The organism is Pseudomonas sp. DCB_BI (genome assembly GCF_026240995.1).
GTDB lineage: Bacteria > Pseudomonadota > Gammaproteobacteria > Pseudomonadales > Pseudomonadaceae > Aquipseudomonas.
In genome coordinates this window covers 1-56505 of the sequence record NZ_JAPFCG010000027.1, presented here as the reverse complement: position 1 = coordinate 56505, position 56505 = coordinate 1, and the positions used below count along the sequence as shown (strand labels likewise).

Below are 56505 nucleotides of genomic sequence, written 5' to 3'. Positions count from 1 at the left end.
CAGTACCCAGACCACCACGTTGATCTGCCGCCCCACGGTCAGTGCCAGGGGATCATCAGTCATGCTGTGCAGCACCACCTCGGCCAGCGCCAGCCAGAGGATCGAGAGCACCACATACAGCGCAGCCATGCGCAAGGCGTCGCGAACAGAAACAGACATGTCGGGTGCGATAGCCCATCAAGAAGGAGGGGGCATTATAAAGGCTGAAACATGCCGTGACCTCCTATCTGAACAGTTGACTGGTTTTATTTCCCTACCAAGGGATAATCACCCCTTTCCCCCGCATTACGAGGGTTTCTACACCTATGTGGTACAACGGCCTGCTCGACTTGTCGGCCTGGCAACTGGTCGGCATCACCCTGCTGATGACGCACGTGACCATCGTCAGCGTCACGGTCTACCTGCATCGCTACTCCGCGCACCGGGCGCTGGAGCTCAACGGTGTGCTCAAGCATTTCTTCCGCTTCTGGCTTTGGCTTACCACGGCACAGAACACCCGCGAGTGGACCGCGGTCCACCGCAAGCACCACGCCAAGTGCGAAACCCCCGACGACCCGCATAGCCCTGTACACAAGGGCCTGGGTACGGTGTTGCGCAAAGGGGCCGAGCTGTACCGCGAAGAGGCACGCAACCCCGAAACCCTGCGCATCTATGGCAAGAACTGCCCTGAAGACTGGATCGAGCGCAACCTCTACTCACGCTACAAGCTGGGCGGCATTGCGTTGATGGCGGTGATCGACCTGCTGTTGTTCGGCACCATCGGCATCACCATCTGGGCGGTGCAGATGATGTGGATCCCGTTCTGGGCCGCCGGTGTGGTCAACGGCCTGGGCCACGCGCTCGGCTATCGCAATTTCGAATGCCGTGACGCCGCCACCAACCTGGTGCCGTGGGGCATCGTCATCGGTGGCGAAGAACTGCACAACAACCACCACACCTACCCCAACTCGGCCAAGCTGTCGGTCAAGCGTTGGGAATTCGACATGGGCTGGGCGTGGATCCGCCTGTTCTGCCTGCTGCGCCTGGCCAAGGTGCAGCGCGTGGCGCCGATTGCCCACCGGGTCGCAGGCAAAGGCAGCCTGGACATGGACACCGCCATGGCCATCCTCAACAACCGCTTCCAGATCATGGCCCAATACCGCAAGCTGGTGATTGGCCCCCTGGTAAAGCAGGAACTGGCTCGCGTCGATGCCTCGGTTAGCCATCACTTCCGCCGCGCCAAACGCCTGCTCTCGCGTGAAACCAGCCTGCTCGAAGACCGCCATCATGTGCGCATCGAGTCGATGCTGGCGCACAGCCAGGCGCTGAAGACCATCTATGAGAAGCGCCTGGCGCTGCAGCAGATCTGGGCGCGTACCAGCGCCAATGGTCACGACATGCTGGCCGCCATGAAGGAATGGGTACATGAGGCCGAAACCAGCGGTATCCATGCCTTGCGTGACTTCGCAGCACAACTCAAGACCTACTCCCTGCGTCCGACTGGCGCCTGACCGCCGTTGATCGGTACGCCCCAGAGCGGGGCGTACCGCTTGGAACTTCCCCCCCTCCCGCTCACTCAAACTTGGCACATCGCCCGCGTGGCGGGCCGGATGCTGGCCGCACGCTTTCACGTTGAGACCCGCTTCGTGCTCATGGCCAAGAACATTCCAACCACACTGCCCGGCATTCCACCACCCGAGGCTGCCCAGACTTTACTGGCGTTACTGCATGCCCAAGGCGAAGTTGCCCGCCTGAGCGAGCGTGAACAGCTGTTCAGCTCGTTGCTCGACAGCGTCAACGCAGTGCTTTGGGCCTTCGATTGGGAAACCCGCCAGGTGCTGTACGTCAGCCCTGCCTACGAGCGCATCTTCGGCCGCCCTGCCAGCCTGGTGCTGGCCGACTACAACGAGTGGCGCGACAGTATTTACCCCGACGACCTGGAGTTCGCCGAACGCAGCCTGGCCCAGGTGCTGCTCAAAGGCGCGGTGGAAGACCGCGAGTACCGCATCATCAATGCCGACGGGCAGCTGCGCTGGTTGAGCGACAAGTGCTACATCAACCAACAGCGCGACGGCGACCGGGTGATCATTGTCGGCATCGCCGAGGACATCACCGAGAAGAAGCAGCTGGAAGGCGAACTGCAACGCCTGGCCACCACCGATGTGCTGACCCAGAGCAGCAACCGCAGGCACTTCTTCGAATGTGCCCAGCAAGCGTTCGACAGCGCCCGCGAAGACGGTACGCCACTGGCCTTCCTGTTGCTGGACATTGACGACTTCAAGTGCATCAACGACAGCTACGGCCACCAGGAAGGCGACCAGGTGCTGCAGCACATCGCCGACAGCGGCAAGGCTGTGCTACGCCGTGGCGACCTGTTCGGGCGCATTGGGGGCGAGGAGTTTGCGGCGGTATTCCCGGGTTGCGATGCGCAGGTAGCAGAGCAAATTGCCGAGCGCCTGCAGCGGCAGATCCAGCGTTTGAGCTTCAGCCATGGCGAACAGACTTACGGCGTGACGGTGAGCCAAGGGCTGACCGGGCTGACCGAGGAAGATGTGACCCTGGACAGCCTGTACGCCCGGGCCGATGCCGCGATGTACCAGGCCAAGCGGCAAGGCAAGAACCAGATCGTCCGCAGCTGACCCATCCCCCAGGTTCGGCAAGAATACGCTGCCCCCTGTGGGAGCGGGCAAGCCCGCGAAGGGCCGCAGAGCGGCCCCAAAATCTCAGCTGGGCGCTTCAGCCTCCGCCACAGGCGGCTCTTCCTGGGGCTTCACCTCAGGGTTATCCACCTTGCGCAGCCGTTTCAGCTCCGGCAGGCCCAGCTTCAGCAAGCGCGCGGTCTTGCCACTGGCCACTTTCTCCAGCCCCTGCTCGGCCGGCAGTCGCGATAACTGCCCCGCCAGGTTCATGGCCAGAATCTCCCTCGAATACACGCCGCCACCCAACTGGTAGATCGCCGCGATCAATTCGCGCAAGGCCAGCGGCAGACGCCAACGTGTACGTAGCGCCGAGCCGAACGCCGCCCCGAACTCATCCAGCGATTGCTGCACGTTGCGTTCGTCCAGCTCGCCCCCGGCCAACCGCCACTCTTGCAGGCAGCGCAGCACCGCCAGGTCGCCCAGGCAATGCAGCAACCCCGCGCAATAGCAGCGGCCTTCGTCCAGCTCGAGCATGCGCGCCAAGGTCCGACCATATTCGGCGGTATGCAGTGAAAGGTCCCAGTACCGGGCGGCGTGCTGCGCCAGCAACGGGTCGCTGAGCCGCGCGCTGCGCTTGAGGGTCATGCCCAGAATCAGGTTCATGCTCTGGGTACTGCCAAGCTTGTTCAAGGCCTGCAGCAACGTTTGCACTGGCGCTTCACGGTGCAGCGCGGCACTGTTGGCGGCCGCGATCAACACGGCGGTAACCTGCGGGTCGTTACGCACCTCCTCTTCCAGCACCTTGAGGTTCAGGCCCTGGGGATTGAGCGCGCGCTTGATCGCCAATTGCACATCAGCCAGCAGCGGCCCGCCATCGGCATTCGCCCGCCGCTGTTCCAGATAGGTGGGCAGGTTGGCACCCGCCTGCAAGGCCGGCACCGGGCAGGCGATTTCTTCGCCAACGGCCACCAGCAGCTCTTCCAGGCGCTTGCGCAGGGTATCCAGATTCAGCGGCTTGCTCAGGTAAGCCGTGGGGTGCAGCGGCAACGCTTCGCGCACGCTGGCGCTGTCGCTGCGGTTGCTCATGAGGATGAACGGCAGCGCCAGCCCCTTGGCGCGCACCTTGCGCAACAGGTCGAGGCCGTCGACACCGGCCAGCTCACGCGCGGCGATGATCAGGTCGGGTTTGCCAGCCAGCGCGCTGAGCGCCTGCGAGCCGTCTGCACACACCTGCAAGCGGGCGTCACAGCGCACGCTGAGCAGCATTTCGCTGAGCATGTCACGTACCCAAGGGTCGCCTTCGACAATCAATACGCTTGGTGGGGTGGGGTCTGCAGCGTTCATCGCCAACTCCTGAAAATCCCTGACACGCAGTCCTTCGCAGCTTCCTGAGCAAGTCCTTCCACAACCATAGCGCCACATGGCTTTTCATGGCACAAAAAAAACCCGCCGAAGCGGGTTTTTTCTGAAGCGTGTCACATCAAGCGATTTCAGCGAAGCACTCTTCGATGATAGCCAGGCCTTTGTCCAGCAGCGCGTCTTCGGCGGTCAGCGGAACCAGGATTCGCAGGACGTTGCCGTAGGTGCCGCAAGACAGCAGGATCAGACCCTTCTCACGTGCCTTGGCCACAACCTGGCCAACAGCAGCAGCGTTAGGGGTGTGAGTGCCCTTCTCGAACACTTCGACGGCAATCATCGAGCCCAGACCACGGACGTCGCCGATGATCGGGTGCTTCTTCTGGATTTCACGCAGGCCGGCGGTCAGGCGCTCACCCACAGCCTTGCTGCGGTCCAGCAGTTTTTCTTCTTCGAACACTTCGATCACGGCCAGGGCCGCGGCGCAAGCGATCGGCGAGCCGGCGTAGGTACCACCCAGGCCGCCTGGAGCGATGGCGTCCATGTACTCGGCCTTGCCGCACACACCCGCCAGCGGGAAGCCGCCAGCGATGGATTTGGCGAAGGTGGTCAGGTCAGGCGCAACGCCCATCTGTTCCATGGCGAAGAAAGTGCCAGTACGGCCAGCGCCAGTCTGTACTTCGTCGGCGATCAGCAGGATGCCGTGCTGGTCGCACAGGGCGCGCAGGCGCTTCATCAGCTCTTTTGGCGCTGGCAGGAAGCCGCCTTCGCCTTGTACAGGCTCGAGGATGATCGCGGCGATGTCACGCGGCTCGGCGTCGTTCTTGAAGATACGCTCGACCGAGGCAATGGCGTCGTCAACGCTGATACCGTGCAGTTCGCTCGGGAACAGGGCGCGGAAAATGCCGCCTGGCATCAGGCCCATGCCAGCGGAGTACGGCACGACCTTGCCGGTCAGGCCCAGGGTCATCATGGTACGGCCGTGGTAGCCGCCGGTGAAGGCGATGACGCCGGCGCGGCCAGTGGCGGCACGGGCGATCTTGACGGCGTTCTCAACGGCTTCGGAGCCGGTGGTGACCAGCAGGGTCTTCTTGTCGAAGTCGCCTGGTACCAGCTTGTTGATCTTTTCGCACAGCTCTACGTAGGGTTCGTAGGCCAGCACCTGGAAGCAGGTGTGGCTGACCTTGGTCAGCTGCTCTTGCACCGCTGCAACCACTTTCGGGTGCAGGTGGCCGGTGTTCAGTACTGCGATGCCGCCGGCGAAGTCGATCAGTTCGCGGCCTTCAACGTCGATCACGGTCGAGTTCTTCGCGGTGTCGACGAAGATCGGGTGGATCTGGCCGACGCCACGTGGGACGGCAGCTACACGACGTTGCATCAAGGATTCGTTGGTCTTGCTCATAATGCCCTCATTGCGCCGGTTGAATATGGCGCTTTTATTCGGGGGTGGCTGGGAGTGCTCGCGAACAGTATTCGTTGATCGACTGCCGTGAACGCCCTGGCCACCAGGTACTGCGATGTAAAAAAGGCCAGCGAGGCGTCGCTCTCGCGCCCCGCTGGCAGAGGTAAAACCTTTACCCAGCTATCAGACGCTGATGCACAGGTATTTGATTTCGAGGTAGTCCTCGATACCGTACTTGGAACCTTCGCGGCCCAGGCCCGAAGCCTTGATGCCACCGAACGGCGCCACTTCGTTGGAGATCAGGCCGGTGTTGATACCCACCATGCCGTATTCCAGGGCTTCGGCAACACGGAACACACGGCTCATGTCGCGGGCGTAGAAGTACGAAGCCAGGCCGAACTCGGTGTCGTTGGACATGGCGATGACTTCGGCTTCGTCCTTGAAGCGGAACAGCGGCGCCAGTGGGCCGAAGGTCTCTTCCTTGGCGACGGCAGCAGTCTTCGGTACGTCGACCAGGATGGTCGGTTCGAAGAAGTTGCCTTCGATGAGCTTGCCACCGGACAGCACTTTGGCGCCTTTGGAAACGGCGTCTTCAATGTGCTCCTGGACCTTGGCGACAGCCTTGCCATCGATCAGCGGGCCAGTAGTGGTGCCGTCTTCCAGACCGTTACCGATCTTCAGCTTGGCAACCGCAGCGGCCAGCTTCTGGGCGAACGCATCGTAGACGCCGTCCTGCACGTAGATACGGTTGGCGCAGACGCAGGTCTGGCCGTTGTTGCGGTACTTGGAGATGATCGCGCCCTCGACCGCCTTGTCCAGGTCGGCGTCGTCGAACACGATGAACGGGGCGTTGCCACCCAGCTCCAGGGAAACCTTCTTGATGTCCTTGGCGCATTCTTCCATCAGCTGGCGACCGATTTCGGTCGAACCGGTGAAGGACAGCTTGCGTACCAGGGAGTTACCGGTCAGTTCGCCGCCAACTTCGCCAGCGCTGCCGGTGACCACGCTCAGCACGCCAGCCGGGATACCGGCGCGGTGGGCCAGCTCGACCAGGGCCAGGGCGGAGTACGGGGTCTGCGAAGCAGGCTTGAGCACCATGGTGCAGCCAGCGGCCAGGGCCGGGCCAGCTTTACGGGTGATCATGGCGGCTGGGAAGTTCCACGGGGTGATGGCCGCGGTAACGCCGATTGGCTGCTTGATGACGATCAGGCGCTTGTCTGGCTGGTGGCCAGGAATGGTGTCACCGTAGACGCGCTTGGCTTCTTCGGCGAACCACTCGATGAACGAGGCGGCGTAGGCGATTTCGCCCTTGGCTTCGGCCAGTGGCTTACCTTGTTCGGTGGTCATCAGGCGAGCCAGGTCGTCCTGGTTCTCGATCATCAGTTCGAACCAGCGACGCAGCTTGGTCGAACGCTCTTTGGCGGTCAGGGCACGCCAGGCCGGCAGGGCCTTGTCGGCAGCTTCGATGGCGCGGCGGGTTTCCGCGGTGCCCATCTTCGGCACGGTACCGATGACTTCACCGGTGGCCGGGTTGGTCACCTTGATGGTCTGGCCATTGTCCGCATCCAGCCACTCACCATTGATATAGGCTTGCTGGCGGAACAACTGAGCGTCTTTGAGCTGCATGTCGGCTTCCCGAATTGTTGATTGTTGAAAAGCGCCCAAGGCAGGGCATCGAGCGTTTGAAATCTCAAACGAATGCTAAGCGGCTGCTGGGGTGTTGGACAATAGGCTGTTCGAAAAAAAGAACGAATGGTTGAACAGCCGGGCGGAAATTTCATCATTTCGGTAGTGGCAAACGGCCTCTTCGCGGGCATGCCCGCGAAAGGGCCGTTACAGGTTAGACGAATGAACAGAAAGAAATGTGAAGGGAGGACCGACGGCCCTCCCGAAGGGGGTGGATCAGAATGCCTTGGCCAGGTCGATCACCAGAGCCCGGTAGCCAACACTGCCAGGCTGCCGGCTATGCACCTTCAGCTCCACCAGCACCTCCTGCGTTCCGCGCCGCACCTCGTTGAGCACGGTGGTGGTCAGTTTCTCAGGGGTGAGGAAGTTCACCGAAGCCGAGTAGATGAACTGGGTGTCGGTCTCTGGCCGGTAGGCCACCACCGAGGTCACCGGGCTGTACCACTCGTCGCCACGCTCCTTGCCGTACTCCCACACCTGCTCGACCGTACCCTTGCCCTCGTCGATGCGGTACTCCACCGCCCGGCTATAGTTGCCGGCAAGCTTGGTTGGCGCAAAGTCGCGCCCCCAGCCGTTATCGAACACAGTCAGCGTGCCTTTGCCGGTGAGCCAAGCAGTGTGCTGGGTCCACGACCAATCGAAGTTTTCGCTCGCGACCGGCGTCAGCACCTTGTCGCGCAAGCGCTCAGGCCAGCCTTGAGGCGAGGCAAGAATCCATTTCACCTGCTTGTCACGCCCTATCTTCACCACGCCCTGATGCCGTGCTGAAACGATGATGCTGTCGTCATCGGCATCGTAATCGATGGCATTGACGTGGGCCCAGTTGCGCCCGGTACCCACACCCGGGGTATCGCCAAAGGGCAAGTCACCCTCGGCCAGCTCGTTGGCCAGCCGCTCGTCCTGCTTCTGCACACCCGGCGGCAACTGGATGGCCGCCTTGCCCAGGGTCTCCAGCAGGTCGCCGCGGTACGGGTCGAGAATCTGGTTCAGGTCCCAGAAGTCCAGCACATCCCCGGCCTCGTTGACCTCGATGATGTGGTCACGGATCGAACGCACGCGTTTGCCATCGGGACGGCGGTAGTCGCTGGTGCCAACCCGTAACAGGTAAGTGCCATTGGTGGTCTCGCGGATTTCGTGGGAGAAATCGGCAAATTTGTCAGGCAGGCTGCGCTGCCAGATGCGTCGGCCCAGCAGATCGTACTTGGAGTAGGTCTGGCCCTGCCCCCAGATCAGCTTGCCATCGCGGGTCTGCTGGAAGCCCATGGTGCCGCCCAAACTGTCACGGCGGTTAGAGTCGTGGATCTGTTCAATATCCAGGTACCAGCGCACATCGCCATTGCTGTCGGCAATCCAGTTGTTGCCCACCTGGTCCCATTCTGCTGCGCCGCCCAATGCGTTCCATTTAAAGGCGCGGCCACCAGGAATGTCACCTTGCAAGTGGTTGAACAGGTACAGGCGTTTTTCGAACCCTGCCGCGACCTTGATCGGCTCGACCTCCGGTAGCGCGGCAGTCTGCCTGGCCACCACCGGCAGGCGGACGGCCGGAGCGTAGATCTGGTACTGCTCGCGAACACGCTCGCCGTCCAGCTTGTAGGTCACCTCCACCTGGTTCACGTGGTCCGGGTACAGGCCGAATACAGGGATACCGCCGTAGGTCCACAGCGAACGGTCGGAGACTTCGTAGGCAATGTCTACACCGCGTTCGCCGCGGCCCAGCACGCGCACGTGCGCGTTACTCAGGCTACGCCCTCCGTCGCGAATGATCGCGGTCAGCGGCGCCAGGCGATACGGGTTGACCACCACATCACCGAGCAGCGCCTCGCCACGCTCGGGGACCTTGGCGGTCAGGCACGCGCCTTCAGGCAGTACAGGGGTTTCAGTCTTGGCATTCATGGCAAAGCTCCTTGTGCTCAGAAGTCGTAACGGGCAGTGGCACCGAACGTACGCGGCGTGCCTAGCACGCCGGCATAGCCACCGTTGGCGGAGTTCCACAGGCTGGTGAAGTAGGTCTTATCGCCGGCGTTTTTCACCCACAGCGACAGGTCGACCACGCCGTCGCCCTGGTCCAGGCGCACACCAGCGGAAAGGTTGACCAGCGCGTAGCTGGGGATCTGGCCGAAATCGGAATCGTCGATGGTGCCCACTGCCTTTGAACGGAAGGCGTAGCTGGCGGTGACGTAGGGCTCGACATGCTCGCTGGCCTGCCACTTGTACTGCGTGTTCAGGTTGGCGATGTACTTGGAGGCGCCAACCACCTGGTGCCCGGACAGGTCGCAGGTGGCGGTGGCGTTGGCCAGGCTCACTTCGGGCGGGCATGGTGCGTCCTTGTATTCGGTGTAGCGCACGTCGTTCCACGAGCCGTTGAAGTTGACCGTGAGGCCGCGGACCGGCAGCGCCGTGGCCTCGAACTCCAGGCCACGCGAGCGCACGCGGCCGGCGTTGGCCAGGTACTGCACGCGGTTGATCTGGTCATAAACGTTGGCCTGGTAGCCGTGCACTTCGGCCCAGAACAGGTTGCTGTTGAGCTGCAGGCGGCCGTCGAACAGGGTGCTTTTCAGACCCAGCTCGGCATTGTTGACCCGCTCGGTGCCGACCAGCAGCGAATCGGTGCCCAGCCGGGGCGCAGCGCCAACCGTGAGGTTGATGCCACCAGACTTCTCACCATGGGTCAGGGTGGCGTAGCCCAGCAGCTGTTCGTTGAAGCGGTAGCTCAGGCCCAACAGGCCGGAGGGGCTGAAGCTGTACTGGTTGAGGTCGCCCGAATCGTAGGCCCCTATGCGAGCCTGGCGCGCGGTGGCAGCAGCCCCGGTGACAGCGGCGCCGCCCTCCGGTGCATCGCGGGTCACCCAGGCGCTCTTTTCTTCATAGGTGCCCCGGATGCCGGCGGTAAAATCCAGGCGGTCGGTGACATGCCAGGTGCCTTGGGCGAACAGCGCATAACTGTCGGTATCGATGTGCCCATCGCCAATGGTGTTGACGTTGTTCAGTGCCCCGGCTGGTGTGAGGTTCCAGACATCCGCCTGCGGCCCATAGTAAGTAAAGGATTTATTGTCCAGATCCTGCTTGAAGTAATAGGCACCCAGCACGTAGTCGAAGGCGCCACCCGTAGGTGAAGCCAGGCGGATTTCTTGCGAGTACTGCTTGTCACGTACCGAAACCCCGGCGCTATAGAACACTGGCACGTTCAGACCATCGTCGTTGCGCGGGGTGAAGTCCCACCAGCGGTAGGCAGTGATCGACGTCAGGGTGAAGTCGTTGGGCAGGGTCCAGTTGGCCTCCACCGAAGTGCCGCCCTGGAAAACCGTCACCTGCTGGTCAGCGTCGAAATTGACCTTCCGGTCCTTGCCCGACACCAGCGTTGCGCCCGCCTGGGCAGCCAGGCTTTCGTAGCGGTTCACGCCATTGATGGTGGGGCCGGTGCTGTACAGGCTGAGGATGCCGTTGTTGGAGTCTTCTTCGTTGTATTCGCCTATCCAGCGCAGGTTGAAGGTTTCGCTGGGTTTGAACAGCAGCTGGGTGCGAAAGCCTTGGCGCTTGCCGCCGTTGAGATCGTCACCGTTGTGGATGTTCTTGACGTAGCCATCGTCTTCGGTGCGGTAGGCACTGATGCGCCCGGCCAGGGTATCGCTGATCGGCCCCGAGAAACTGCCCTGGGTTTGCAGATAGCCGTCCTCCCCGATCGACTGCTGAATGCTGCCTTCGCGGTGGAAAGTCGGCTTGCGCGTGGTGATGTTGAGCACGCCGGCAGTCGTGTTCTTGCCGAACAGCGTGCCCTGCGGGCCGCGCAGTACTTCCAGCTGCTCCACATCCAGCAGGTCGAATACCGCCATGCCGGGGCGACCGAGGTAGACGTTGTCGAGATAGATGCCAACGCTGCCCTCCAAGCCATCGCTGGCCGGGTTGTTACCCAGGCCACGAATCGAGATGCTCGACTGGCGGGCATGCACGTAGGCGACGTTGGTGCTGGGCACCAGCTGTTGCAAATCCTGCACGCGGTAGATGTGCTGGGTTTCCAGGGTTTCGCTGTCGAGCACGCTGATCGGCGTGGGCACGCTCTGCGCGGTTTCTTCGCGGCGGCGGGCGTTGACCGTGACGGTGCCTAGCTTGGCTTCCTGCTCCACCGTCGGGCTGGCGGCAATGACCGCGTCTTCAGCGAAGCTGCCAGAGGATGCCGCCAGCAGTACGCCAGCGGCCAAGGGTTGCAGGGTGAAACGCGACGCGCGCGCAGGCCAACGGGAAAGTCCGGACATGCAAATGCTCCTTGAGGCATGGGCCCTGGGCGAGCATTTCCGTTGGCGGAACCGAATCGCGGTCAGTCGGGCTTATATTCTTTTAAGAGATATAAATATTTGTATTTCATATTTTGTGGAATAAGTAAGTCCCTTTATAAGGGGACTCACCCTTGTCAGCAATTGCATTTCACCGAAGGTTTCAATGTAGAAAATGCATATCGATCTGCGTCAGCTGCGCCACTACATCGCCCTTGTCGAACACCGCAGCTTCGTCGCGGCAGCGGCGGCGGTGAATCTGTCGCAATCGGCCTTCAGCCGTAGCATTCAGACCCTGGAACACAACGTCGGCTGCCGCCTGGTCGACCGCGCCAGCAAGGAGCTGGCACCCACCCGCCAGGGTCTTCTGGTGCTGGAGCACTCGCGGCGGCTAGTGCATGGGGCACACAAGCTGGTAAACGAAATTCACCAGTTCAACGGTGCCACCACCGGCGTGGTGCGCTTCGGTTCTGGCCCAGCGCCGGCCGGTGGTCTGGTGCCGCGGGCGGTAGCGCGCTTCGTTGCCGAGTACCCAGCGGCGCGAACCTGCTTCCAGGTGGACAACTGGCAAGCATTGAACCGTAAGCTGGTGGCCGAGGAGATCGAGTTCTTCGTCGCCGACACACGCCAGTTCGAATCCGACCCGGATTACCAAGTGCACAAGCTGACGCCACAGCGCTGGCATTTCTGCTGCCGCGCCGGGCACCCTCTGACCCAGCAGGAGACCGTGCAGGCGCGCGACCTGTTCGATTACCCGATGGCCACCACCTTCCGCCCGCCGAACATCCGCAAGATCCTCAGCGACCTCAGCGGGCGGCAGGACTTCTTGCCTGCAGTGGAGTGCGAGCACGGGTACGCGTTGCTGAATGTGGTACTGCATTCGGACACCATCGGCATTGCCTGCAATGCCAATTTGCAGCCGTATCAACGCGAGGGCGGGCTGGTGCAGTTGAAGCTGGCGGACCTGACGCCAGAGCAGGAAGAGGCGTGCCATACCCGCTATGGCGTGGTAAGCCGGGTGGGGTATGGCTTGTCGCCGTTGGCGCAGGCGCTGGTCAGGCAGTTGATTGCCTGTGATACCGAGATGTAACAGGCGGGTACCCCGCCTGTGAGATCGGGTTCACCGGCGAATGCGTCGGTGAATTCACCATCGTATTCGCGGGTGAACCCGCTCCCACAGGGTCATCTGAACCTCTCAGCCCTTGCGAGTTGTCCGGCTCAACTGGCCATCCACACCCACCGGCACCTCCCCGGCCAAGGTCACCCGCCGCACCACGCGCGGCTGAGTCCCATAATCATCCACCGCATAATGCTGCGTTGCCCGGTTATCCCAGATCGCTACGTCCCCCGCCTGCCAGCGCCAGCGCACGGTGTTCTCAAGGCGCGTCACATGCCCTTGCAACACCGCGAACAGGTGCTGCGAATCCGCCAACGAATAACCCTTGATGCGCTTAACGAAGTGCCCCAGTTGCAGTACCCGCTCGCCACTGATCGGGTGCACTCGCACCACCGGGTGCTCGGTCTCGTACACCGTGGAGGTGAACACCTTGCGATAACGCTCCAGCTTGGAGGGGTCCACGTCAGGCTTGATGCTGGCGTAGTCGTACTCGTTGCTGTGCACCGCCCACAGTTTATCGGCCAGCTCGCGCAGCGGTTCAGGCAGCTCTTGATAAGCCGCAGCCGTGTTGGCCCACACGGTGTCGCCACCGGAGGCAGGCGCCACCACGCTGCGCAGGATCGAGGCCTTGGGGTAGGCGTCGACGAACGTCACGTCAGTGTGCCAGGAGTTGGCCCGCTGGCCCTCGGCGCCGTCGAGCTGCAACAGGTAGCTGGTGCCGTCCACCACCGGCACGGTGGGGTGGGCCACGGGCTCGCCGAGCAGCTTGGCGAAGGCTTCCTGGCTGTGGTCATCGAGGTGCGTCTGGCCACGGAAGAAGATGACCTTGTGTTTCACCAGGGCAGCCTGGATGGCATCGAGGGTGGCGGCGTCGAGGTCGGCGGACAGCTGTACCCCGCGAATTTCGGCGCCGATACGCCCGGCAACCGGGTGAATATCGAGTTCGAGGGGTTGTGGCGCGGTGGCCAGGGCGGCATTGCTCATGGTTGTGGTCCTTGCGGTGATGGTCGGGTTGCTTGCGGGTTCAGCGGGTGGCCTGTACGGCCTGTTCCTGTTTCAGCGCGGTATCGAGGAAACGCGGTTCGATCCAGTCGGCCACCTGGAAGCCACGGCGGATCAGGCGCTCCTTGGCTGCCAGGTCGACGCCCTGCTGCAACTGGCTGACAAAGTCGGCGTCCAGCCGCGGGTCGAAGTAGTGGGCAAGGTCTTCTTTGGCCAGGTCATCGCTGAGGATGCTGCGCGGCCAATTGGCGTTGCTGGCCACCAGGTCGATGTAGGCCTCGCGGTTGTGCTCGTCGCGTAGCCAGGCGCTTGCCTGCTCTTGGGCATTGACCAGGCGCTGCACCAGCTCGGGGTATTTACGTATGAAATCGCCAGTGCCCAGCAGCACTGCCTGGGTACTGCCGGCACCCTGCAGGTCACGCGAATTGACGGGCAACTCGACCAGTCCACGCTCTCGCAGCGACAGCAGGTTGGACAGCCCCCAGGTGGCGTCGACCTGCTTTGCCGCCAGCGCAGCGTTGGCGGCATTGAAATCGAGGTTGATCACTTTCAGCTCGCGCTCGCTCAGGCCCTGGCTGGCAAGGGCGCTGGCGAACGACAGCTGGTTGGCAGTACCGCGGAATACCGCAACGCGCTTGCCCTTGAGGTCGTGCAAGGTATTGATGCCAGAGCCGGGCACCACACCCAGGTAGCTTTTTACCCCGCGCACGCCAGCAGACAGCACACGGGTGTCGAGGCCGTTGGCCTTGCCGACGATCGCTGCCAGGTCGCCCAGGTAGGCGAAGTCCGCCTGGCCATTGGCCAACGCTTCGTTCACCACAGGCCCGGCGCCCTTGAAGAAATGCCAGTCGATGCGGATGCCATCCTTGGCGAATTCCTTCTCCAGCAGTTGCTGGTCACGCAACACATCGACCACGCCACCGGCGCTGGGCTTGCTGCCAGCGCTAAGGTCGGGCACGGCGATGCGGATACTTTGCGGCTTGGCGGGTTCAGCGGCATGGCCGCTGAGGCTGAAGGCCAGCCCAAGGGCGGTTATCAAGTGACGCAACGGGGTGTTCATGGCAAGGCTCCTTGGCAGGCTGCCACCGGCGATGGCCGGCGCTTTGGCCAGAAGCTAGGCAGGTCTGGTTAGAACCTACAAAGATCAAAACTTCATTTTTAAGTAACTGAAAGACATAAATCACGTGCTATGCGGCCCCGAGCCAGGGTTGCGGAAAACGCATGGAAAATATGAGGAAAACGCAATGGATAGGGGCTTCCGGATGCAGTGAGTGCATGATCTTATCTCTTGAAAGTTTATTTTGAGATTTTTTAATTCCTTAAATGCATAAACTAAAAACGTCGCGAGAAATGGCCGATGAATGGAGTTCTTAATAGGGATCGGGGGTGGCCTCGGGGGCCGCTGGGCGGCCCATTCGCGGCGCAAGGCCGCTCCCACAGGGGCCGCGCAGCCTTTGCACAGTGGGTGTTGCCTTGGGTGATGCCGGTAGCCATTGCCCTGCTTTGGGTGCTGGCCAGTCGGCAGCACTGGATGAGCGAGCAGATACTGCCGGCGCCAGCGCTGGTGTGGCAGAGCGCTTTGGAGTTCGGCTCCGGCGAGCTGTGGGGGCACCTGTGGATAAGCCTACAGCGACTGTTCTGGGGGCTGGCGGTCGGCATCGGCAGCGGTTTGCTGCTGGGGGTGTGGCTGGGAGGCTCGCGGCGGGCTCAGACTTTGGTTTTGCCGACCTTCGTGGCGCTGGCGCAGATTCCCACGCTGGCCTGGATTCCGTTGTTCATGCTGTTCTTCGGCATTGGTGAGCTGCTCAAGCTGGTGGTACTGGTGAAAGCAGTGGTGGTCCCCGTCACCTTGCACACGCTGGTTGGGGTGCGCGATGCCCAGCCCAAGCTGCGTGAGGCTGCTGCAGCATTGCGCCTGCCGCGTCACCTGCTCTTTCTACGCCTGTTGCTGCCGGCCGCCCTGCCCGCCTTCCTTACGGGCATACGCCTGGCCTTGGCCACCGGCTGGACCTCGCTGCTGGCGGTCGAGCTGCTGGCCTCCAGCGAAGGTATCGGTTACCTGATGGTGTGGGGCCGGCAGCTGTTCATGCTCGACCTGGTGCTGCTGTGCATCCTGGTGATCGGCCTGGTCGGCGCGGTGCTGGAGCATGGCTTTTCAGCAGTGGAAAAGCGCCTGCTGTACTGGCCGCAAGCGGCCACCGGGGAACAGCAGCGTGGTCCCGTACCGAGCGGCTGGCAAAGCCTGCTGCTACCGCTGGCGCTGTTGGCATTGTGGCAGGCCAGCACCCGCTTTGGCTGGGTCGACAGCAACATCCTGACCTCGCCACTTGAAGTGCTGCGGACCTTGTTGACCGGCCTGGCCGATGGATCACTGCCGCAGGCCTTGCTGCTGAGCCTGCAGCGCACCCTGAGCGGCCTGCTACTGGGCGGCAGTGCAGGCCTGTTGGCCGGGTTGCTGCTGGGGTTGTCCAGCCATGCCGAGCGCCTGTTCGGCGCAAGCCTGACAGCAGTACGCCAAGTGGCCCTGTTCGCCTGGGTACCGCTGCTCACCGCCTGGTTCGGGCTGGGTGAAGGGGCCAAACAGGTGTTTGTCGGCATGGCGGCGTTCTTCCCGCTGCTTATCGCCACCCAACGGGGCATTGCCAGCCTCTCGCCGCAACTTGGCGAAGCGGCCCGCACCCTGCGCCTGAACCTTTGGCAGCGCTTGCGCCTGCTGGTGCTGCCCGGCGCGGCACCGGCGATCTTCGCCGGCCTGCGGCTATCGCTGATCTACGCCTGGCTAGGCACCATTGGCGCCGAATACTTCATGCCCTCGGACGGCGGGATCGCCAGCCTGATGATCGGCGCGCAGCAACTGTTCCGCATGGACCAGGTGATGGCCGCCATGCTGCTGATCGGCCTGGTCGGCGCCCTGCTCGGCACCCTTGGACAACGCCTTGAATCGCGCGCGACGCGCTGGAGAACCGCATGAACGCCTTCAACACCTCGCACCTGCACGCGGCGAACCAGCCCGACGCCACCCCACCCTTGGTAAGTTTCGAGGAGGTTGGCAAAGTATTCTGCGTCGACGGCCAACCGCTCGAGGCCATCCGCAACTTCAACCTGTCGATCAATCAGGGCGAGTTCATCGCCATCGTGGGCGCCTCTGGCTGTGGCAAGTCCACCCTGCTGCGCCTGCTGGTGGGGCTGGATACGGACTACAGTGGCAGCATTCGGGTCGACGGCCATGCGGTCGGCGGCATAGGTGGCGAGCGCGGCATCGTGTTTCAGGAGCACCGCCTGTTTCCGTGGTTGAACGTGGAACAGAACATCGCCCTGGGCCTGGTCAACGAGCCGCTCACCCAAGGCGAACGCGCCCGGCGGGTGCATGAATTCGTACAACTGGTGGGGCTGGTCGGCTTTGAGTCGGCCTACCCGCACCAGTTGTCCGGCGGCATGGCGCAGCGCGTGGCGATCGCCCGTGGCCTGGTCGCCAGCCCGCGTATCCTGTTGCTCGACGAGCCATTCGGCGCGCTGGATGCATTGACCCGCCAACAATTGCAGGACGAGCTGCTGGCCATTCGCGAACGGGCCGGCATCACTATCCTGCTGGTGACCCACGATGCGGAGGAAGCCACTTACCTGGCCGACCGGGTAGTGGTGCTGGAGCCGCGTCCGGGGCGGATCAAGTCGGTGGTGGAAATCGACCTGCCGCACCCGCGCTTGCGCACCGGCGTGGCCCTGCACGGCCTGCGCGAAAAAGTGCTACACCAGATCACCGGCGACGGTGACTACCTGCCAGCGCCGGCTCGCCGGGTAGAAGGGCTGCGGCCAGAGCTGATAGCACTCTGACTTGCAGCCCCCGCAGGGGATCTGCTCTAAAAGGGTAAAAAAGGCTACAGATCAAGGCGATGGACTCCAACGGCGCAGATGGGTATGATGCCTGCGCGTTGCACTCGTAGCTCAGCTGGATAGAGTACTGCCCTCCGAAGGCAGGGGTCGTGGGTTCGAATCCCGCCGAGTGCGCCATATCAAAAAGCCCTGGGCCTACGCCCGGGGCTTTTTCGTTTGTGCGACATGTCGCATTTCTGGCACTCCCGTGCCACTGGTCATTGGTGTTAGCGTGGGCGTCTTCCCGTTTTCCGAACGGGTCACCCATAACAATGATTGGCGAAGGAATGCGCGCAACCATGCACCTGAAAAAACTTACCGCCACCACTTTGCTGCTGGCCAGCATCGGTCTGTTCACACAGCCGGCCCAGGCCAACCTCTCCCAGCAGCAATCCGCCGCCATCGTCAAAGCCTTCGACGGCAGCGACCCAAGCGATTTCAAGCAGTTCCTCGGCAAGCTCAAAGGCAGTGACCTGGCCAAGGCCAACAACATTGAAGCAACCCTGGACGCCTACCTGGCCGGCAAACAGCTGGCTGCCGAACAACAGGATGAGATCAACCGCCTGCTCGGCCTGTACACGCGAATCAAGTACGGCAAGGCTGCTACTGAAACCCTGAAGGAACTGGTGGCCATCCCCACCTTCAATGTCGAGGGCACGCCCCAGTACGAAAACCCTGAGTTCCTCAAAGTCGCCGACAAGATCAAGGCACTGGCCGACAGCTTTGGCCTGGCCTTCCGCAACATCGACAACCGGGTTTACGAGATTTCGCTGGGCAGCGGCAAGGAAGTGATCGGCATCCATGCCCACGCCGACGTGGTGCCGGTCAACCCGGACAACTGGAAACTGGCCGACGGCACGCGCCTGGACCCGTTCAAAGTCACCCTGGTTGGCGACCGCATGTACGGCCGCGGCACCGAAGACGACAAGAACGGCATTGTCGTAGCGATGTACGCACTGAAAGTGGCCAAGGACGAAAACCTGCCGCTGGCCCGGCAGTTCAAGCTGCTGATCGACACCACGGAAGAAACCAGCGGTGATGCCATTCCCTACTACTTCGAGCGCAACCCCACGCCCGACTACAACCTGGCCCTGGATGGTGGCTACCCGGTGGTGATCGCTGAAAAAGGCTACGGCACGGTCATGGCCAGCTTCAGCAAGCGGCCAGCCACTGGCAAGGGTGCTGAAATCATCAACCTGACCGGCGGCCTGGCCACCAACCAGATCCCGACCACTTCAGTGGCTACCCTCATCACCGACAACCCGGCAGCGCTGGCCAAGCATTTGCAGCAAGCCGGCGGCAAATATGTCAAACAGCATGGCGGTGATTTCAGCATCGATGCCAGGGCCGACGGCAAGCATGTGCTGCTCACGGTTACCGGGGTTTCCGCCCACTCCTCGGAACCGGAATCCGGAGTCAACCCGGTGGCACGCATGCTCGACTTCATCAACGGCCTGGGCAACCAGGTACCGCTCAAGCACAACCACTTCACCGACGCCGCTCGCTACGCCGCCGACAACTGGGGCCTGGACTACCTGGGCAACAAGCTTGGCGTGGCCTTCAAGGACCCGTTCATGGGCCCGCTGACCGCCTCGCCGACCTTTGTCGGTGTGGATGACAAAGGCCTGAAGCTGGCGGTGAACCTGCGTATTCCCAAAGGCAAGCCGATTGCCGCGATCAAGGATGAACTGGCGGGCAAACTGGGCCAATGGACGCGGCAAAGCCACATCTCCGTAGCCTTCGACTACAGCCTGGACGAGCCGATGTACCGCAACCCCGAAGGCGAATGGGTCAAGGCTCTGCTGGCGGTGGCCAGCGAGAACCTGGGCATGAAGCACGCGTTCGGCACGTCCGCTGGTGCGACCTCGGTCCACGACCTGCCCAACGGCGTCCAGTTCGGCCTGGCTATGCCAGACGTGAAATACACCGGGCACAACGACAACGAGTTCAAGACCGTGGAGCAGTTCATGCTGGACTTGCAGGTGGTTAGTGAAATGGTGGCGCGGATCGGACAGATGCCGAAGCTTTGATCGGCAGTGGCGCCCCCCTCGCGGCTAAAGCCGCGGAGAGGGCGCTACAAGCGCAGATCAATGACGTTTTTCAATCAACTCCATGCCGTTTCCTGCATTGCCGTGCAGAGCGCCGTACCGGATGCTTTAGTTACTCCGAGACAGCGCTTTTTTCACCCGCAGAGGCCCGTATGAAGACCGTCGAACAAATCCTCAAGACCAAGTCCCAGCACCAGACCGTTTACACTATCGGCCCGGATGACTCGGTGCTCGACGCCCTGAAAATGCTGGCGGAGAAAAACGTCGGTGCGTTGCCTGTGGTAGAAGGCACCCAGGTGGTGGGTATCGTCAGTGAACGGGACTATGCACGCAAGCTGGTACTCAAGGGGCGCTCTTCTGCCGCCACCCCGGTGCGCGAAATCATGAGTGCGCCTGTGGTGACCGTGGAACCCAAGCAGAAGCTGGATTTCTGCATGAACCTGATGACCGATCGCCACCTGCGTCACCTGCCGGTGGTCGACAACGGCAAGCTGCTCGGCCTGCTGTCGATCGGTGACCTGGTCAAGGAAACCATCACTGAGCAAGCCAGCCTCATCAAGCAGCTTGAGCAGTACATCCGCGGCGAATGAAACCTCTCAATGGTAGGTGCGCTCCAGCTCGTCCAGCTGATGGTCAAAGCTGCGCAGGCGCGCCGACCAGGTGTACACCAGCACCTCCAGGTCACGGTTGAGCACTGCAGTATTGCCATGGCCACTGCAGGTGGGCTCGCCCAGGTCCAGCTGGTAGCGGTCACGGGCCATGGCCTGCGCCACGCTGGACAGGTCGCGGGCATTGGCCAGCCAATGATGATGGTGGTCATGGATTTCTCGGTCGAGTACACGACACTGGCGCTTCAGGGCCTCCAGGCTCTGCTCCAGCGGCGTGCCCTTGAGCTCACCCATGACCTCTTCGAACGTGCGCCCCGAATGCCAGTAGCTGCCCCAGAAGTAGCGGTCGAATACGGTCTCGACGCGGCGCAGCGCCACCTTGGTGTTCCAGATGGTCAGCAACGTTCGTCCCTGAATCACTTCGCGCTTGTTCAGGTGCAACTGCTGCCAGGCAATCCAGGTCAGCACCACCAGTACAACCGCCACGGTGACAGCGGCAGCCGCATACAGAAAATGCACCGCCTGGTTCATCTGTTGCGCCTGCCTGATGCCGTAAAAGTAACTGGCCGTCAGGGTGCCCAGGATCGTCACGGAACACCAGAAACCTGGTGCATAGGGATCTTTCATCGCGCCATCCCCTTATTGTTTTCCTGAGCATAGCAACGGCCAATGACTCGTCAGGTGCCGCTCGGCGCTTTATTTTCGGGGGCGGCGCAACGCTTCGTTGAGTTGATCGAAGGGCACGGCCCAATCGGAATCTTCAATGATGCTTTCCTTGAGAAAAGCACGCTGGGAGTCGCTCCAGAACGGTGCATCCACCAGCTTTATCTCGTTCTTCAACGGCGAATGGCTGGTGATGAACTGATCGATACTCTTGGGATCGTCGGGCAAGCCCAACTGTTTGAACAGGTCGGCAAAGGGATGGATCGGCGCTTCCATGGTTCCTCCTGAGCGCCAGGCAGGCCGTCCACGACGCCCGTCTGGCATTGGTGTGAAAACATCAGCACAGCTCTCGCACTTCGGCGTGCGGTACCAGCTTCATGTACTGCTCCATGCTCATATGAATCAGATGATCATGATCACCTGCCTCCAGATAGACATCGCCCTGGCGGGTAAGACTCGGATCAAGCAGCATCTTTATTTGATAGGCATCGCCAAGGGCCGGCACGGCACCGCGTTCGCAGTCATTGAACAGGCTTGGCAGGCCGCTTTCGCGGGTCAGCTGCCAAGCCCCTGACATGCGTACCTTGCTCATGTCCAAGTGCCGGTTGGCGGGTAGCACGGCCATGATGTAGTTGCCATGACGGTCATCGAGCATCACTGACTTGGCGACCCGCTCGGCGGGTACGCCGGCCGTGCGTGCCGACTCCAGGCTGGTGGCCGAATGTGGATGGGGAATGATGTCGTAGTCGCAGTTGGCCTTGTCCAGGCGGGCCTGCAGGGTTTTTGCCATACGCATGATGCACCTCCGGTTTCGCCCCCCAATCTTCAATTTTAGGCCGGGTAGCGCCAGCCAGGGCTAAACTTGTGAAGGAAGGGCAAACGAGGTGACGACAGGTGATCGCCCGCTGCTGGCGCTGGCTGTTGGTGCTGTTGCTGCTTGGCATGACGTCAGGTGGCCAGGCAGCGCCCGCTGCGGTGTGGGTACTCGACATCGATGATGCGATCGGGCCAGCCAGCGCCGACTACCTGGTACGCAGCCTCGACCAGGCCCAGGCACAGGGCGCACAACTGGTGGTGCTCCGCATGGACACCCCCGGTGGCCTGGACGGCGCCATGCGTCAGATGATCAAAGCGATTCTCGCCAGCCCCGTGCCGGTTGCCACCTACGTTGCCCCCAGCGGTGCCCGCGCGGCCAGCGCCGGCACCTATATTCTTTACGCCAGCCATGTCGCCGCGATGGCCCCCGGCACCAACCTGGGCGCCGCCACGCCCGTGCAGATCGGCGGCCTCCCAGGTGCACCCAAAGACGACAAGGCCAAGGGCAGCAATGATGAAACCCTGACACATAAGCAGGTCAACGACGCCGCTGCCTACATCCGCGGCCTGGCACAACTGCGCGGGCGCAATGCCGATTGGGCCGAGAAGGCCGTGCGCGAGGCCGTCAGCCTGCCCGCCAGCGAGGCCTTGCGGCTGAATGTGATCGACCAGATAGCCGATGACCTGCCCACCCTGCTGCGCAAGCTCGATGGCAAAACGTTGGAGGTCGCCGGCCAGCCACGCCAGTTGCAGACCGCCGGCGCCACCCTGGTGGAGCACCTGCCGGACTGGCGCACACGGCTACTGGCGGTGATCACCAACCCCAGCGTGGCGCTGATCCTGATCATGATCGGCGTGTACGGCCTGCTGTTCGAATTCATGATCCCCGGCTCTACGGTAGGGGGTGTGGTCGGTGGCATCTGCCTGCTGTTGGCGCTTTACGCCCTGCAACTATTACCCGTGAGCTTCGCCGGGGTGGCGCTGATCCTGCTCGGCATCGCCTTCATGATCGCCGAAGCCTTCCTGCCCAGTTTCGGCGTGGTCGGCTTTGGCGGCATCGTTGCCTTTGTGTTCGGCGCGCTGATCCTGATCGACACCGATGCCCCGGGCTTTGGCATCCCGCTGGTCTTGATCGGTACCTTGGCAGTGCTTTCGGCCCTGCTCATCGGCGGCGTGCTGGCCATGGCCCTCAAGGCACGCCAGCGGGCGCTGGTCAGCGGTGACGCCGGCCTGGTCGGCAGCCTGGTTACCGTCACCCAGGTGATGGCAGCCGACCCGCTGCGTGGCGTCGTACTGGCCCAGGGTGAGCAATGGCAAGTGCAGTGTCCGACGCCACTGCAAGCCGGCCAGCGCGTGCGGGTGACCGCGCGCCATGGCGTGATGCTGGACGTGAGCGCCGCCGCGCCTGCGACGCAAGGAGACTGACCATGTTCATGCAAGTGGGTATCGGTGCGGTGCTGATCGTACTGGGGCTGCTGGTGCTGTCGGCGTTTCGCATCCTGCGCGAATACGAGCGCGGCGTGGTGTTCCAGTTGGGGCGCTTCTGGCAGGTGAAGGGGCCAGGGCTGATCCTGTTGATCCCGGTGATCCAGCAAATGGTGCGGGTCGACCTGCGCACGGTGGTGCTGGATGTACCGCCACAAGATGTCATCACTCGCGACAACGTTTCGGTCAAAGTCAACGCGGTGCTCTACTTCCGCGTGCTCGACCCGCAAAAGGCGATCATCCAGGTCGAGGACTTTCTGGTAGCGACCAGCCAGTTGGCCCAGACCACGCTGCGTGCGGTGCTGGGCAAGCACGAACTGGATGAGTTGCTGGCCGAACGGGAGCAACTGAATGCGGATATTCGCCAGGTGCTGGACGCGCAAACCGATGCCTGGGGCATCAAGGTGGCCAACGTCGAGATCAAGCATGTCGACCTCAACGAATCGATGGTACGCGCCATCGCTCGGCAGGCCGAGGCCGAACGCGAGCGGCGGGCCAAGGTGATCCATGCCGAGGGGGAATTGCAGGCGTCAGAGAAACTCATGCAGGCGGCGCAAATGCTGGGCAAGGAACCGGGGGCGATGCAGTTGCGCTATATGCAGACGCTGGGGGCGATTGCGGGAGACAGGACTTCGACCATTGTCTTCCCTATGCCGGTGGACTTGCTGACGGGGCTGGTAGACAAGCAGAAATAGAGCTGGGGCCCGGCCGGGCCCCAGCGGTACATCAGAGCGGCGCGCGGCGCAGGGTCGCCAGGAAGGTAGCCGCACCGATGAACAGCCCGGCAAAAGTCCGGTTCAGGCGCTTTTGCTGCTTGGGCGTACGCAGCAAGCGCAACACCCGGGAAGCCAACCCGGTGTACCCCGCCATCACCAGCATGTCCACGGTGATCATGGTCACAGTGATCGCCACATACTGCGGCAGCAACGGTGCATGTGGGTTGATGAACTGCGGCAGCACCGCCAGCATGAACACCAGCGCCTTGGGGTTGCTGACGTTGACCAGGAACCCGCGGAACACCAGGCTCAGCGGCTTGCCGATCGGGCGTACGCCGGACTCATCGGACATGTCCATCGGCAGGGCGCGCCATTGCTTGTAGGCCAGATAGACGAGGTAGGCGACACCAAACCATTTGATGAACTGGAAGGCCGTCGCCGAGGCTGCCAATACGGCGCCCACGCCGGCGGCAATGATGGCGATTTGCACAATCAGGCCCAGTTGCAGGCCCAAGGCGTTCCAGTAGCCGCGCCAGAAGCCGTATTGCAGGCCGCTGGACATCGAGGCAATCGCCCCGGCACCGGGTGAAAGGCTGATCACCCAACAGGCGGCAAAGAAGCCCAACCATACTTCCATCGACATCACACACCTCGCTCGAACATTTGTTGCAAAGCGTTAAGCTAAGGTTTTGGTGAAAAAATAACCAGTAATTTCTGATGGATTCATAGGGCCAGGCCAGGTTCAGTCAGCTTCGGTAGCTGTTTCTTTGTGCAGGGCCTGTACCTCGGCCCCGCGCCAGCGCCGCACCGACTTCTGGAAGAACTGGCTATTGGGCACCTGCACCAGCGCCCCGCCCGCTTCGGGCACTTCCAGCAGGGTGGTAAACAGCAGATTGATAGCGATCACCCGCCCTTTCACGCCTGGCTTGTCCAGCGTATCGACCAGTTCGACTACGTCGCCGATGCGAAACGGCCCGACCGTGAAGATCAGTACCGCGCACAGCAGGTTGGACAGCACGCTCCACATGGCGAAGAAAGCCACTGCCGCCACCGCGACAAAGCCGGACAACGCGGTCCACAGCACGGTCGCCGACACGCCCAGCCGCTCCAGCACGAACAGCAGCGCGCTGCCCATGATCAGCCAGCGCAGGCTGCCACGCACCGGCACCAGCAGTTCTGGCGGCAACGGGTAACGCTGGCCCAGGCGGCTCAACCCGCGAGCAATGATGCGCTGCAGGACGAACGCCGCCACCATGATCAAGAGAATCTGCAAGCCCAGCCAGAAGGTGTCCATCCATTGCCCAGGCAGCAGCGAACGCAGTTCCTCCATCAGGACAGCGCCTCGAGCTCGGACTGCATGCTCTCCAGGGTTTCCAGCGCCTCCATCCAGGCTTCTTCCAGCTCACCTTCGCGTTGCTTGAGCTTGGTCTGGCGCGCCAGCAGGTCGCGCAATTCGTCCTTGCGCGCCGCTTCGTAGAGGCCACCGTCACCCAACGCGGTCTCGATCTCGGCCAGTTGCACGTGGACCTGGTTGAGCTCGGTTTCCAGCTTGTCGGCGGCCTTCTTGTGCGGCGCCAGTTGCTGACGCAAGGCCGCGGCAGCCTGACGCTGGGCCTTCTTGTCGGTCTTGTCCGGGTTGACCGGGGCCGTGCTGGCCGGCGCGCTGCGCTGGCGGTACTCGACCAGCCAGCGGCTGTAGTCGTCCAGGTCTCCGTCGAAGGGTTCGACCTTGCCGTCCGCTACCAGCAAGAAGTCGTCGGTGGTGCTCTTGAGCAGGTGACGGTCGTGAGACACCACCACCACGGCACCGGCAAATTCCTGCAATGCCATGGTCAGCGCCAGGCGCATTTCCAGGTCAAGGTGGTTGGTCGGTTCGTCGAGCAGCAACAGGTTCGGCCGCTCCCAGGCTATCAGCGCCAGCGCCAGGCGGGCCTTTTCGCCACCGGAGAAGTTCACCACCGGCTCGTCGCAACGGGCGCCGTGGAAATCGAAGCCGCCGAGGAAATCGCGCAAAGTCTGTTCGCGCTCGGTGGAGGCGATGCGCTGCAGGTGCAACAGCGGGCTGGCCTTGTCGTCCAGCGAGTCCAGCTGGTGCTGGGCAAAGTAGCCAACAGCCAGGTTCTCGCCACGGACCAGGCGGCCCGACAACGGCTCCAGCTCACCCGCAAGGTTCTTGATCAGGGTCGACTTGCCAGCGCCGTTGGGCCCCAGCAGGCCAATGCGCGCACCGGGGGTCAGCTGTAGCTTGACCTTGTCGAGGATGGCCTTGTCGCCATAACCCAAGCGGCCTTCGGACATGCTCAGCAACGGGCTGGAGATTTTCTGCGACTCGCGGAAGACGAAGTCGAACGGCGAATCGACGTGCGCCGCAGACAGTTCTTCCATGCGCTCCAGGGCCTTGATCCGGCTCTGCGCCTGGCGGGCCTTGGTGGCCTGTGCCTTGAAGCGGGCGATGTACTTTTCCATGTGCGCGCGCTGCGCCTGCTGCTTTTCGTACGCCTGCTGCTGCTGCGCCAGGCGCTCTGCACGGGTACGCTCGAAGGCGGTGTAACCACCCTTGTAGAGGTTCAGCTTACGCTGCTCGACATGCAGCACGTGATCGACCACGGCATCGAGAAAGTCACGGTCGTGGGAGATCAACAACAGAGTACCGGGGTAGCCCTTGAGCCAGTCTTCCAGCCACAGGATCGCATCGAGGTCCAGGTGGTTGGTGGGCTCGTCGAGCAGCAGCAGGTCGGACGGACACATCAGCGCCTGGGCCAAGTTCAGGCGCATCCGCCAGCCACCGGAGAAGTCTCCGACACGGCGGTCCATCTGCTCGTTGGTGAAGCCCAGGCCGGCCAGCAGCTTGCGCGCGCGCGCGTCGGCGGTGTAACCGTCGGCGCTTTCCAGCTCACTGTGCAGGCGCGCCAGGGCGGTACCGTCGTGGGCCTGCTCGGCGATGGCCAGTTCGGCCTGGACCTTGCGCAGGCGCACGTCGCCGTCGAGCACATAGTCCACGGCCAGGCGGTCGAGGGTGTCGACCTCCTGACGCATGTGGGCAATGCGCCAGTCACCGGGCAACTGGCAATCGCCGGCATCGGGCGACAGCTCACCGCGCAGCAAGGCGAACAGGCTGGATTTTCCGGCACCGTTGGCGCCGATCAGGCCGGCCTTGTGACCGGCGTGCAGGGTCATCTCGGCGCCTTCTAGCAAGCGCTGCGGACCACGCTGTAAAGTGAGGTTGGATAGTCTGATCATGATGGTCGCGGAGTCTACCAGCTTCCTCGGCCCATAGCGCGAGTGGAACCATGCACACCGACCTGTGGAATCACGCCCTGGCCTTGTACGCCAGGCCCGGCGTGGAAGCGGCCTGCCTTGAGTTGCAGGCGCTGGGTGGCGATGTCTGCCTGATCCTGTGCGCAACCTGGCTGCAGGCGCGTGGCGTTGCCGTGCTGGACGAGCGTGCGCAGGCATTGAAAGCAGTTGCCGAGCCCTGGCAACGCGAAGTGATCGCCCCGCTACGCAGCCTGCGCCAGCAATGGCGAACGGCCGCGCAGGCTGATGCCCAGCTGGGGCTGTTGCGTGAGCGACTCAAAGGGTTGGAATTGCAGGCCGAGAAGGCCTTGCTGGAACGCTTGCAGGAGCATGCGCGGCAGTGGTCCGCGGATTCCCATGAACCCACGGATGACTGGCTGGCCCGGCTGGCGCCGGACCAGACACACCACAACGACGCGCTGGTTCAGTTGCGCGTCGCGGCGGCTGCGCTTCAGGACGCCGAAGACGGCGTCTGAGCCTGGGTGCCGGCAGGTGCCGAGGGTGCTACCGCAGCGGGCGGAGTGGCCGAGTTGCTTGCGGCAGCCGGAGTGCTGGCGGCAGGCGTAGACGGTTTGGCTTCGGCTGGCTTGCTGGCTACAGGCTTGGCGGCAGCTGGTTTTGCGGCAGGCTTGGTGGCAGTGGCTTTGGCTGCCGCTGGCTTGGCTGCAGGCTTGGTAGCAGCTGTGGCTTTGGCAGCTGGCTTCGCCGCAGGCTTGGCGGCAGCGGTGGCTTTGGCCGCTGGCTTCGCCGCAGGCTTGGCAGCAGCGGTGGCTTTGGCAGCTGGCTTCGCCGCAGCCTTGGCAGCAGCGGTGGCTTTGGCCGCAGGCTTGGCGGCAGCAGTGGCTTTGGCAGCTGGCTTCGCCGCAGGCTTGGCGGCAGCAGTGGCTTTGGCAGCTGGCTTCGCCGCAGGCTTGGCAGCAGCAGTGGCTTTGGCAGCTGGCTTCGCCGCAGGCTTGGCAGCAGCAGTGGCTTTGGCAGCTGGCTTCGCCGCAGGCTTGGCAGCAGCGGTGGCTCGGGCAGCTGGCTTCGCCGCAGGCTTGGCAGCAGCGGTGGTTCGGGCAGCTGGCTTCGCCGCAGGCTTGGCAGCAGAAGTTCTGGCAGCAGGCTTGGCTGCTGGTTTGGCAGCAGACGCCCTGGCAGCTGGCTTGGCCGCTGGTTTGGCAGCACGCGAATCGAGGGCCTTGGCCGCGGCTTCACGAACCTTGCCTACCCCCTGGGCGAGCTTGAGGCTGTCTTGAGCATCACGCTTGAGTTGTTGAATATAAGAACGCGTCTGGGTTTGACGTTCCTTGAGGGAGTCGAGCAGTTGTTCAAGTTCGCCGATGGCTTTTTGTGCCTTGGTTTGCGCCTTGGCTTTACCGGCCTTGGCTGCGTCTTGCAGTTTCAGGCGACCGTTGTGCAGTTTTTCCTGCGCCTTGCCACGCTGCTTTTCCAACTTGGCCAGCAGTTTTTCCGCATCAGCCAGCGCTTGCGAGCAGGCCTCTTCCAAGTGTTCGAGCAGGCTGCCCGAAAGTTGTTGGAGCAGGTGTAACGGCGTACTTACTGGCTTCTTTTTGGCCGACATGGTTTACCTCCTGGCTGACGAGATTGCGGCTCATACTATGCTTCTGCTGCTACCGCCGCTAGGGCATGTTGACAGTAATATTTACGCCGCGTTGCATGCCTGGGCAAAGTTGTTATCTTGCAGCTCCGTGCAAGTGTAGTTGCTGAATAAATCATTGCTGGAATTTGGCACTTATCTGACTTGCAGCCCATCCTCTCGGGGGGCTTCGCACCCCTTTCGCAACACAAGGTCTCTTTTTGCAAGGGTCGCGAGCACACAATCAAAAACGGAACGCTGGCATACTTCCCCGCTCATTGGCGCAGGAACCGACCATGCCTCGATATCTTGTTTTAGGTTTATGTCTTTTGGCCCCCATCGCCTTGGCCGAGAGCGATGATCACGACCTCGCCTACAGCCTCGGCGCCAGCCTGGGTGAGCGGCTGCGCCAGGATATGCCAGGCCTGCAGCTGGACGCACTGGTCGACGGGTTACGCCAGTCCTACCAGGGACAGCCGCTGAAGCTCGACAACGCTCGGATGCAGGCCGTGCTTCAACAGCATGAGGCGCAGGAGGGTGATGCTGAGACACAAAAACTCCAAGCGTCCGAAAAACGCTTCATGGCCAATGAGCGCGGGCGTTATGGCGTACGTGAGTTAACGCAGGGCATCCTCTACAGCGAGCTGCAGGCAGGCACGGGTGCGCAGCCGAAACCCGGCGGCAAGGTGCAGGTACGCTACGTGGGCAAGTTGCCGGATGGCTCGATATTCGACCAGAACCAGGCACCACAGTGGTTCAGCCTGGACTCGGTGATCGAAGGTTGGCAGTTAGCCTTGCCGCTGATGCACGCCGGCGCCAAATGGCGCCTGGTGATTCCATCAGCACAAGCCTACGGAGCCGAGGGCGCGGGTGACTTGATCGCACCCTATACACCCTTGGTGTTCGAGATCGAACTGCTGGCGGTTGGCGACTGACGCCAACCCTCAGGCCTCGACCGCGCCTTGTTCCTTGTGCGCGTTATGCAGCACTTCGATCAGGCAGTCTTCAAGTTCAAAGCGTTCATGCAGCAGGCCACCCAGCTTGCCTAGTTTTTCGGCGAAGCGTTCGGTGTCCTTGCACTCGCCTTTCGCGCAATGGTCATTGAAGGCCAGCGCGATCTGGGTGATGTCGTTGATCCGCGGATTGATCTCTTCGGCCAGTTTCAGCGCTCTCTCGTCATCGAAAGCCTTGGCCTCACTGACCAGCTGTTCGCAGACCTCGAAATGCCACGCCGAACAGTAGTCGACAAGCAGGCCGCAAAAGTCTCCATTTGTGTCCTTGTCGGCGAAGGCTGGCTTCAAATCACGCAGTGCGCCGAAAGACTGCACCAGGTCCTGGCGCGCCTTCAACCAACGGTCGATCAGGTCGTGCACCCCACCCCAGCGTTCCTGGGCATTCTGACAACTATCGAGCATGGCAATCTCTTCCCTTCTGGGTAGATGCCGCTGCACCTCGCACCACGACCGCGCAGCACAAAGGTGACATCAGCAGGACGGCATCGAGCAGTTGTGTTTTCGGTATACGTGCTGCGAGATTATTCCCGCGCGTGCTGCCCTTCAAGGTACGCAGAGGACAAAGTTCATACAAGTGTTTAATCCCCTGATACATCGCCATTGGTCGCGCTAATGATCCAGCCTTGCGCCAGGTCATGTTCCTGCCAGGCTGCGGAAACGATACGCCAGCAGGTAACTCAAGGGCAGCGCCGCCAGTAACAGGAAGGCCAGCAGGCTCCACTCCGGCAGCGTCAGGTCGAGAAAACTCCAGGTCAGTGAGTGGCAATCCGGGCCGCCGAACAGAAGTTGCCGCGTCGCTTCCCCCCAGGAGTTCACCAATAGCTGCCCGATCGGCGCCGGGCATACATGGCTGGCACCGCCTGCACCCTGCAACCAGACATGCCGTGCTGCCAACAATGCGCCGGCCAGCGAGCACCCCAGCGTCACTTGTGCATAAAGGCGAGTGCCGCGGGTGCCCGGTGCCTGCACCACCGCTGCCAGGCTTAGCAGCCCGTATACACCAAGCAGCACCCGCTGGCTCAGACACAACGGGCACGGCACCAGCCCAAGGACGTTTTCCAGGTACATGGACGCGGCGAGCACTGCCAGTGCGGCCAGGCAGGCGGGAAGGAAAAACGTGCGCAAACGGGCCGGCAGCATAGGCGGTTCAGGTCCCGGGGAAGAGATAGAGGCCTGAAACGGTAGAGGAAAGACGCCCTTTGTTTCAAGGCACGACAGCAACGACAAGTCGCTGAATAGCGTAGGAAATTTCCGGAGCCAAGGTAGGAGGCGACTGAAGAAGCGGACGTCAGATTTAACTGGCAGCGGTGGATAAATTACCCGCCCCCAAAGCCCGCACCTTGGCGCGGGCCTTGGGGTAGGTCAGGCGCGAACGCCTTCTGGCAGCGGTAAAGCCAGCAGGCGTTCGTCCAACAGGCCAAGGCCTTCCTGGAACAATTGGTTACTGCGTTCGGTCTCGCCCAGGCCAGCGAGCAAGCGGGCCAGTTCGGCACAAGCCTCAGGGTTGCGTTCCATGCGCAGGCTGCTTTCCAGGTAGTCACGCGCCTTGCCCCACAGCCGGTTCTGCAGGCTCAGGCGGCCCAGGGTCAGTAGCAGGCTGGCGTCTTGCGGGTGAGCCTTGAGCCAGCCTTCGGCGGTTTGCAGCTGGCGCGCCGGGTCCTCGCCGCGCACCAGGCCGTACAGACGGGCCAGGTGGCTCTCATACTCGCGTTTCAGGGCCGTGCGCAGTACTTGCTCGGCCTCGCTCTGGGCGCCCACCTGGCGCAGTTGCTCGGCGTAGGCCAGCACCAGTTGCGGCTCTTGGCGCTGGGCCGCAGTCAGTTGCTGCCAGGCCCGCTCCAGGGCCTGGCGGGCACTTGGCGCGTCCTCGCCACGGGTAGTCGCCAGGCTCAGGTTCTGGCCCCATGCGCGTTGCTCAAGGGCGGCCAGTTCCGCAGCCGGCAGCACCTTGCCCTTGCGAAGGTCGGGCAGTAGACGAATCAAGGCCGACCAATCGCCGCGCTCCAGGTGCAGGCGCTGCAACAGGCGCAGCACCTGGCTGTTGTGCGGGTGGCGCTCCTGCATGGCCAGCAGGGTTTCCAGAGCACCATCGCTTTCGCCACGGTCCATCTGTAACTGGGCATGGGTCAGGGCAATGGCCAGCTCCGCCTGTGGCTGGCGCTCCAAGGCGCGCTCCAGCAAGTTGTCGCTGTCTTCGGTACGGCCTTGCTCATTGGCCGCACGCGCGGCACCCAGGTAGTACAGCAGCGGTTGGCGCTCGGCCTCGGCGGCACGGTGCAGGTGGCGCTGGGCACTGGCCCAGCGGCCCTCGGCGAGGTCGAGTTGGCCCTGCTCGATGGCCAGGCGAATGCGCCGGCTACGGTTGCGCCGCGACCAGGGGTTGACCACGCCGCTTGAGGTCAGCACAAGGCCGACCAGGTAACGCAGCAACCACAACAACAAGACCACCGCCAGCAACCCGGCAAGGGCTGCCCACAGCCCCGACTGATAACGGAAGCCACCATAGGAGATCAACACGTAGCCGCTATGCTTGGCGACTGCGATGCCCAACGCTGCGGCAACCACTATAGCCAGCACGGCCAGCAGGTAGACACGCTTCATGGCTTGCCCCCTTCAGCCTCGGCCGGCAAGTGGCGGCGCTGGATATAGGCCTGCACTGCCGCCAGGCTTTCGCTGAGGTCTGGGGTTACCACCGACACCGGTTGCTCAGCCAGGGCATTGAGGCTTTCGAGCATGGCCTTGCTTTGCGGGTTGTCAGCGTTGAAGTTGGCCAGCAGCACGCTGCGGGCATCGTCCAGCGCCTGGGTGTAGACCTTGGCATCACCATTGAGCGCCGCCCACTGTGCCTGCTCGATGGTCAGGCTCAGGGCCAGGCGCAGCTGGTTCAATTGTTGCCCGGCCAGCAGCGGCCGCACGTTCTCATCGGCGTTGAAGTCGATCTGGAAGTACTTGGAGATCTCGGCCCACCACTGCGACAGGCGGCTGGCGCCATCGCCGTCGGCGGTCAGTGCGCCAAGTGCATCGGCATTGCTCTCGAACTCAGGCGACTGGGCGCTCAACTGTTGTACCAGCTCACGCTGTGCAGCGAGTTTCAGGAACAGGCCAGTACGGTCGGGTTGCTGGGTGCTGTTGAGCGTGGCCAGGCTGCGGGCCAGTTGCTCACGGGCGGCGAAGGAACCCGGGTCGCTCTGCTCACGCAGGATCTCGTCGGCGCCCTCGACCAGCGCCTTGGCGCTGGTGATGTCCTGCAAGGCCGACAGGCGCAGGGTGGCCAGGCGCAGCAGGTGCTCGGCTTCGGCCAGGCGCCACTCCTTGCGGCTTTCACCCAGCACGGTTTCCACCCGCTGGCTGAGGCGCTGCTGGTCGCCCTGCAATTGCGCCACCAGGCGGCGGCGGTCTTCGAGCTCGCTGGCTGCCGGCAGGCTGGCCAGTTGCGCGCTGATCTGCTGTTCACGCTGCTGCAGGGCCTCGGCACGCTGGTTCAGCGCCTCGATGTGCTGGCCCTGATTGAACTCGCTGCCTTGCAGTTGACGCACCTGCCAGACACCCCAGCCACCTACCGCCACCCCGGCCGCGCCCAGCAGCAAGGCCAGCGCTGCCAGACCACTGCCGGAGCGCTTGGCAGGTGGGGCGGTAACGGGGTCCGCCGGCGCCTGTGCCGACGGCTGATCGTTATTGGACAAGACAGTCTCGCTCACGTATCCATCCTTTGCATGGGGGCGCATCGCATTCAGCTTAGCGCCTTAAGAGGCAGGTGCAGCGCTGCGCTGCACGGCTGCCAGCAAGGCCGCGGCACTAGCGCCACGGCAATCCACAACCTGTTGGGCCCCGGCGGCCCGGGCCTGCTCGGCGACCCGCGGGCTAGGCACGAACAGTGGTAGCCGGGCCAGCTGCGGCCAATCGGCGCCGGCCATTTGCTGCAAATGTTCGAAACCCTGCCCACTGCTGACCACCAGGCCATTGAGGCGTTCCGCTTCGATGCGGCGCTTCAGGGTGCCCGCCGGGTAATCCGGGAGGCAGCGACGATACAGTTCCAGATATTCGACACTAGCACCTTGCTCTGCAAGACGCTCTGCCAGCAGTTCGCGACCTCCGACGCCGCGTACGATCAAGACTCGCGCTGCAGGTACGGCAACTGCCTGGCGCAGTGCCGGCAACGCCAGCAAGGCCTCGCTGTCATCGCCGCGTGGTGGGTAGCTCACTTCAAGGGCAGCATCCTGCAACACTGCGGCAGTGGCCTCGCCGACCGTGAACCAGTTTTGCCGTGGCGGCTGCAAGCTGGCCTTGGTCAGTTGCTCGAGCAACAGCCGGGCGGCCGGTTTGCTGACCACGATGACTGCCTGGAAGCCATTCAGGGCTTGCAGCAACAACTGCTGCGGAGCCTCGGGTTTTACCGGCTCGATCTCCAGCAGCGGCAAGCAACTGCTGGCCACCCCCGCTGCTGCCAGGTTTTGCGCCAGCGCCGCGCAGTCCTCGGCAGGCCGGGTCAGCAACAGGCGCCATTGGCTCACGGGTGGCCGGCCTCGCCGTAGACTTCCTTGAGGATGGCGTCGGCACCCTGCCCCAACAGGTCTTCCGCCACTTGTACGCCAAGGGTCTCGGCAGCCGACCGGGGGGCACGAGCATCAGCCACCAGCAGCTTGCCGCCGCTCGGCTGGCCAACCAGGCCACGCAACCACAGCTGGTCGCCTTCAAGCACCGCGTAGCAGGCGATCGGCACCTGGCAACCGCCATTCAGGTGTTTGTTCAAGGCGCGCTCGGCCACTACCCGGTCGGCCGTATCGGCATGGTGCAGCGGCGCCAGCAGGGCATGGATTTCATGGTCGGCGCTGCGGCATTCGATGCCCACTGCACCCTGGCCGCCAGCCGGCAGGCTGTCATCGACGCTGATGGTGGAGGTGATGCGGTCTTCGAAGCCAAGGCGGATCAGGCCGGCCGCGGCGAGGATGATGGCGTCGTACTCACCGGCATCGAGCTTGGCCAGACGGGTGTTGACGTTGCCGCGCAGGAAGCGGATCTGCAAGTCCGGGCGACGCGCCAGCAGCTGGGCCTGACGGCGCAGGCTGGAGGTACCGACGATGCTGCCGGCAGGCAGCGCTTCGAGGCTGGCAAAGGTGTTGGAAACGAAGGCATCGCGCGGGTCTTCGCGCTCGCAGATGCAGTACAGGCCCAGGCCTTCGGGGAAGTCCATGGGCACGTCTTTCATCGAATGCACGGCGATGTCGGCTTCGTTGTCCAGCAGGGCGGTTTCCAGCTCCTTGACGAACAGGCCCTTGCCGCCGATTTTTGCCAGCGGCGCGTCGAGCAGCTTGTCACCCCGGCTGACCATGGGCACCAGGGTCACCAGCAGACCGGGGTGGGCCTGCTCGAGGCGGGCTTTGACGTATTCGGCCTGCCACAGGGCCAAGGCACTTTTACGGGTGGCAATGCGGATTTCGCGAGTGGACATGAAACGCCCCGATCCAGAGAAATGCCGCCGATGATAACAGCATCTCCTTTATCGCTTGCAGATGTGGATCAGCTAAGGGCCTCTTGGCGGCTAAAGCCGCTCCCACAGGGTGAGGTGCCACTCCAAAGGCCAATGATCAACCTGTGGGAGCGGGTTCACCCGCGAACAAGGGCGCAGCCCTTGCCATGCGGGCGCCGTATCAGAGGGTCTGCATCATCTTGCGCACACCGGCCACGTGCCGGCGGCTGACGGTCAGGGCATCGCCGTCCAGGCCCTTCAAGTACAGCTGAAAGTGCCCCAGCGGGGTGCGCTGCAGGCGTTCGATGCGCTCGCGGGCAACCAGCGCATTGCGGTGGATACGCACGAAGCGTTCGCCAAACTCGTCTTCCAGTGCCTTGAGCGGTTCGTCGAGCAGCACTTCCCCGGTTTCATGGCGCAACGTCACATACTTGTGGTCGGCAATGAAGTAGATCACCTGCGGCAAAGGGATCAACTCGATGCCTTTGCGCGTGCGTGCACTGATGTGGCTACGTGGGCCGCCACCTTCGTTAGCCGGCCGGGTCAGCGCTGCCAACTGGGCGCGGTTGGGTCTTTCGGCCTTGCGCAACGCATCGCGCAGCGCCTGGGCCTGGATGGGCTTGGTCACATGGCTGAGGGTACTGTCCTTGAATGCCTCGGCACCGTATTCATCATCCCCGGTGCAAAACACCACTGCCGGCGGCGCCTCGCGCTCGCACAAGCGAGCAGCCACCTGCAGGCCGTCCAGGCCTGGCATGCCGATGTCCAGCAGGACCACATCGGGCTTAAGGCTTTCGATCAGCGCCAGGGCCTCTTCGCCGTTGGTGGCGCTAGGCTCCAGTACGGTGTAACCCTCCAGTTCGCCGAGCAGGCGGCTGAGGCGTTCACGGCCTTGGGGTTCGTCATCAACGATCAGGACATTCATAATTGCGCTGGATTCCTGAATGAGTCTCGCACAGGTATAGCGTAGACAGATGTGGTTCGAGCGACACTGCGGTCACGCTCTAGACCGGTGCGATGGCCAAAGATTCACTCGGCTGGCAGATTCACTGCCAGTCCTCTGTCCAACTGTAGACGGTCCGTGGAACACTGCCGTTCATTCCTTGAAATCCTTATCAGCCATTTTCCGGGCATTTCTCTCGACCGGCGCCCTGCGGCAGCCAGCCCAACCCTGCTATCATCGGCGCCACTTTTTCGTTCACGCCTGCAATGAGTGAATCCATGAGCACCGACAAGACCAATCAGTCCTGGGGCGGCCGCTTCAGTGAGCCCGTCGACGCCTTCGTCGCCCGTTTCACCGCCTCGGTCGATTTCGACAAGCGCCTGTACCGCCACGACATCATGGGTTCGATCGCCCATGCCACCATGCTGGCGCAGGTCGGCGTGCTCAGCGATGCCGAGCGCGACACCATCATCGATGGCCTGAAGACCATTCAGGGCGAAATCGAGGCCGGCAACTTCGACTGGCGCGTCGACCTCGAAGACGTGCACATGAACATCGAAGCACGCCTGACCGACCGTATCGGCATCACCGGCAAGAAGCTGCACACCGGCCGCAGCCGCAACGACCAGGTAGCCACCGATATCCGTCTGTGGCTGCGCGACGAGATCGACCTGATCCTGGCCGAAATCACCCGCCTGCAGCAGGGCCTGCTCGAGCAGGCCGAGCGCGAGGCCGAAACCATCATGCCCGGCTTCACGCACCTGCAGACGGCGCAACCGGTCACCTTTGGCCACCACTTGCTGGCCTGGTTTGAAATGCTCAGCCGGGACTACGAGCGCCTGGTCGACTGCCGCAAGCGCACCAACCGCATGCCACTGGGCAGCGCCGCCCTCGCCGGTACCACCTACCCGATCGACCGCGAACTCACCTGCAAGCTGCTGGGCTTCGAGGCCGTGGGTGGCAACTCGCTGGACGGCGTCTCGGACCGTGACTTCGCCATCGAATTCTGCGCCGCGGCCAGCCTGGCGATGATGCACCTGTCGCGCTTCTCCGAAGAGCTGGTGCTGTGGACCAGCGCCCAGTTCCAGTTCATCGACCTACCCGACCGCTTCTGCACCGGCAGCTCGATCATGCCGCAGAAAAAGAACCCGGACGTGCCAGAGTTGGTACGAGGCAAGACCGGCCGTGTGTTCGGCGCCCTGACCGGCTTGCTGACCCTGATGAAAGGCCAGCCGCTGGCCTACAACAAGGACAACCAGGAAGACAAGGAACCGCTGTTCGACGCCGCCGACACCCTGCGCGACTCGCTGCGTGCCTTTGCCGACATGATCCCGGCGATCAAGCCCAAGCACGCGATCATGCGTGAAGCGGCCCTGCGTGGTTTCTCCACCGCGACCGACCTGGCCGACTACCTGGTACGCCGTGGCCTGCCGTTCCGTGATTGCCACGAAATCGTAGGCCATGCGGTGAAGTACGGTGTGGACACCGGCAAGGACCTGGCCGAGATGAGCCTGGACGAACTGCGCCAGTTCAGCGACCAGATCGAGCAGGATGTGTTCGCCGTGCTGACTCTGGAAGGCTCGGTGAATGCGCGTGACCACATTGGTGGTACGGCGCCGGCGCAGGTTCGCGCGGCCGTTGTTCGTGGCAAGGCCCTGCTGGCGTCTCGCTAACCCCCCAAGGCGAGGGCTTCGCCCTCGTTCGCGGGCACGCCCGCTCCCACAGGTATTGCACAAGTTTCAAAAACGGTGCAGACCTGTGGGAGCGGGCATGCCCGCGAAGGGCTCAACACCAGACTCAGCGCTTGCCGCTGCGGATCATCTCCATGAAGGCCGGCATCGCCGCCTCCTTGTCCGCCACGATCCGCGCCATGTGCGGGTTTTCGCCCATTAGTTGCATCAACGCCTTGGCCTGCGGGAAGTCCGCCAAAAAGTCGATGTTCAGCACTTTCTTGCCCACGGCATAAGCCAGGTCGACCGAGAAGCAGAACATCAGGTCTGCCAGCGTCAGTTGTTCACCCGCTACATAAGGCGCGAAGCGCCCGTTGCGCTTGAGCGTGGCAAACCCGGCCAGCAGGTCAGCACGCGCTTTCTCTTTGATCAGCGGCTCGACCGGCATGCCAAAGAACGACTCGGCGTAGCAGGTACGCGCCGGCAGCTCGATGTACAGCTCGATTTCCTTGAGAAGCTCACGCACCTTGGCCTGCTCGAACGGGTCGGCCGGCAGCAGTGCCTTGCCGCTTTGAGTCTGTTCGATGTAGTCGAGGATCACACTGGTTTCGCTGAGGAAGCCCTGCTCGGTCTGCAGCACCGGCACCTTGCCCCGCGGGCTCACTTCCAGCGCCTGTGGCGCCTGGCCACCATAGAAGGTGACCTCCTCGAAAGGCAGGCCTTTTTCGAGCAAGGCCAACTTGACCATGTTGTAGTAGTTGCTGACCGAAAAACCATGAAGCTTGAGCATGAGGTAACAGCCTCCAGGCCGTAAGGGGTTGGCTGGGCTTTTATAGACCGATCGCCGGCCCCTGACCAGCGTCATGCACCCCGTCAATGCCCGGGCATTGCCGCCACAGGCATGGCACACTGTTGCATCACATCCCAGGAGTACCGCGATGAGCGAGCCCACCGACATCGACAATGACGACGAAGCCTTCGCCGAGGCAACGCTGACCCAGGCCATCGAAAACCAGATTGAAAGCGGCGAGCCGCCTGCAGCCAAGGCCACTTTCAACAAGCTGACCCTGGTCGGCTATGAGCGTGACGACATTCTCAACCTGATGGCCCACGTGCTGGCCTTCGAGATCGACAACATGCTGGTGGAGGACCGTGCGTTCAACGGCGAGTGGTACGAGAACGCTCTGCGAGCGCTGCCGGAGCTGCCGCCTGAGATGGATCAAGGCGACGACGAATAACCCGGCTACACTCGAAGGTCAGGCACCATAGAAAGTGCCGTAATCCTTGTCTGGAAGTCAGGAGTTGCCATGCCTTTTACCCCCGATTTGATCGACGAAATGGAAGTACTCGCGCTGTTCAAACACGACAGCAGCCAGGAAGGCATAAAGATAACCAGCACCGCATCCCCCGCCCTGATCGCGGCTGCGCAGCGCCTGCATGAGAAAGGGCTGACCGATCAACCGGATGGCGGTTACCTGACCAGCCTGGGTCACGACGCTGTCGAAAGTGTCCAGTTGCTGCAGAACATTCTCAAGGCGCCACAGCCGGCCTGAACATCAGCCTTGCGCAATCTGAGACCTTGCATGGTCACTGTGGAAGCGGGTTCACCCGCTCCTACAGTGACCGTGCAGGTTCCAGTCAGTTGGCCGCCGCCCTGCGCTTCTCCGCCAGGCGCGAGCGCCCGAACAGCAACACAATGGCCAGCAAGGCCAGCGCCTGCGCCGACAGCGAGTAGGCATCGGGGTGAATCCCCAGCCAGTCGAATTCGAAGAACCCAACCGGCCGCGTGCCCAGCATTCCAGCCTCCTGCAGCGCCTTCACGCCATGCCCGGCGAACACCACCGACAGCACGCACAGCAGCCCGGCGTTGATGCTGAAGAACAGCGATAGCGGCAGCTTGGCCGACCCACGCAGGATGACCCACGCCAAACCTACCAGCAGGACCAATGCCGTGGCGCCACCCGCCAGCACCGCCTGGTGCCCGGCAGGGCCGGCCTGCAGCCACAGGGTTTCGTAGAACAGAATCACTTCGAACAGTTCGCGGTACACCGAAAAGAACGCCAGCACGGCAAAGCCGAAGCGCCCGCCGCCGCTGACCAGGCTGCTTTTGATGTAGTCCTGCCAGGCAGCGGCATGGCGGCGGTCATGCATCCACACGCCAAGCCACAGCACCATCACCGCGGCGAACAGCGCCGTGCAGCCTTCCAGCAGCTCGCGCTGGGCACCACCTACATCGATCACGTACGCCGCCAAGGCCCAGGTGGCGAAGCCGGCCACCAGCGCCAGACACCAGCCGAGATTGACGCTGCGCACCGCCGACTGCTGACCGGTGTTACGCAGGAAGGCCAGGATCGCCGCCAGCACCAGAATGGCTTCAAGCCCTTCGCGCAGCAGGATCAGCAAGCCGGAGACAAAACTCAGCGACCAACTCAGCCCATCGCTGCCCAACAGTTTGGCTGCCTGCTCAAGCTTGGCCTTGGCTTCGGCCAGACGCTGCTCGGCCTGAGACAGAGGTAAGCCATCCTGCAGAGACTGACGATAAGCCATCAGCGTTTTTTCGGTGTCCTTGCGCGCTTGGGTGTCGATGTTGTCCAGCGAGCTTTCTACCAGCTCAAAGCCTTCCAGATAGGCCGCCACCGACAAGTCGTAGGCTTGGTCGTGGTCGCCTGCGCGGTAAGCCGCCAGGCTTTTGTCCAGGGTGCTGGCGGTGTATTCGAGCAATTGCGCCGGGCCGCGTTTGACCTGTGGCGGCTGGGCACGCTGGGCACGGAACGATGCTACAACCGCATTACCTTCGCTGGCGGCGACTTCGGCCGGGGTCTGGCGAGCCAGGTCGGCGATGTTCCAGGTCTTGTCACTTTTTCCGGCTTCCGGCTTGGCGGTGAAACTGGCGATGTAGGCGGCCACGTCCCAACGCTGGCGGTCGTCCAGCTGGTCGGCAAAGGACGGCATCTCGGTGCCGTCGATGCCCAGGGCAAGCGTGTTGTACAGGTCAAACAGGCTCAACTGATCAAGGCGCGCAACATCGCGCAGGTTGGCGGGTGCTGGCTCCAGGCCGATGCCTGCCGGGCCATCGCCCGCGCCAGTGTCACCGTGGCAGATCGAGCAGTTTTGTGCGTATAGCGAAGCGCCACGGGCTGCGTCCGGGGTGATCACCGGGGCTTGGCTGACCTCGTAGGCCACGGCCAGGCGTGCACCCAGCTGGCGGGCCTGCTTGGCCACCCCCGGGCCGTCCTGACGCTGGTCGATGGCCTGGCGCAGCGCCTGGACGCCCTGCATGAGAGCCGCTTGCTCGGCATTTGCTGGCAGGCCTTTGACCAAGTCGGCCAATACCGTGCTGAACTCCTGCTGCTCGCTGTATTCACCATCGTCGATCACCTTGCCGTCTTGCACGGTCGGCGGGTAGTCAGCGCCAATGTAGTCGAGCAAATGCAGCGCTTTGGTAGCCTCAGCGGGGGCTTCGGCCAGCGCCAAAGTGCTGCACAGCGCCAGCACTGGGCCAAGCAACAAAGCCGGCAGCCAGGCGAGCAGACGGGAACGGGTTTTCATGGCCAGTCTCGAAGGGAATGCGAAAGAGAACATTGTTCACTTCCACTTTGCTTCCCTCAAGGGTGCTGGGCGGATTTCATGAAAAATCTTGCTACAAATCAGATGAAGCGGGATGGCATTCAACCTTAGGGTGGCCCGGAAACTATCGGAGCTGACTTGGCGGCGATGGGCCGCAAAGCGGCCCCAGATTCCTGAAGGCTATTGAAGAAGGGCCTGCCTTGGCCCTTTCAGCGCCTCGACCCTCTGACCTCAAGGCTTGACGGTGTCCTTCCACCCCCCACCCAACGCCAGGAACACCCCAATCTGCCCCAGCGCCACTTGGCTATTGGCCGCCGCCAGCTGCGCGCGCACATCGGTATACGTTCGCGTTGCCTGCAAATCCGCCAGGAACGATTCACGCCCCGCCTGGTAATACCGGTGCGTCTGGTCCGCTGCTTCTTTCGCCGACTTCTCCGCTTCGGCAAGGGCATCGCGCCGGTCCAGCAGGGCGCTGTACTGCGCCAGGCGGGTTTGGGTCTCACGGATGGCGTTCAGCACCACCCCGTCGAAGCTGGCCAAGGCTGCCTGGGTCGAGGCTTCGGCCATGCGAATGCGGGCGCGGGTGCCGTTGGTGGGAATGCTCCAACTGATCTGCGGGCCAAAGCCCCAGCGGTTCGTCGAAGGGTCGCCAAGGTCCTCGAGAATACCGATGGTCCCCACCTGGGCCCCGATGCTGATGTCCGGGTACAGCGCGCCGGTCGCTACACCTATGTAGGCAGTGGCTGCAGCCAGCTGGCGCTCGGCCTGGCGGACGTCAGGGCGGCGCTTGAGCAAGGCCGCGCCGTCGCCCACCGGAACCAGCTGGTTCAGGTGCGGCAGCTCGGCACAATCAGCGGTACCGGCAGGTAGCTGGTCCACGGGCCTGGCGAGCAGCGCGGCCAGGGTGTACATGCCGGTCTCACGCTCAGCCTTGAAGCGTGGCAGTTCGGCGCGCAACGATTTGAACTGGGTCTGCGAACGCGTGACTTGGGTTTCATCACCGCGCCCGGCATCACGCAAACGCTGGTTGAGCTTCACGCTCTGCTCTTGCAAATCGAGTGACTCGCGGGCAATGTGGTACTCCTCGTTGGCCGAGCACACCTGGGTGTAGGCCTTGACCACATCCGCGACCAAGGTGATACGGGCGGTGTCGGCCGCAGCCTGGACAGCGTCGGCATTGGCTTTGGCCGCCTCGGTGCCGCGCTTGAAGGTACCCCACAGGTCAAACTGATAAGAAGCGCTGACGATGGCTTCACCAATGTTGGCCACCGGCACCTTCTCGGTCAGCAAGAATGCCTGGCCAGCCTCTTGCAAACGCTGGGCACCGATTTTGACCCCGCCGTTGAAGCCGCCTTGCGATTCGGCCACGTCCACCTGAGCGCGGGCTTTGGCGATGTTGGCGGCAGCCACGCGCAGTTCGGTGTTCGCGCTCAGGGCCTGGCGTACAAGCTCGTTCAGACGTGGATCCTGATACAGCTGCCACCAGTCCTCGGGCACCGGCGCCGAGACCACGCTGTCGGTATCCTGGCGCAGTGGGCCGTTGAGGTCGCTGCGTTGCACCGCCGCATCCTTCGGCACCTCATAGTCGGGGCCGACCATCATGCAAGCCCCCAGCGACAGACAGAGGCCAGCCAGGATCAACTGTTTCATGGACGCGGGCCCTCGATGATCGACACCGTGGCGGTACGCCCGGCGATCATGCGGAAGTCCTCAGGCACTTGGTCAAAGGCGATGCGCACCGGAATACGTTGGGCCAGGCGAACCCAACTGAACGCTGGGTTGACGTTGGGCAGCAGGTTGGCGCCGCTGCTGCGGTCGCGGTCTTCGATGCCGGCGGCGAAGCTTTGCACATGGCCGCGCAAGCGAGTGTTGTCGCCCATCACGCGGATGTCCACGGCGTCGCCGATGTGGATCCCGCCCAGCTTGGTTTCTTCGAAGTAGCCATCGACATGGTACGAGGCGCTGTCGACCACCGAGAGCACCGGCCGGCCGGCAGTGACGAACTCGTGGTTACGAGGCGCGCGGTCGTTGAGGTAGCCGTCCACCGGGCTGCGGACCACCGAGCGGTCGAGGTTGAGCTGAGCGGTATCGACCGCCACCTGCGCCTCGCTGACGGCAGAGCGGGCGCGGGCCTCGCGGGACTGGCTTTCTTCCAGTTGCTCGGCGGCCACCAGGTTACCCAGCTTGCGGTTACGCTGCGCTTCGCGGGAGGCCTGGGCGAGGGTTTCCTGGCGCTCGCCCAACGTGGCCTTGGCCTGGCGCAGCGCCAGGGTGAAGCGGTCCTGGTCGATGGTGAACAACACATCGCCGCGCTTGACGGTCTGGTTGTCGCGCACCTCGACCTTCTGGATCAACCCCGACACATCGGGTGCGATCTGGATCACGTCGGCACGAATGTGGCCGTCGCGGGTCCAGGGGGCAAACATGTAGTAGACCACCATCTGCCATACGAGCACGGCGGCGAAGGTCACTACCAGCAAGGTCAGGACCACACGGCCCAGGGTCAGCAAAGGTTTTTTCATGGCAGCATCAGGTTTCGACAAAAGTGGTCCACCGCGCCAAGCAGCACGGCATACAGGGCAACGTTAAACAACGCCCGGTGCCAAACCAGGCGGTAGAAATGCACGCGCAACAGCACTGCGTGCACCCCCAGGAACAGCAGGTAGGTGCCAAACATCATTACCAGCAGCGTGGGCAGGAACACCCCGCTGATATCCAGTTCACCAATCACAGGGGCGCTCCGTCGAGGCCGGGTGGCAGTTGTGGTTGTTCGGCGGGCTCGAGCATCACCTCCACCCCGGGCAGCAGCGCCAGGCGCAGGCCGCTCAGGGCGTGCAGCAAGTGGGTGCGGGCATCGCCACGCTCGTACAACTCGTCAAGGTTCAGCGCCAGCCGCGCCCGCTCCATGTTGCGCAGCAGTGCGGCCGGGGCATGCAGGCGTTCGCCGGCACGCAGGCAAGCAGCGTAGTGCGCGCCGACTTCCTCGATTACCGTGTTCAGCCGTTCACGGGCCTGCTGGCCAGCGCGCGGCAGGTAGGCAATCAGGTCGAGCAGGTTCAGCCCGACGCGCAGGTCGCGCAGGGCCACACCGCTGTCCTGGCCGGTTTGCGACAGACGCGGCAGGTGCTGCATCAGGCGGTCGAGCATTTGCACACCGACCTGACGGTGCTCGGCCAGGGTCGCTGGCTCGGTCATTTCAACGATGTCGCGCCAGGCGAAGCGGGTCATGCGCTTGGCCGCCAGCTCTACGCCGAACGGGCGCATCACCAACGTCCAGATAAAGGCGAACAGCAGGCCAACCGGGCCGGCCAGGTTGGAATTGAGGAAAGTGAAAAAGTCGGCGTCGTAGGCGCCCTGGATGCTGATAAAGGTCGAGGTGTTGACGATGGTCAGCAGGGTGCCCAGGTAAAAGCGCGGCTGCACGGTCAGGGTACCGACACAAATGAACGGTACAGCGAAGGCCAGCACCAGCATCGGGAAGTCGTGCAGGTTGGGCAGTACCAGGAACAGGTACAGGCTGGAGAAAATCACCGACATCAAGGTCCAGAAGAAGAACCGGTAGATCTGCGGCGCCGGGTCATCCATGGCGGCAAAGAAGCTGCAAGATACGGCAGCGAGAATCACCGCACTGGCGCCTTCGTTCCAGCCCAGACCGATCCACAAGCCGCAGGCGACCACGATTGCCAGGACCGTGGAGGCCACCGAATAGAGCATCAAGCCGCGGTCGAAGAATGCCGTCAGGCGGCCCAGGCGCCAGTGGCGGTAGACCGCACGCCATGGCGTGGCGTCGTCAGTGCGCAAGGCATGTTGCAGCGCGCAGCAGTCCTGCCACAGGTCGGCCCATTCGGTCAGGCGATAAAGGGCGTTGGACAGCAACAGTTCGGCGCGCTGGTCGAGCATGGCGGCAGCGGGCTGCAGGCGGTCGATTTGCTCGTGAAATGCGGTCCAGCGCGCCACCGACGCACTGTCGGCCGTGCCTTTGAGCCATTCGCGGGCGGCTGCAAGCACAGGCTGCAGCTGGGCGAACTGGGCCGCGGCGCGGCCTTCAAGGGCGACCAACGCGTCATCGAGCGCATCGATCACCGGCAGCAGGTGAATCATCCGTCCACGCAGTTCGCGGGCATTCTTCAAGGTATGCGGGCCAGCACCTTCATGACCGAGCTGGCCGATCATCAGTTCCAGCGAGTTGAAGGTGGCGACCATCGCCCCGCGCATGCCGCCGACTTTGTCGGCGCTGACATCGCGGGCCAGGTAGGTGTCGCTGTAGCGAATCGCTTCGGCGAACCAGTTGCCGGTGGCGCCAACCACCACGGGCGCCAGCCGGCGCGGCCAGAAGATGGCTCCGACCACCGCCGCACAGACGATCCCCAGGCAGATTTCCTGGGCACGGGAAGACGCTACGTCGAACACAGCCAGCGGGTTATCCACAACCGCCAGAGCGATCATGGGCAGGGTGTAGCCCGCCAGCATCAGGACGTAGTTGTTTGCCGTGCGCAGGTTCAGTGAAAGGAACAGCAAGGTGCCGGTCCACAGGGCGATGGCGATGCTCAGCAGCAACGGCGACTGCACCAGCGGCGGCACCAGGAAAATCGCCCCACCGGCCCCGAGCAACGTACCCACGGCGCGGTACACGGCCTTGGAACTGGTCGGGCCTACGAACGGGCTGGAGACGATATACACCGTGGCCATGGCCCAGTAGGGGCGCGGCAACTGCATGAGCAGGGCGATGTACAGGGCAATCATGGAAGCGGCAAAGGTGCGCACGCCGTAGAACCAGTCGCGCGCCGGGGGGACGGAGCTGAAGAAGCCGTTCATGCCACGCCGCCCGTACTGCCCAGGCCGGCAGCCTCAAAAGCGCGCAGCACACGCAAGGCGGCTTCCAGGTCAGCCTGGTCGATGCCCTGCAGCACATCGCGGCGCAGGCGCACCAGCTCGGCTTCAATGGCTTCGGCCAAGGCGCGGCCTTCGCCGGTCAGGCTCAGGGCCTTGGCGCGGCGGTCGAGTGGGTCCTCGCTGCGGCAGACCAGGCCGGCCTTGCACAGTTGATCGAGCAGGCGCACCAGCGATGGGCTTTCCAGCCCGGCGGCCTGGGCCACAGCCACCTGGTGCACGCCGTCACCCAGACGCACGATCATCAGCAGTGGCGCGGCGCAAGCCTCGGAAATGCCGTAACCGGTCAGCGCAGCATGGCAAATGCGCCGCCAATGGCGAGCGGCAACCACCATGCCGCTGCTGACTTGCAGGCGCAGGAGATCAAGGGACATTGAAGGAACCAAGGATATTCATAGTTTGCTAACTATCAATATACGCCTGTGCCTCCCCCTGTCGTCAACAGGGGCTGACCAGGGGTATGGATGAATTGTTGTTCATGCTGGGGGTATTTGGCTGCCTGTGCCGGCGGCAGTGCCAGTACAGGCGACAGAATCAGGGCTGTATCTGATCTTCCAGCTTCATGGTCAGGGCCAGCGTACTGCCCATGTGCACTGCGCGGTCGCGCCACTCCTGGTATCGCATCCCGTCACGGCTGCTGAAATGCACCGCCAACTCCTCGGCTGCCTGCACCACCCCGGCCGCTGCCGCCAGTTCCAGCCAGTACAGCGCGGCCTTGACGTCAGCCTCCACATACAGCCCGTGCATCAACCGGTAACCCACCTCAAAACGGCAGCGCGCCTCGCCCCGTTCTGCCCCGCGCATGAACCACTGGTAGGCCTGCACCAGGTCGACCTGCCATTCCAGAGCGCCGTCGCACACCTCCTCCTCATACAGGTCGCCCAACGCCGCCGCCGCGTGCAACATGCCGCGCTCAAAGGCTTGCCGATAGCAATCGGCCGCCTGAACGTAGGATGGATCGATGCCTTTGCCAAAATAGTGCTGCTGCCCGAGGTTGAACCAGGCGGCGGCATTACCCTGCAACGCGGCCATGCGCAGCAGGTGCCCGGCCAGTACGGTATCGGCACGCCAGTACTTGCCGTTGAGCCAGATCCAGCCGAGGTCATTCAGGGCCGCCACGCTGCCTTGCAAGGCCTGGTGGCGCAGGTCGGCATACACCGTCTGCAGGTCGCTGGCCTCGTCCAGGCGATTGACCAGCAATGAACGCTGGCTAGGCAGGCCCACACCGGCAAACATTCGATGCCGCCTACCGACAGGCGCAGGTGGGGCGATGACCCGTTCAGGCAAAAGGCGGGCAAGCAGCGAATGGATATTGCTGGCAGCAGACATGTTCATCCTCATTGAACGACGCACAACCCCAACCTTCGGCTGTGATGAGGCGTGATTTTGCGTGACGTCACGTCAAAACCTGTCGCGAACGATTCGGCACAAGGCAACCAAATGCGAGTTCCTTGATCTGAGCAGGCTGTGGCCAATTGCCATACTTCACGCCTGCGGCCATCCTGTTGCAGCAAAGCCTAGACAAGGACGTTATCTTTTGCCGTTCGCCACCACTCGCGCCACCCTCAGCCGTCAGTGGGCGCTGCTGCGCCAGCTACCCAGCCGCTCTCCTGGCATTACCAGCGCCGAATTGGTGTGGCGCCTGCGCGATGTGGGCTTTACGGTCAGCAAACGCACTGTCGAGCGAGACCTCAATGAGCTGTCGCTGATTTTTCCCCTGGAGCGCAATGACAAGAGCATTCCGTTCGGCTGGCACTGGTCGGCAAGTGCCGTAGGCGAGTTGCGCGGTAACTTCGACCTGCTCACGCACCTGCGCGGTGATGCGCTGCAACCGGTCCAGGGCGAGGGCGTGGAGCTGGTGGCGCGGATCAGTGATGCGCTGGCGCGGCAGTTGCGGGAAGCGCCTTTGAGCAGCGACATGCAGCTGACGGCGCTAGAGCATGGGCATCGGTTGCGGGGCACGGTGAGCGATGGCTGGCCGCTGCGTTGGTGGCTGTTGAGCCATGGCGATGGCGTGGTGGTGGAACAGCCTACGGGGTTGCGGGAAGAAATTGGCAGGATCCTGAGCAATGCGGCGGCGCAGTACCTTGATTGAACCTGTAGTGACCCTATCGCCGGCAAGCCAGCACCCACAGGTATGCCACCGCCCCCAAGGCTTGTGAATCTCCTGTGGGAGTTGGCTTGCCGGCGATAGGGCCAGTAAAGGTCAGCGCTGCATGCCCCAGCGCCGTACCGTCAGGCGCTCCAGGGTATTGAACACCAGCCCTTCCACCAGCAAACCGATCAGGATCACCACCGCCAAACCGGCGAACACCTTGTCGGTGTACAGCTCGTTCCGGTTCTGGAAGATGTACCATCCCAGCCCGCCCTTGCCACTGCTGGCGCCGAACACCAATTCGGCGGCGATCAGGGTGCGCCAGGCAAACGCCCAGCCAATCTTCAAACCCGACAGAATCGATGGCAAGGCCGCCGGTACCAGGATGTGCAGCACCAGCCGCAGCCCTTTCAGGCCGTAGTTGCGCCCAGCCATGCGCAGGGTCTCGGACACGCCGAGAAAGCCGGCATAGGTATTGAGTGCCAATGCCCACAGCACCGAATGCACCAGCACGAAGATCAGGCTGTTGTCACCCAGCCCGAACCAAAGCAAGGCCAGCGGCAGCAGAGCGATGGCCGGCAGCGGGTTGAACATCGAAGTCAGCGTGCCCAGCAAGTCCCGTCCTAACTGGGTGGAAACCGCCAGGCTGGTCAAACCGAAGGCCAGGACAATACCCAACACATAGCCCTTGAGCAGGATCACCAGCGAAACCCCGACCTTGGCCGGCAGCTCACCACTGATCAAGCCGCCCCACAGGGCTGCAGCTGTTTGCAGGAAGCTGGGCAGCAGCAGGTCGTTACCCTGGTATCGCGCAGCGGCCTCCCACAGCACGGCGATTACCAGCAGGATTACCGCTTTGCGCAACCAGCCCTGCTGCCACAGGCGCTGGGCCAACGGTAATCGGCGCTCCACAGGCACACTGAGCAGGGGCTGCAGCTGCACCTCGTATTCCTGGCGTACAGGTGTAGTGGTCATGGCTGAAGCTCCTGTCAGTAGGCGATGCGAATGTCGTTGAAGCCCAGGTCGTCGGGCTGTTCCGGGACTTCTGCCTCGTCGAACAGCAAACGATGGATACGCCGGGCACTGGCCTGGAAGTCACTGCCGCCCAGACTGCCCAGGTCGTATTGGTGGCTGTGCACTTCTGCGCGCACCCGCCCCGGGTGCGGCGACAACAGCAGGATGCGATTGCCGATCACCAGCGCTTCTTCGATGGAGTGGGTGACGAACAGCAGGGTGAAGCGCACCTCCTCCCACAGCAGCAGCAACTCTTCCTGCATCTTGCGTCGGGTCAGCGCATCCAGTGCAGCAAATGGCTCGTCCATCAGCAGGATCTTCGGCTGCGTAGCCAAGGCGCGGGCGATCGCCACGCGGGCCTTCATGCCCCCCGACAAGGTATGCGGATAGGCATCGGCAAAGGCCGCCAGGCCGACCTTGTCGAGGTAATGCAGTGCCCGTTCTTCTGCTTCGGCGCGCTTGAGCTGGCCCGAAACCAACAGCGGGAACATCACGTTCTGCTTCACCGTTTTCCATGGTGGCAGCTGGTCGAACTCCTGGAACACCACGATGCGGTCAGGGCCGGGGCCACGTACTGCCTGGCCTTGCAGCAGAATCTGTCCTTCCTGTGGCTGGATGAACCCGGCAACCGCCTTGAGCAAGGTGGACTTGCCGCAGCCAGAGGGGCCGAGCAGCACAAAACGGTCGGCACGATCGACTTCGAAGCTGACCTGGTGGGTGGCACGCACCACGCGCTGCGCGGTGCGGTATTCGAGGCTGAGGTTATCCACCTTCAGCAAAGGTGGCGTTACGACACGGCTCAGGTTGCTGGCCGTGTGGCCTGGCAAAGGGGCGGTCATGATCAGTCAGCTCCCCTGCAGCGGGCGTTCATCCTGGAAGAAGTAGTCCTTCCACGATTCCGGCTTGTGCTTGATGGCGCCTACCCGATACAGGAAATCGGCCAGCTTGTAGGTGTTCTTTGGCGTGACGGTGAACTCGTACTGCGGGTTGTCGATCAGCTTGATCAGCGCGTCGCGGTCGATCTTGGCGTTGGTCACGCGGATGTAGGTGTCGGCGGCAGCGGCCTTGTCCTTCTGGGCGAAGTCTGCGGCTTCAGCCAAGGCGTCGACGAACGCTTTGTAGGTTTTCGGGTTGTCCTTGCGGAATTTTTCAGTCGCGAACAGCAAGGTCGGCGAGTTGGGCCCAAGCAGGTCGTAGCTGTTGAGCACCACGTGCACGTCCTTGTTGGCCAGCACCTGGTCCTGGAACGGCGGGTTGGAGAAGTGACCGTTCAGCTCGGTGCCACCGGCCAGCAACGCGGCGGTGGCGTCCGGGTGCGGTACGGCCAGGGTGTACTTGTCGAGGCGGTTGTATTCCTTGTCGCCCCATTGCTGCGCAGCGGCGTATTGCAGGAAGCGCGACTGTACCGACACGCCTACCGCCGGCAGCGCGATGCGGTCCTTGTCGGAGATATCAGCGATGGTCTTCACATTGGGGTTGCTGCTGACCAGGTAGTACGGGAAGTTACCCAGCGAGGCCACAGCCTTGACGTTCTGCCGGCCCTTGGTGCGGTCCCAGACGGTCAGCAGCGGGCCGACCCCAGCACCGGCGATATCGACCGAGCCGGACAGCAGGGCGTCGTTGATCGCCGAACCACCCGACAATTGGGCCCAGTCGACTTCGATGTCGATGCCCTGCTCCTTGCCGTGTTTCTCGATCAGGTGCTGGTCACGCACCACGTTAAGCAGCAGGTAGACGATGCCGAACTGCTCGGCGATGCGAATCTTGCCTTCTGCTTGTGCCACGGCGGGGGCCGCCAGGCTGCCGACGACCAGGCTAGCGCCCAGTCCGATGCTTGCCGCCAGGCGGCTGATGGATTTGCGCATGATGGTATTCCTCAGACGTCAGAAAGGGGCATCGCCCTGGATAGTGGTGCGATACAGCTTGCGCCGCAGGTCGGCGGGGCAACCGGTGGCCAGGTGAATCAGCGAGCGGTTGTCCCAGAACACCAGGTCGTGGGGCCGCCACTGGTGGCGGTAGATGTTCTGCTCCAGCACGCTGAGGGCGTAGAGCTGCTGCAGCACGTCGCGACTTTCGTCATCTGGCAGGCCGACGATGCGGGTGGTGAAGCCTTCGCTGACGAACAGTGCCTTGCGGCCGTTTTCCGGATGAGTGCGCACCACCGGGTGGATCACTTCCTGAACCTGTGCCAGTTGCTCGGCAGTCAGGGTCGGGCGCCAATTGCCTTCGAACTTGGTTTCGGCGTAACGGGCGGTGTAGGAGTGGGCGGCATCGCGGCCCTCGACCACTTTGCGCAGGGCGTCAGGCACAGCGTCCCAGGCCTTGTGCATGTCGGCAAACAGCGTGTCGCCGCCTTCGCTGGGCAGTTCCTGGGCGTGCAGCATCGAACCAAGGCTGGGCAACGCTTTGTAGGACAGGTCTGAGTGCCAGAACTTTCCGGCATCACCCAGGCCGATGTTCTGGCCATTCTCGATGATGTTGGAAACGATCAGGATCTCGGGGTGGCCGGCAAGCAGGAACTGCTTGAGCACGTGGATCTGCAATTCGCCGAAACGCCGGCTGAAGGCAATTTGTTGATCTGGGCTGATGCGCTGGTCGCGGAACACCAGCACATGGTGGTCGAGGTGGGCACGATGGATACGCGCGAAATCCGCGGCGTTGACCGGTGCGGCCAGGTCCAGACCGATGATCTCGGCACCGACGGCACCGGCGAATGGGCGGATTTCGAAGGATTGCGGCTGGGCGCTGTCGATGGTCGACAAGGCGTTCGAGGCGGCTGACATTTTTCACTCCCACGCAGTGCGCGACTTCAATGGCGCGCAACGATCAGAAACGCACGGGGATTTCCCGTGTGGGTTCAAGTCGTGCGGCGCATCGATTGGTCGACGGGTACGCAGTGGAAGCGACTATAAAGTCATAAGAGGAATAATTTAAATACCTTTAAAGAATAACCATAGCACCGAGCCTTGCTCAGATCAGCCCGCCCTGCTCTTCCTCATCGATCAGGTTGTTCAGGCTGCTGAGCGCCCTGCGCGCCGTAGAACGGTTGAGCAGCTTGGCCTGTGCGCCTGCGGGCAGGTCGGTAATCTTGAACACACCCTTGGCGGTCAGTACATCGATCAGATCTTCAAGGACACGGATCATGTCCAAGTCGCTTTGCTTGAGCTGGTTGAGGCTGTTTTCCACGACGTCGTCGGCAAACCACTCCTGAATATCGGCATGGTCGGCGGGAAGCATTTCGGTGAACTGGTCAAAAGCGGCTGCCTCTACCCGCAGCAACTCACCAGCAGCATTGCGTTGCACGTAGAACATGGCGGTGTCCCTCGTCACGTTGATTCCTTGTTGGTAGGCAGCAGCATAGGCAAAGATCAGCAGGCACGCAGGCCCGGCGCCAGAGTATGCGCTGTCGAGAGATGGCAGGAAAGAGCCGTGACCGCTGCGCGGCCAATCGCCGGCAAGCCAGCGCCCACAGGGGTAGCACAACCTTGAAGGCTTGCACTGTACCTATGCGGGCTGGCTTGCCAGCGACCGGGCTGCAGAGCAGCCCGCTAACGCATCAGCAATCAGCTGTCCTTGTTGTGAATGATGATGGTCGGGTCAGCACCGCTGATCAACGAGTTGATCGTGGTGTTGGACCAGTTCACCCCTTCCAGCTTGATGGTCACGTCGGCATTGGCGATACCACCTTCGGCGTTGAGCTTGCCTTCGCTGCTGACCTGCAACGTAGTCGTGCCTTCCACCGTGGAGAGCTTCAGGTAGTTGTCGATGGTGCTGCCCTTCTCGCCCTGCAGCAGGTCCTTCAGGTCGATCCGGTCGCCCTCGGCCACCTTGAAGTCTTTGATCACATCGCTGCCAATGTCGCCAGCCTTCCACACGAAGGTGTCGGCACCGCTGCCACCGATCAGGATATCGTTGCCCTCGCCACCGATCAGGGTGTCATTGCCAGTACCGCCCAGCAGGATGTCATTACCTTTGCCACCGTTGAGCGTGTCGTTACCACCTTGGCCGAAGAGGATATCGTTGCCATTGCCGCCCGACAGGATGTCGTTGCCATCTTTGGCGCCAGAGATATCGAATTCGCTGTAGTGCTCGCTGATGTACTGGTGCACATTGCTGGTGCTGACGGCGCTGACTTCGACCCCGCTCTTCTGCGCGACATAGGTTTGCAGGGCCTGATAGCCCTCGCTCACCACACCGTTGAGGGTGATCAGGTCACCGAAGATGATGTCGTTGCCGTTGCCACCGTCGATGGTATCAGCACCCGGTACCGTTGCTTCGGAGTGGCCGAGGATCGCCTTGGCCAGGTCGGACGGATCGATGTTGGTCTGTGGCTTGCCAGCGCTGTCGTACGGTGTCAGGTCGCTCAGCGTGACATCACTGTTCAGGCCGATGGCTTGCACTTTGGTCACGCCAGAAAGCAGGTTGAAACTCGCCGTCGAGCCATCAGCCGCATTGGAAAGGTTATTCGAGCTTGTCCCGCCGTTGCCGGCCAGATTGGACAGCTCGTAGGTACCGTCACCCTGGGCATGGATGGTGCCCAGGTCGCTGGTCGAATCCAGGCGACCACTGCTCCGGTAGGTATAGAGCGTGACCGTCCCGTTGCTGCTGATTTCCAGCTTGTGGGTGCTGTCGACCATGGTGCTGAAGGAGTCACCAATCTTGTAGTTGTTGACGTTGACCACATCGTCCAGGTACTTGCCGCCCGTCCACAGACGCGGGTTGGTCGACTCGCCGTTCTGGTAGTACGTGGGTTTACCGTCGGTGATGAAGTAGGTCAGGTTTTCTGCACCGGTGTTGCTGGTAGCCATGGTGCTCTTGAAGAAGTTGGCAGTGGTCTTGAACGCGTCCTCATAGTTGGTACCGCCACCGTAGTAGCCGCCCACCATCGAGTTCAATACCGCCTGCAACTTGCTCAGGGCATCCGGGTCGGCAAGGTTCACCGCTACGTTCTTGTTCACCTGGGTATCGAAGTCAACCAGGAAGATGTTCACGGTACCCGAAGTGTCGGAGCCCAGGCTGGACTTGAGTGAGTTGAACACCGACGCCAACTGCGCCTTCGCGTCGGAAATCGACTTGTCGCTCATACTGCCCGAGCTGTCGACCATGAAGGCGATGTTGTAGTTCTTGCCCTGGACCACGTTAAGGCCAGCCACGTCGGCGACAATGATGTCGTTGCCTTCGCTGCCGGTCATGGTGTCGTTGCCCGCAGTGCCTACGCTGGCCTTGTAGGTCGCGGCGTACACGGTCACTGGGATATTGCCAGTGGTCATGGCCGAACCGCCCAGGCTTTCAGTGGCAGTCGAGATGACAGTGATGTCGAACGAGCCTTTGTAGTAGGCCGGCGGAGTCAAGGTCAGGCTGCTGAGCTTCCAGCCGGTCACATCCACTGGTGTGCTGCCTACCGTGACCGTGTGGCCTGCGCCATCGCTGAGTACAGTGCCTTTCGGAATACCGCTGAGGGTCACGTTCAGGGTTTCTGAACCGTCGGTATCGGTCAGGGCGGTTGTAATACCGACCAATTTCACCGAGCCACCTTCCGGCCCTTCGTTCAGCTTGTAGCCGTCGTAGTAGCTCTGACCATTTACGGTATGCAGGTCGGACACGCCCAGGCCAGCATTGGCCATCTCGGTCACGTTCTGGTACATCTTGACGTTCGAGCTGTTCAGGTCAGTGACCGCACCCGAGCCTACCTGGATGTTCAGGTCATAGCTGCCCGGACCGGACTGGTTGGCATGGTAGACCTCGATCGGGTAGTAGCCGCTGGTGTTCGGGGTGAAGGTGCCCGAAACCTGGCCACCGCCACCCCAGGTGGCCGTGACCACAGTCTTGCCACCAATGGTGACCACGAAGCTGTCATCAGCAGTGCCGCTAAAGGTGTAGGTCTTGCCGGCTTCCAGGTAGATCAGGCCCGAGGTTTTCGAGCCGGTGCCGGCAGTGACGCTGCCATCAGACTGCACGTTGGTGGTGGTGGAGCTGGAGGCAGCGTTGCCGGAGTTGGCAAAGACCGTCTTGAGCGCATCACCGGTAATGCCATTGCCATCGGTGCCCAGGCCTTTGAGGGTAGTCCAGACTTCCTTGGTCAGGCCTTTGGACGCAACATCGGCGCTGCCGAAGCTCAATGTCGGTTTGTCGGCAACCGGGCTGATGTCGACCTTCATGGTCACTTCGCTGCCCAGGTTGGTGCCGTCGTTCGGCTTGAACTTGAACTGCGCGTAATCGGCCTGTTGGTTACCCACGCCGTTGCCACCATAGTTGTCCGCACCCGACTGGTTCTGAGCCGGTACGAACTTCAGGTTCTGGGCCGTGATATCAGCCTGGCTGATCACCTGGCCAGCGGTCACGTTCACCCATGCAGTCCCGTTGAAGAACTGCAGGGTGCCCGCGGCCGGGAGCGAAGAAATGGTTACTGACAAGCCGGTGTTGCCATCGGCATCGGTGACCTTGAAGTCACTCCAGGCGAAGACGTAGTCAGTGTCTTCCACACCGAACACCGCACCGCCAGGCGAAACCGGCAGGTGGTCGTTGTCCAGAATGGTCGTAGTCACGCTCGACTTGCTGCTGTCGACCTGCAGGTTCTCGAAGTTACCACCAGTGGCGGCTTCGATCTTCACCACGAAGTTCTCGGTCCCCTCGACCAGCTTGTCGTCGATGGTCGCGATGTCGAACGTGGTGCTGCTGCTGTTGGCTGGAATTTTCACGGTGGCGACACCGGTAAAGTCCTCACCATTTTTGGCAGTGCCGCTGTAGCTGAGGGTAATGGTGACCTCGGACTTCGACGCATTGCTCAAGGTCAGCGTGTAATGGCCGGTGTCGCCTTCGGTCAGCGAAGTGCTCCCGCTGATGCCGACGGTGGTGACATCACCCTGGTTACCAGTGCCCGGAGTGCCCACACCTGGCTCGTCGGTAACGGTGGTGGTCACCTGGGTTTTATCCAGGGTCAGTTTCTCGAACTTGCCGACGTCATCGCCGCTCACCGAGGCGATCGACTTGATCACCGCCGGGTTGCTGCCGACGTAGACGTTGTCCGGAGCGGTGACGGTAGCAGTCCCTACGGTGCTGTTGGCCGGCACGGTGATGACGGTGGTGCCGTCGCTCAAGGTGAAGGTCAGCGCCGCGTGCTTGTCGATCGGCAGGCCGTCTTTGTTGGTCAGGGTCACGGTGTAGGTGATCGCGCCACCTTCAGTTACAGAAGGGGTGGCCGTCAGCTTGGCCACCACTTCGTCGGTGGTGTCGGTCACGGTGACCTTGGCCGCGTCGCCCAGCTGCAGGTTCTCGAAGGTGCGGTTGCCGATGTCGGCCGCCGACTTGATACCCA

At 62.6% G+C, this 56505-nt stretch carries 51 protein-coding genes and 1 tRNA gene (1 of these 52 only partly in view); 16 read left to right on the top strand and 36 right to left on the bottom strand.

Features of this window, described 5'->3' with window-relative positions:
* On the bottom strand, positions 1 to 159 hold the beginning of the coding sequence (dibA, locus tag OO258_RS24385) for a phosphodiesterase DibA (RefSeq protein ID WP_266033658.1). 1737 nt of this gene lie to the left of the window's left edge; the window shows 159 of its 1896 coding nt (coding positions 1-159); the start codon lies at positions 157 to 159; its stop codon lies off the left edge, out of view.
* Positions 160 to 305: 146 nt separating this feature from the next.
* On the opposite strand from dibA, the gene desA reads away from it, so the two are divergent.
* Both desA and OO258_RS24375 read left to right on the top strand, forming a co-directional pair.
* Positions 306 to 1490 carry a delta-9 fatty acid desaturase DesA gene (gene desA / locus OO258_RS24380; RefSeq protein WP_266033655.1) on the top strand — a complete coding sequence of 395 codons (1185 nt, stop codon included), beginning with the start codon at positions 306 to 308 and terminating at the stop codon, positions 1488 to 1490.
* Between the two features lie 99 nt (positions 1491 to 1589).
* Positions 1590 to 2618 carry a GGDEF domain-containing protein gene (locus OO258_RS24375; protein ID WP_266033652.1) on the top strand — a complete coding sequence of 343 codons (1029 nt, stop codon included), beginning with the start codon at positions 1590 to 1592 and terminating at the stop codon, positions 2616 to 2618.
* Between the two features lie 84 nt (positions 2619 to 2702).
* Here OO258_RS24375 and OO258_RS24370 read toward each other — a convergent pair whose 3' ends face one another.
* The 5 genes from OO258_RS24370 to OO258_RS24350 all read right to left on the bottom strand — a co-directional run bounded on the left by OO258_RS24370 (position 2703) and on the right by OO258_RS24350 (position 11312).
* Positions 2703 to 3962, bottom strand: coding sequence for a response regulator (locus tag OO258_RS24370; protein ID WP_266033648.1), 1260 nt, complete (start codon positions 3960 to 3962; stop codon positions 2703 to 2705).
* A 136-nt stretch (positions 3963 to 4098) separates the two neighbouring features.
* Complete coding sequence (gene gabT / locus OO258_RS24365; RefSeq protein ID WP_110744842.1) at positions 4099 to 5376, bottom strand: 4-aminobutyrate--2-oxoglutarate transaminase; 1278 nt, start codon at positions 5374 to 5376, stop codon at positions 4099 to 4101.
* Between the two features lie 183 nt (positions 5377 to 5559).
* A complete protein-coding gene (gene gabD, locus OO258_RS24360; RefSeq protein ID WP_266033645.1) occupies positions 5560 to 7002 on the bottom strand; it encodes an NADP-dependent succinate-semialdehyde dehydrogenase in 1443 nt (480 codons plus the stop codon).
* 276 nt (positions 7003 to 7278) lie between these two features.
* Complete coding sequence (locus OO258_RS24355) at positions 7279 to 8955, bottom strand: aryl-sulfate sulfotransferase (protein ID WP_266033643.1); 1677 nt, start codon at positions 8953 to 8955, stop codon at positions 7279 to 7281.
* A gap of 17 nt (positions 8956 to 8972) precedes the next feature.
* Complete coding sequence (locus OO258_RS24350) at positions 8973 to 11312, bottom strand: TonB-dependent receptor (RefSeq protein ID WP_266033641.1); 2340 nt, start codon at positions 11310 to 11312, stop codon at positions 8973 to 8975.
* Between the two features lie 193 nt (positions 11313 to 11505).
* On the opposite strand from OO258_RS24350, the gene OO258_RS24345 reads away from it, so the two are divergent.
* Complete coding sequence (locus OO258_RS24345; RefSeq protein ID WP_266033639.1) at positions 11506 to 12420, top strand: LysR family transcriptional regulator; 915 nt, start codon at positions 11506 to 11508, stop codon at positions 12418 to 12420.
* 105 nt (positions 12421 to 12525) lie between these two features.
* Here OO258_RS24345 and OO258_RS24340 read toward each other — a convergent pair whose 3' ends face one another.
* Together OO258_RS24340 and OO258_RS24335 are read right to left on the bottom strand one after the other, a co-directional pair.
* Entirely contained in the window at positions 12526 to 13431 is a 906-nt protein-coding gene (locus OO258_RS24340; protein WP_266033637.1) for a TauD/TfdA dioxygenase family protein, read from the bottom strand.
* Positions 13432 to 13471: 40 nt separating this feature from the next.
* Entirely contained in the window at positions 13472 to 14509 is a 1038-nt protein-coding gene (locus OO258_RS24335; protein WP_266033605.1) for an ABC transporter substrate-binding protein, read from the bottom strand.
* 297 nt (positions 14510 to 14806) lie between these two features.
* Here OO258_RS24335 and OO258_RS24330 point away from each other — a divergent pair, with 297 nt between their 5' ends.
* The 5 genes from OO258_RS24330 (at position 14807) to OO258_RS24310 (ending at position 19957) form a co-directional block, all read left to right on the top strand.
* The gene (locus tag OO258_RS24330; protein ID WP_266033603.1) at positions 14807 to 16420 is read left to right on the top strand and encodes an ABC transporter permease; all 1614 of its coding nucleotides are present in this window, start codon (positions 14807 to 14809) and stop codon (positions 16418 to 16420) included.
* Positions 16417 to 17280: an ABC transporter ATP-binding protein gene (locus OO258_RS24325; protein ID WP_110744849.1), complete on the top strand. Its 864-nt coding sequence runs from the start codon at positions 16417 to 16419 to the stop codon at positions 17278 to 17280. Before OO258_RS24330 ends, OO258_RS24325 begins: the two co-directional genes overlap by 4 nt.
* A 100-nt stretch (positions 17281 to 17380) precedes the next feature.
* A tRNA-Arg gene (locus tag OO258_RS24320) sits at positions 17381 to 17457 on the top strand.
* Positions 17458 to 17618: 161 nt separating this feature from the next.
* Positions 17619 to 19349 carry a dipeptidase gene (locus tag OO258_RS24315; RefSeq protein ID WP_266033598.1) on the top strand — a complete coding sequence of 577 codons (1731 nt, stop codon included), beginning with the start codon at positions 17619 to 17621 and terminating at the stop codon, positions 19347 to 19349.
* A 170-nt stretch (positions 19350 to 19519) separates the two neighbouring features.
* Positions 19520 to 19957, top strand: coding sequence for a CBS domain-containing protein (locus OO258_RS24310; RefSeq protein ID WP_266033595.1), 438 nt, complete (start codon positions 19520 to 19522; stop codon positions 19955 to 19957).
* Between the two features lie 6 nt (positions 19958 to 19963).
* Here the strand turns inward: OO258_RS24310 and OO258_RS24305 are convergent, their stop codons facing one another.
* The 3 genes from OO258_RS24305 to OO258_RS24295 all read right to left on the bottom strand — a co-directional run bounded on the left by OO258_RS24305 (position 19964) and on the right by OO258_RS24295 (position 21434).
* A complete protein-coding gene (locus OO258_RS24305) occupies positions 19964 to 20602 on the bottom strand; it encodes an NADH:ubiquinone oxidoreductase subunit N (protein ID WP_266033592.1) in 639 nt (212 codons plus the stop codon).
* A 69-nt stretch (positions 20603 to 20671) separates the two neighbouring features.
* Complete coding sequence (locus OO258_RS24300; protein ID WP_110746798.1) at positions 20672 to 20914, bottom strand: DUF2789 domain-containing protein; 243 nt, start codon at positions 20912 to 20914, stop codon at positions 20672 to 20674.
* A gap of 61 nt (positions 20915 to 20975) precedes the next feature.
* Positions 20976 to 21434: an aminoacyl-tRNA deacylase gene (locus tag OO258_RS24295; protein ID WP_012270008.1), complete on the bottom strand. Its 459-nt coding sequence runs from the start codon at positions 21432 to 21434 to the stop codon at positions 20976 to 20978.
* Positions 21435 to 21532: 98 nt separating this feature from the next.
* Here OO258_RS24295 and OO258_RS24290 point away from each other — a divergent pair, with 98 nt between their 5' ends.
* Together OO258_RS24290 and OO258_RS24285 are read left to right on the top strand one after the other, a co-directional pair.
* On the top strand, positions 21533 to 22879 hold the full coding sequence (locus OO258_RS24290; RefSeq protein ID WP_266033586.1) for an NfeD family protein: 1347 nt from the start codon (positions 21533 to 21535) through the stop codon (positions 22877 to 22879).
* Positions 22880 to 22881: 2 nt separating this feature from the next.
* On the top strand, positions 22882 to 23634 hold the full coding sequence (locus OO258_RS24285) for a slipin family protein (RefSeq protein ID WP_266033584.1): 753 nt from the start codon (positions 22882 to 22884) through the stop codon (positions 23632 to 23634).
* A gap of 31 nt (positions 23635 to 23665) precedes the next feature.
* On the opposite strand, the gene OO258_RS24280 is transcribed toward OO258_RS24285, so the two are convergent.
* The 3 genes from OO258_RS24280 to OO258_RS24270 all read right to left on the bottom strand — a co-directional run bounded on the left by OO258_RS24280 (position 23666) and on the right by OO258_RS24270 (position 26895).
* Positions 23666 to 24298 carry a LysE family transporter gene (locus tag OO258_RS24280; RefSeq protein ID WP_110746792.1) on the bottom strand — a complete coding sequence of 211 codons (633 nt, stop codon included), beginning with the start codon at positions 24296 to 24298 and terminating at the stop codon, positions 23666 to 23668.
* A gap of 99 nt (positions 24299 to 24397) precedes the next feature.
* Entirely contained in the window at positions 24398 to 24985 is a 588-nt protein-coding gene (locus tag OO258_RS24275; protein WP_110746789.1) for a mechanosensitive ion channel family protein, read from the bottom strand.
* Positions 24985 to 26895, bottom strand: coding sequence for an ATP-binding cassette domain-containing protein (locus tag OO258_RS24270; protein WP_266033574.1), 1911 nt, complete (start codon positions 26893 to 26895; stop codon positions 24985 to 24987). The genes OO258_RS24275 and OO258_RS24270 overlap by 1 nt, the downstream gene beginning before the upstream one ends.
* A gap of 50 nt (positions 26896 to 26945) precedes the next feature.
* On the opposite strand from OO258_RS24270, the gene OO258_RS24265 reads away from it, so the two are divergent.
* Complete coding sequence (locus OO258_RS24265) at positions 26946 to 27428, top strand: TIGR02444 family protein (RefSeq protein ID WP_266033571.1); 483 nt, start codon at positions 26946 to 26948, stop codon at positions 27426 to 27428.
* Here the strand turns inward: OO258_RS24265 and OO258_RS24260 are convergent.
* The gene (locus OO258_RS24260; protein WP_266033568.1) at positions 27404 to 28516 is read right to left on the bottom strand and encodes an AlgP family protein; all 1113 of its coding nucleotides are present in this window, start codon (positions 28514 to 28516) and stop codon (positions 27404 to 27406) included. The genes OO258_RS24265 and OO258_RS24260 overlap by 25 nt on opposite strands.
* A 311-nt stretch (positions 28517 to 28827) precedes the next feature.
* Between OO258_RS24260 and OO258_RS24255 the strand changes: the two genes are divergently transcribed.
* Positions 28828 to 29466, top strand: a complete 639-nt coding sequence (locus OO258_RS24255; protein ID WP_266033565.1) for an FKBP-type peptidyl-prolyl cis-trans isomerase — start codon at positions 28828 to 28830, stop codon at positions 29464 to 29466.
* Between the two features lie 9 nt (positions 29467 to 29475).
* Here the strand turns inward: OO258_RS24255 and rsd are convergent, their stop codons facing one another.
* The 7 genes from rsd to OO258_RS24220 form a co-directional block, all read right to left on the bottom strand.
* On the bottom strand, positions 29476 to 29946 hold the full coding sequence (gene rsd, locus OO258_RS24250; RefSeq protein WP_266033562.1) for a sigma D regulator: 471 nt from the start codon (positions 29944 to 29946) through the stop codon (positions 29476 to 29478).
* Positions 29947 to 30177: 231 nt separating this feature from the next.
* A complete protein-coding gene (locus tag OO258_RS24245; protein WP_266033559.1) occupies positions 30178 to 30684 on the bottom strand; it encodes a disulfide bond formation protein B in 507 nt (168 codons plus the stop codon).
* Between the two features lie 222 nt (positions 30685 to 30906).
* On the bottom strand, positions 30907 to 32145 hold the full coding sequence (locus OO258_RS24240; RefSeq protein ID WP_266033556.1) for a heme biosynthesis protein HemY: 1239 nt from the start codon (positions 32143 to 32145) through the stop codon (positions 30907 to 30909).
* A complete protein-coding gene (locus tag OO258_RS24235; RefSeq protein WP_266033554.1) occupies positions 32142 to 33242 on the bottom strand; it encodes a uroporphyrinogen-III C-methyltransferase in 1101 nt (366 codons plus the stop codon). The genes OO258_RS24240 and OO258_RS24235 overlap by 4 nt, the downstream gene beginning before the upstream one ends.
* Positions 33243 to 33287: 45 nt before the next feature.
* Positions 33288 to 34055, bottom strand: coding sequence for a uroporphyrinogen-III synthase (locus OO258_RS24230; protein WP_266033551.1), 768 nt, complete (start codon positions 34053 to 34055; stop codon positions 33288 to 33290).
* Entirely contained in the window at positions 34052 to 34993 is a 942-nt protein-coding gene (gene hemC, locus OO258_RS24225; protein ID WP_266033548.1) for a hydroxymethylbilane synthase, read from the bottom strand. The genes OO258_RS24230 and hemC overlap by 4 nt, the downstream gene beginning before the upstream one ends.
* 199 nt (positions 34994 to 35192) lie before the next feature.
* Positions 35193 to 35936, bottom strand: coding sequence for a LytR/AlgR family response regulator transcription factor (locus OO258_RS24220; RefSeq protein ID WP_110746761.1), 744 nt, complete (start codon positions 35934 to 35936; stop codon positions 35193 to 35195).
* Positions 35937 to 36232: 296 nt separating this feature from the next.
* Here OO258_RS24220 and argH point away from each other — a divergent pair, with 296 nt between their 5' ends.
* Positions 36233 to 37627 (top strand): argininosuccinate lyase, encoded by a 1395-nt coding sequence (argH, locus tag OO258_RS24215; protein WP_266033545.1) that lies wholly within the window; start codon positions 36233 to 36235, stop codon positions 37625 to 37627.
* A 124-nt stretch (positions 37628 to 37751) separates the two neighbouring features.
* Here argH and OO258_RS24210 read toward each other — a convergent pair whose 3' ends face one another.
* Complete coding sequence (locus tag OO258_RS24210; RefSeq protein WP_266033541.1) at positions 37752 to 38414, bottom strand: glutathione S-transferase; 663 nt, start codon at positions 38412 to 38414, stop codon at positions 37752 to 37754.
* A 148-nt stretch (positions 38415 to 38562) separates the two neighbouring features.
* On the opposite strand from OO258_RS24210, the gene OO258_RS24205 reads away from it, so the two are divergent.
* On the top strand, positions 38563 to 38862 hold the full coding sequence (locus OO258_RS24205) for a hypothetical protein (protein WP_266033537.1): 300 nt from the start codon (positions 38563 to 38565) through the stop codon (positions 38860 to 38862).
* A 69-nt stretch (positions 38863 to 38931) separates the two neighbouring features.
* Positions 38932 to 39177, top strand: coding sequence for a TIGR02647 family protein (locus tag OO258_RS24200; RefSeq protein ID WP_003255900.1), 246 nt, complete (start codon positions 38932 to 38934; stop codon positions 39175 to 39177).
* Positions 39178 to 39262: 85 nt separating this feature from the next.
* Here the strand turns inward: OO258_RS24200 and OO258_RS24195 are convergent, their stop codons facing one another.
* The 7 genes from OO258_RS24195 to OO258_RS24165 all read right to left on the bottom strand — a co-directional run bounded on the left by OO258_RS24195 (position 39263) and on the right by OO258_RS24165 (position 47410).
* Positions 39263 to 41206: an FTR1 family protein gene (locus OO258_RS24195; protein WP_266033534.1), complete on the bottom strand. Its 1944-nt coding sequence runs from the start codon at positions 41204 to 41206 to the stop codon at positions 39263 to 39265.
* Positions 41207 to 41422: 216 nt separating this feature from the next.
* Positions 41423 to 42841 carry an efflux transporter outer membrane subunit gene (locus OO258_RS24190; protein ID WP_266033530.1) on the bottom strand — a complete coding sequence of 473 codons (1419 nt, stop codon included), beginning with the start codon at positions 42839 to 42841 and terminating at the stop codon, positions 41423 to 41425.
* Positions 42838 to 43713 carry an HlyD family secretion protein gene (locus OO258_RS24185; protein ID WP_266033527.1) on the bottom strand — a complete coding sequence of 292 codons (876 nt, stop codon included), beginning with the start codon at positions 43711 to 43713 and terminating at the stop codon, positions 42838 to 42840. Before OO258_RS24185 ends, OO258_RS24190 begins: the two co-directional genes overlap by 4 nt.
* A complete protein-coding gene (locus OO258_RS24180; protein WP_110746744.1) occupies positions 43710 to 43922 on the bottom strand; it encodes a DUF1656 domain-containing protein in 213 nt (70 codons plus the stop codon). Before OO258_RS24180 ends, OO258_RS24185 begins: the two co-directional genes overlap by 4 nt.
* Positions 43919 to 46006 (bottom strand): FUSC family protein, encoded by a 2088-nt coding sequence (locus tag OO258_RS24175; RefSeq protein ID WP_266033524.1) that lies wholly within the window; start codon positions 46004 to 46006, stop codon positions 43919 to 43921. Before OO258_RS24175 ends, OO258_RS24180 begins: the two co-directional genes overlap by 4 nt.
* A complete protein-coding gene (locus OO258_RS24170; protein WP_266033522.1) occupies positions 46003 to 46455 on the bottom strand; it encodes a MarR family winged helix-turn-helix transcriptional regulator in 453 nt (150 codons plus the stop codon). The genes OO258_RS24175 and OO258_RS24170 overlap by 4 nt, the downstream gene beginning before the upstream one ends.
* A 160-nt stretch (positions 46456 to 46615) precedes the next feature.
* Entirely contained in the window at positions 46616 to 47410 is a 795-nt protein-coding gene (locus OO258_RS24165) for a tetratricopeptide repeat protein (RefSeq protein WP_266033519.1), read from the bottom strand.
* 208 nt (positions 47411 to 47618) lie between these two features.
* Here OO258_RS24165 and OO258_RS24160 point away from each other — a divergent pair, with 208 nt between their 5' ends.
* A complete protein-coding gene (locus OO258_RS24160; RefSeq protein WP_110746735.1) occupies positions 47619 to 48176 on the top strand; it encodes a WYL domain-containing protein in 558 nt (185 codons plus the stop codon).
* A 111-nt stretch (positions 48177 to 48287) separates the two neighbouring features.
* Here the strand turns inward: OO258_RS24160 and OO258_RS24155 are convergent, their stop codons facing one another.
* The 6 genes from OO258_RS24155 to OO258_RS24130 form a co-directional block, all read right to left on the bottom strand.
* Positions 48288 to 49151 (bottom strand): ABC transporter permease, encoded by an 864-nt coding sequence (locus OO258_RS24155; RefSeq protein WP_110746733.1) that lies wholly within the window; start codon positions 49149 to 49151, stop codon positions 48288 to 48290.
* A 14-nt stretch (positions 49152 to 49165) separates the two neighbouring features.
* The gene (locus OO258_RS24150; protein WP_266033516.1) at positions 49166 to 50029 is read right to left on the bottom strand and encodes an ABC transporter ATP-binding protein; all 864 of its coding nucleotides are present in this window, start codon (positions 50027 to 50029) and stop codon (positions 49166 to 49168) included.
* 6 nt (positions 50030 to 50035) lie between these two features.
* Positions 50036 to 51055, bottom strand: a complete 1020-nt coding sequence (locus OO258_RS24145; protein WP_266033514.1) for an ABC transporter substrate-binding protein — start codon at positions 51053 to 51055, stop codon at positions 50036 to 50038.
* 18 nt (positions 51056 to 51073) lie between these two features.
* Positions 51074 to 51973, bottom strand: a complete 900-nt coding sequence (locus OO258_RS24140; protein ID WP_266033511.1) for a TauD/TfdA dioxygenase family protein — start codon at positions 51971 to 51973, stop codon at positions 51074 to 51076.
* A 187-nt stretch (positions 51974 to 52160) separates the two neighbouring features.
* The gene (locus OO258_RS24135; RefSeq protein ID WP_266033686.1) at positions 52161 to 52502 is read right to left on the bottom strand and encodes a tryptophan synthase subunit beta; all 342 of its coding nucleotides are present in this window, start codon (positions 52500 to 52502) and stop codon (positions 52161 to 52163) included.
* Positions 52503 to 52753: 251 nt separating this feature from the next.
* A partial coding sequence (locus OO258_RS24130) for an immunoglobulin-like domain-containing protein (RefSeq protein ID WP_266033508.1) occupies positions 52754 to 56505 on the bottom strand: 3752 nt, incomplete at its 5' end.

What these genes read in the sequence shown, in the direction of transcription:
- desA (WP_266033655.1), top strand. Translation starts at nt 306, where the DNA reads ATGTGGTACAACGGCCTGCTCGACTTGTCGGCCTGGCAACTGGTCGGC.
- OO258_RS24375 (WP_266033652.1), top strand. Translation starts at nt 1,590, where the DNA reads ATGCTGGCCGCACGCTTTCACGTTGAGACCCGCTTCGTGCTCATGGCC.
- OO258_RS24370 (WP_266033648.1), bottom strand. Translation starts at nt 3,962, where the DNA reads ATGAACGCTGCAGACCCCACCCCACCAAGCGTATTGATTGTCGAAGGC.
- gabT (WP_110744842.1), bottom strand. Translation starts at nt 5,376, where the DNA reads ATGAGCAAGACCAACGAATCCTTGATGCAACGTCGTGTAGCTGCCGTC.
- gabD (WP_266033645.1), bottom strand. Translation starts at nt 7,002, where the DNA reads ATGCAGCTCAAAGACGCTCAGTTGTTCCGCCAGCAAGCCTATATCAAT.
- OO258_RS24355 (WP_266033643.1), bottom strand. Translation starts at nt 8,955, where the DNA reads ATGAATGCCAAGACTGAAACCCCTGTACTGCCTGAAGGCGCGTGCCTG.
- OO258_RS24350 (WP_266033641.1), bottom strand. Translation starts at nt 11,312, where the DNA reads ATGTCCGGACTTTCCCGTTGGCCTGCGCGCGCGTCGCGTTTCACCCTG.
- OO258_RS24345 (WP_266033639.1), top strand. Translation starts at nt 11,506, where the DNA reads ATGCATATCGATCTGCGTCAGCTGCGCCACTACATCGCCCTTGTCGAA.
- OO258_RS24340 (WP_266033637.1), bottom strand. Translation starts at nt 13,431, where the DNA reads ATGAGCAATGCCGCCCTGGCCACCGCGCCACAACCCCTCGAACTCGAT.
- OO258_RS24335 (WP_266033605.1), bottom strand. Translation starts at nt 14,509, where the DNA reads ATGAACACCCCGTTGCGTCACTTGATAACCGCCCTTGGGCTGGCCTTC.
- OO258_RS24330 (WP_266033603.1), top strand. Translation starts at nt 14,807, where the DNA reads ATGAATGGAGTTCTTAATAGGGATCGGGGGTGGCCTCGGGGGCCGCTG.
- OO258_RS24325 (WP_110744849.1), top strand. Translation starts at nt 16,417, where the DNA reads ATGAACGCCTTCAACACCTCGCACCTGCACGCGGCGAACCAGCCCGAC.
- OO258_RS24315 (WP_266033598.1), top strand. Translation starts at nt 17,619, where the DNA reads ATGCACCTGAAAAAACTTACCGCCACCACTTTGCTGCTGGCCAGCATC.
- OO258_RS24310 (WP_266033595.1), top strand. Translation starts at nt 19,520, where the DNA reads ATGAAGACCGTCGAACAAATCCTCAAGACCAAGTCCCAGCACCAGACC.
- OO258_RS24305 (WP_266033592.1), bottom strand. Translation starts at nt 20,602, where the DNA reads ATGAAAGATCCCTATGCACCAGGTTTCTGGTGTTCCGTGACGATCCTG.
- OO258_RS24300 (WP_110746798.1), bottom strand. Translation starts at nt 20,914, where the DNA reads ATGGAAGCGCCGATCCATCCCTTTGCCGACCTGTTCAAACAGTTGGGC.
- OO258_RS24295 (WP_012270008.1), bottom strand. Translation starts at nt 21,434, where the DNA reads ATGCGTATGGCAAAAACCCTGCAGGCCCGCCTGGACAAGGCCAACTGC.
- OO258_RS24285 (WP_266033584.1), top strand. Translation starts at nt 22,882, where the DNA reads ATGTTCATGCAAGTGGGTATCGGTGCGGTGCTGATCGTACTGGGGCTG.
- OO258_RS24280 (WP_110746792.1), bottom strand. Translation starts at nt 24,298, where the DNA reads ATGTCGATGGAAGTATGGTTGGGCTTCTTTGCCGCCTGTTGGGTGATC.
- OO258_RS24275 (WP_110746789.1), bottom strand. Translation starts at nt 24,985, where the DNA reads ATGGAGGAACTGCGTTCGCTGCTGCCTGGGCAATGGATGGACACCTTC.
- OO258_RS24270 (WP_266033574.1), bottom strand. Translation starts at nt 26,895, where the DNA reads ATGATCAGACTATCCAACCTCACTTTACAGCGTGGTCCGCAGCGCTTG.
- OO258_RS24265 (WP_266033571.1), top strand. Translation starts at nt 26,946, where the DNA reads ATGCACACCGACCTGTGGAATCACGCCCTGGCCTTGTACGCCAGGCCC.
- OO258_RS24260 (WP_266033568.1), bottom strand. Translation starts at nt 28,516, where the DNA reads ATGTCGGCCAAAAAGAAGCCAGTAAGTACGCCGTTACACCTGCTCCAA.
- OO258_RS24255 (WP_266033565.1), top strand. Translation starts at nt 28,828, where the DNA reads ATGCCTCGATATCTTGTTTTAGGTTTATGTCTTTTGGCCCCCATCGCC.
- rsd (WP_266033562.1), bottom strand. Translation starts at nt 29,946, where the DNA reads ATGCTCGATAGTTGTCAGAATGCCCAGGAACGCTGGGGTGGGGTGCAC.
- OO258_RS24245 (WP_266033559.1), bottom strand. Translation starts at nt 30,684, where the DNA reads ATGCTGCCGGCCCGTTTGCGCACGTTTTTCCTTCCCGCCTGCCTGGCC.
- OO258_RS24240 (WP_266033556.1), bottom strand. Translation starts at nt 32,145, where the DNA reads ATGAAGCGTGTCTACCTGCTGGCCGTGCTGGCTATAGTGGTTGCCGCA.
- hemC (WP_266033548.1), bottom strand. Translation starts at nt 34,993, where the DNA reads ATGTCCACTCGCGAAATCCGCATTGCCACCCGTAAAAGTGCCTTGGCC.
- OO258_RS24220 (WP_110746761.1), bottom strand. Translation starts at nt 35,936, where the DNA reads ATGAATGTCCTGATCGTTGATGACGAACCCCAAGGCCGTGAACGCCTC.
- argH (WP_266033545.1), top strand. Translation starts at nt 36,233, where the DNA reads ATGAGCACCGACAAGACCAATCAGTCCTGGGGCGGCCGCTTCAGTGAG.
- OO258_RS24210 (WP_266033541.1), bottom strand. Translation starts at nt 38,414, where the DNA reads ATGCTCAAGCTTCATGGTTTTTCGGTCAGCAACTACTACAACATGGTC.
- OO258_RS24205 (WP_266033537.1), top strand. Translation starts at nt 38,563, where the DNA reads ATGAGCGAGCCCACCGACATCGACAATGACGACGAAGCCTTCGCCGAG.
- OO258_RS24200 (WP_003255900.1), top strand. Translation starts at nt 38,932, where the DNA reads ATGCCTTTTACCCCCGATTTGATCGACGAAATGGAAGTACTCGCGCTG.
- OO258_RS24195 (WP_266033534.1), bottom strand. Translation starts at nt 41,206, where the DNA reads ATGTTCTCTTTCGCATTCCCTTCGAGACTGGCCATGAAAACCCGTTCC.
- OO258_RS24190 (WP_266033530.1), bottom strand. Translation starts at nt 42,841, where the DNA reads ATGAAACAGTTGATCCTGGCTGGCCTCTGTCTGTCGCTGGGGGCTTGC.
- OO258_RS24185 (WP_266033527.1), bottom strand. Translation starts at nt 43,713, where the DNA reads ATGAAAAAACCTTTGCTGACCCTGGGCCGTGTGGTCCTGACCTTGCTG.
- OO258_RS24175 (WP_266033524.1), bottom strand. Translation starts at nt 46,006, where the DNA reads ATGAACGGCTTCTTCAGCTCCGTCCCCCCGGCGCGCGACTGGTTCTAC.
- OO258_RS24170 (WP_266033522.1), bottom strand. Translation starts at nt 46,455, where the DNA reads ATGTCCCTTGATCTCCTGCGCCTGCAAGTCAGCAGCGGCATGGTGGTT.
- OO258_RS24165 (WP_266033519.1), bottom strand. Translation starts at nt 47,410, where the DNA reads ATGTCTGCTGCCAGCAATATCCATTCGCTGCTTGCCCGCCTTTTGCCT.
- OO258_RS24155 (WP_110746733.1), bottom strand. Translation starts at nt 49,151, where the DNA reads ATGACCACTACACCTGTACGCCAGGAATACGAGGTGCAGCTGCAGCCC.
- OO258_RS24150 (WP_266033516.1), bottom strand. Translation starts at nt 50,029, where the DNA reads ATGACCGCCCCTTTGCCAGGCCACACGGCCAGCAACCTGAGCCGTGTC.
- OO258_RS24145 (WP_266033514.1), bottom strand. Translation starts at nt 51,055, where the DNA reads ATGCGCAAATCCATCAGCCGCCTGGCGGCAAGCATCGGACTGGGCGCT.
- OO258_RS24140 (WP_266033511.1), bottom strand. Translation starts at nt 51,973, where the DNA reads ATGTCAGCCGCCTCGAACGCCTTGTCGACCATCGACAGCGCCCAGCCG.
- OO258_RS24135 (WP_266033686.1), bottom strand. Translation starts at nt 52,502, where the DNA reads ATGTTCTACGTGCAACGCAATGCTGCTGGTGAGTTGCTGCGGGTAGAG.